The organism is Enorma shizhengliae, assembly GCF_009676995.1.
Taxonomy (GTDB): Bacteria; Actinomycetota; Coriobacteriia; order Coriobacteriales; family Coriobacteriaceae; genus Enorma; species Enorma massiliensis.
In genome coordinates this window covers 230686-288356 of sequence record NZ_VTFZ01000002.1, presented here as the reverse complement: position 1 = coordinate 288356, position 57671 = coordinate 230686, and the positions used below count along the sequence as shown (strand labels likewise).

Sequence of the window (57671 nt, the reverse complement as noted above, 5' to 3'; positions counted from 1 at the left end):
ATCGCACAGACACCCTCGCTCCGCGAACACCTTCAGAAATACGCTCTAGCGTGTCGTCCTGGAGGAGATCAATCCGAGAAATTAACTTGATAACCTCGCTATTAACTGAGCCTACTTCAAGAGCCTGAAAACCAAATGTTCCTTTGTTCAGAACCGTGGCAACCGCATATTTTATGGAAAACTTTGCTTCAGAGGACGAGCGCGGCATATCAATTTGCCCGGCCAGCTCGATTGCATGCCCATATGTCCAGATCGATACGCCCGTAATTTCTTTACTTGGAGCCTTTTTCCTAATCTGCTCGGCAGCCTCTATTGCACAATGCGTGTGCCGACAGGATGGATATTTTTTTAGATAGCATTCATTGATACTAAATCGCTTCCCAAGACCATCTAGAATTGCATGTTCATCCACCAAATCAGTCACTTCATGACACCAGCCCTTATTGCTCTCAAGGGGACAAGCGGGGCCAACGACCCCATTTGCCGCAAGCTTGGCAGAAAAGACACCGATCTGCGCTGCACGCGCGGCGTTAAGTGGCTTAGTCTCCTGACCAGTCTCTCCAACTAACAGCAAGCCAGACGCTTGAGAAGCCGCAATAGCGATAGAGTGGTAAATCCCGTCCGAGCGAAGACCGAGAAGCTTCGCGGATGCGGCAGCGCAAGCAATCGCCCCAACCATTCCAGTTGAATGGTATCCCCTGTTGACTAACCCAGGCTGCACAGCAGAACCAAGCCTGCAGAAAATGTCATAGCCGACAACCACTGATTCAACAAATGTTTTAAACGAACAACAAGATTCCTCTGCCAGAGACCCCAATGCAGAAATCAGATGCGCGCCGATATGGCCCATAGCACCTTTGTTGCCATCATCTATATCGGCACCATGGGCGTATGCTGCATTAAGAAATGCAGCACTTGCACTCGGAGCTTTAACGTCACAAAAATAAATTGTAGACTTGCCAGACGATGTTATCTCGCCCTGTAAGACCAGGTTAAGTGCACTATTGAACTGACTATTAACCCTATACCCCGCATAAACCGAAGCAACATAGTCAATAAGAAATAGTCCTACTGCGTGCAGAGTACTAGAGTCCAACTCATTGAAGCGCAAGCTACTCGCATAATTAGAAACAATTTGAGTTATTTCAATCGAAAGGGGGTATTGCCGAAGCATCTCATTTAACCAATCTGTCAGCGCAGTCTTTCGCGATAGTCATTAATTTCTTCCGAAAAGGGGGAAATCACCATGCTGCCTCCGCTACCGTCTATTACAGAAATCCGCTCCCTAATTAATCGGGAAATAGCAGCGGCCTCATCCAAAGTGGAAGACGTGTAATTAATCTCAGCAAATCTTCGGCAGACATCGCAATCATCTGCAACGATATCTCCCGACTTATATCTCAGATTAATCGAATCGACATTTGAAAGATTTCGTATTGATTCGATTCCATTAACCGCATGAATCGTTCCAGGTGCGAGGGTGACGTCATAAATGATTTGCATATTGGATTTCAACTTAAATGCATCGTTTGGAACAGTCGATAACGTTCCCTCCGACGAACCAGTCAGTGCATATTTGACCATTTCTTCAGCGAGATCTATACCCCAGATGGAATAAAAGGACCTCTCGTAATCTCCACCAGGAAACCGCCTGCCTGGATCATAGAAAAGAATATCGTCGTCAACCTTGAACCCTTGAAAAAAGACAGGGCCCTCTGTTACACCGATTGCCTCAAGCATCTTGAGAACTCTAGGATGAACTGAGTTCACATAGAAATCGGCGCATTGGGCGGGGCTGATGGAGCCTACTGCAAGACCGTCCAATCCATCTTCCTCGTTACCAAGAATTCTGCTGGACAATCTTTCAATGATAGGACGTCCATCTTGGAAATAATAAGTAACAGAAATATCCTCAAAGCCAATTATTCTCTTTTCGGCGATGATCATTTTGGACCTTGAATTGTCCATAGCCCAATCAATCGCTGCTACTAGCTCAGACGCTTGATTGCAAATGGACTGGCCTCGCGAACCCCTACTATCAACTGGTTTAATCTGCAGCGGATATCCAACACGCGATGCAAACTCCAAAATATCTTCCGTCGTGCCAGATGCAAACGGAATAGTTCCGACTCCATAATCCAGGCATAGGTTCTTGAACTTCAACTTATCCGTAAGGATATCGAACTGCTCGCGCGTTCCATAACAAGGCAGTCCAGCAGCCTCGCATAGCCGCTGATACGGTACTTGGCAGAAATCTAGCCATCCGCTTATGACACCATCGATGCGCTCAGCCCGACAAAGCTCCGCCAGTCGCTCCGTCTCGGTAACATTAATTTGATAGGAGTGGTCCGCCATGTCCTTTGCCGGAGCAGAAGGTAAATAATCAGCCACATATGTCTCGACACCAAGCCTTTTAGCAGCTTCTACAACCTTGCAATGCTGAGAAGCGCCTCCAAGAATAAGGAGCTTTTTCCCCTTTACGGAACTCATCGTGCGGCTCCCCTCACGATATCGCAGATACGACCAACGTCCTCCAGCGCAAGATCCGCGTACATGGGCAGTGTAAGCACGCGTTCTGACACCCACTTCGCTACAGGGGTAGCCGTACTTGAATAGACGCTGCAGTAGCAGGCGTAGTCGCTCGCCAACGGGTAGAAGTACTTCCTTGCGCCAACCCCCTCTTTCTCAAGGGCTTCGAATACGTCGTCGCGCGTCGCCCCAAAGAGCTGTTCGTCGAAAACCGCGGGCATGTAGGCGTGGTTTGGCGAAACGCCGGGCTGAGGGTCAATCAACTTGACGCCAGATACTCCTCCAAGACGCTCACGATAGCGCTCGTCGACCTTCGCCCTCTTCGCAATCTCGTCATCAAGATGGCGCAGGTTGCATATACCCATGGCAGCGCAGAATTCGTTCATTTTGGCGTTCCCGCCAACGTACTCGACGTCTTCGGGCCCGGTGATTCCGAAGTTCTTCCACTGGTTCAGGAGCGGGTAGAGCGCCGAATCCTTGAAGCAGACGGCGCCGCCCTCGATGGTGTTAAACACTTTCGTGGCGTGGAAGGAGAACATGCTGGCATCTCCAAAAACAGCCGCTGATACACCGTCGCGCTTCACTCCAAACGCATGTGCGGCGTCGTAGATAACCTTTAGCCCATGCCTATCGGCGATATCTTGAATAGCATCGACGTCGCAGAGATTACCGTACACGTGAACGGGCACAATCGCACTTGTGCGAGGTGTAATCAGCCGCTCGATTGACGCGGGATCAATGGTGTAGTCATCAGGCTGAACATCAGCGAAAACTGGAGTAAGTCCCTTTCGAGATATCGCGTTCACCGTTGATGCAAACGTAAAGGGCGTGGTGATAACCTCTCCTCGCAGATCGAAGGCCTCTAAGACGCATTCCAACGCGGAATGACCGTTCGTGAAAAGGACCACATTTTGAACACCCAGACGCTCTTTAAGGGCCTTTTCGAGCTTTTGATGCTCTGCCCCCATGTTAGTAAGCCAATGGCTCTCCCATAAAGGACGTATCTCCTCTACATATTCTTCGAGTGAAGGCATCGATGACCTGGTCACCAAGATCCGCTTATTCATTTTTCAAGGTTCCCTTCCGTGTTATGACGGCAAAGATAGACTTGGGTTGAAGGATGACTCAAAGATGCGGAAACTTATGTCTCCTTAGGATGGGCAAAAGTAGAAACTATCTTCCTGGCAACCGAGCGAACCCCCCTCTTACGCATGATCTTCCATGCTCGCGCCATCTTTCGATAGAGGCGAACCAAAGGATGCCCCACAGCCATTATCCGATAGACAGCTTTTTCATATCGCTCATCAGGTATCACAAATATGGGGTGTACGAGAGGCTGCTCCAAGTCGTAAGCTTTCGCGTTAAACAGCCTCTGCATGCCTCTAGGCAACATCGATAGTTCGTCACTATGGGCAGAATCAGCCCCGCATCCCTTATTAATAATCATGTTGCGCGTCGGCACAATGTATAGCTGGTTATTTGCAAATGCATAAAGAGCGCGCCAGAACTCAGTGCCGGGTACATGACCTTCATATTCAGGATTTGCGCAGTACCCTTTAAATCTACGGCGGAAATCAGGGTTGAGCCTTGCGTTTTCCATTACACGAGCATGTTCATATGAGAAGCAATCATTAAAGAAGTCCAAAACTTGTCTATTAACGCGCCTCCACGTCGCGGTGCCCCATATACTCGCTTCGCGGGAGAAAAAATAATCCGCGTTGGGTCCGTCAGAAACGCCCTCATGATTCATTCCGCATACTGCCATAATGCGTTCGTCATTCTTATATCGTTCGAGCATGTCAGCGCAGAATCGAAGAAAGCCGTTTGAAAACATGATGTCGTCTTCAAGAAATACGCATCTGTCATATTTCGACCAAATGTATTCGCTTGATATAGATCCGCTTGTATACAGGCCCGCGTTGTTCTCCCAATACAGCCTATGAACCTCACACTGCCAGTCGATGTCATCAAATAAAGCTCTGCTTTCAGCAATGAGTCTTTTTTCCGCTTCGGTACGACCTCCATCAGAAACCAATATGAGGCAGTTCGGCCTCTCTCGCCGAATGCATTCTAATTGCTCACGCTGCAGCTCGGGCCGTATCCAAATCCTGACGCGGACGGGCACTTGCACCAAGGCCTCCAATGGAGAATCTACTATCTCGATAACTGGATTCATTTCGCTCTCTCAAGTTTCCCTATTTGTTTTTTCCGAAAAAAGAAAAGGCGAGGTTACGTTCATATTCATTTGAGACGAACACCCACCAAAACACAGCATAGAAAAAGACCGTAATTATGCCGCAAGCGATAAGTCCCAACCATCCGGACGCACTAATTACATGAGGGAGAATCGAACCGAGGATAACGGTAGGGACCGATGCGGCAAACCAAGGCAAAAATGTATCTCGATAATATTTACTCACATTAACATCCAACTTGCGTACAAAGAGAACATTAGTGGCTAGGGCATTGAAAGCAAAGGCCGCTCCAACTGACACGCAAGCACCAAGTGCACCGAAAGGCCGACATAGAAAAACGCACAATATCAATGATAGAACTGCTTCTATGAGAACAATAGACGCCTTGCTCTTTACGTGATTACCAGCTGTCAGAGCAACAGATCCTGCCGTTTGGGGAAGCAAAATGATATGCGGTGCGATTACAAGCAGGGTACAAAGCCAAAGATCGTCATATCCATCACCAAGCCAGAGATGAATAAACTCCGAGCCGAAACAGAAGAAGCATACTTCTATTATTCCAATTACAAACAACTGAATACGACCAACCTTGATCATAAGAGCGGATAGCTTCTCACCGCTTCGCTCTGAATGCAGGGCTCGCGTAACTGAGGGCATGAGAAGACCACTGATCGCATCCGCAACTGTATAGACGTAACCTTCAAGCTGAGAAGCAAGGCCGAACAAAGCAATAGCAAAACTATTTGAAAAAATCCCAAGTATTGTGGGGGTAACTGCCCACAGAGAACGAGCACCCATATCGGAAATAGCCACCCAACCGGAAAAACCTAGAAGCTCACGGATCATGACGAAGTTAGCTTTTCTAAGCTTAACGTTCACCTGAGCGCTCTTACGAATAATAATAGAGCGGATGAGGATAAATACCAGGTTACCAACGGCCGTCGCCGCAACGATAGAAAAGACTCCTTGCCCCATCAGAAGACAGACGATCGTCAGCGCAGTTACAAAAAACTTCTGTAATAAAGCACATAACTTAAAAGCAACAAACTGCTCATTTGCCACGAGGATGCTCGTCTGAGACATGAACGGGAGAGAAATGACGCTATACATAGCAACTACGACGTAAAGGGGCTTGAAAGTATTGAGCTGCTCTGCCGTCAAACCTGTATAGATTTCATCTATGAAAACAAATACAACAATCAAAGCAATGGAAACAGCGGCAGCCAGAAGCGAAAACATCACATACGCAGAACTAAGATATGCGTTAGCTTTATCTATATCTCCCTCTGCATAGCACTTGGAAAGAAAACGAGAAATCGCTGTATTCAGCCCAAGGTCAATCAAAAACATATTGATGACAGAGACCGCTAGAGTATAGAGTCCGTAATCATCGGCCCCAATGACATCTATCATCCAAGGAGTATAGAACAGGCCAAGGAGAAGGGAAACAATTGAAGTCGCGTATGATAAAACGGCTCCTAAGCCTAGCTGACTATTGCTCAAGATAAGCACAACCAATCAATCCAATAGGCATTCCCTGTCGTATCAATTAGAGAACAGGGGCCTATTAATTCAATTTAAATGAATAGCCTGTATCGGAACGAGCCTGCAGATATCAAATGAGGGCTACAAATAAGGTAGGTAACGATTCCTGCTATACAGATAAATATCTTGTTTGTTGAATATGTTGATATATGGATAGTTTATCACATCAACGGTCTGAACGTACGGAGCCTGGTCAATACTTCCCTTTAATAGTTGGCAAAATATCTTCATAAAAGAAGCTTCTATGCTTTGAATACTGATTCTCCGATTCGATAACTGGATGTATTTGCGGATAACGAGATGCGTAATCCTGAATTATTTCCGAAGTGCCATCTGTTGAGGCGTCATCGTGCACTATTACTTCAAACGGAAAACTCGTTTTTTGCGCAACGAAGCTCTCGAGAGCATCTTGGATATACTGCACATGATTATATGTTGCACAGTAGACACTTACCATCGGACGAGTCACTGCTGCACCTTTCGTTTCAGAATCCTATTCGCACCGACAACGGTCACATCTTGAGGTATGCTTTTCGTTACAACGGAATTTGCACCAACTATCACGTTATTACCTATAGTTATCGGTCCAATTATCTTTGATCCAGCACCTATGGTCACGTTATTTAAAACGACTGGGGCGCTGTCCCCATCCTCTTCCGATGCTATGCCAAGAGTCACTTGATGAAACAGGGTGCGTCCAGATCCGATTCGCGCTTTATCGCTAACAACAATCCCATTTAGATGAGGAAATCTTATACCCTCCCCTTGGAATGCAGCTGACGGAAGTTCGCATCCGGTTCCAAATAGAAGCACCTTCTTGACTTATGCAAAAAAGCGTTTCAGGCCCATGTTTCTCGCATGCTGTTCATGCCGAATACACCAAAGCGCCCAATACCTTTTCCTTAGCGGTGTCAAACCATTTGCCGGTATGTCAGTCTCATATTCTTTGATCATCCCCCGCTCCTACAGTATTCATATTGATTTCTGAACGCGAAGATCAGGTGAACCACGATCGACTACACTTCGTGGCTTAAAGAAGTTGTTTACAAAGAATGACAGGAACACGCATATAACTATTGAGAAGGACATGCTTGAAGTGAATGCGGCCGGAGAATAGAGATACCATCTGCACACCGTCACGGCAATCCCAACACTTAAGAAAGCCATAGCCGGAGAAACAGCCTCCCCCAAGCACGCAATCTTTTTGAACCAGAAGCCAACCATCGCTCCAGATAAAATAACGCCAGGGACGCCAAAGTAGAAATAGAAATAAACTGGAAGAAAGCCTCCCCCCAGTCCACCAATTCGTTCTTGGACATACACGGGAAGGGCAGAGTCCGGAACCACAGAGCTGCCCAAGAACCACGATTGCACCCATTGGCCCAATAGATACAACGACGTTCCTATGTTGATATCATCCTTTAAATCCAAAAAAGCAACTGACTGTTGAAATGCATATGAGGCCGTGTCCCAAATAAACGAATTTTGCACCGTTGTTATCAGCGCGTTTCTCATCTGTGAAACGATGTAGAGGAACCCGAAATGATCTGAAGATCGATAGTAGCCGAAAGTCACCAGAAAAAGTGTTCCAACCAACAGAAGAGGCAGTACACTTTTCCAAGTAAACCGATTCGAGGCGAACAAGACAAAAAAGAGCAGAGCGACGTTCAGCATGTTGGCTCGATTCCCACCTAGAAGCGGCTGCACAATATATAGAATCGCAAGTATCAGAAAAATGGACCTGCATACCTTGCTATCCCCCGAAAGAAGAAAGCCTACCAAGAGGAGCAGGTATGCGTATTCAAAAATCGAAGAGACAGATGCTCTTCCTTCGGCAAAAAGCCCGGATAGGCCACTAGCAAAAATGACAAGTAAAGCAATCGACAACACAAGTGTAGAGACAATTCGGTACTTAAAAGAGGGAATGCAAGAAAACAAGCTGAAAAAAGGAGTTTCTGGAATATAAGCCGGGATGAACATCAGGAGTGTCGACATGAAGATCATACACGCAAGCAGCGTTTCCGCAGAATACGGAGAGTTTGAGTACATAGTGTCATAGCCCGAGTAGGGGGGGAAGACGTTTGCAACCACGGCAGAGTAGTTTGAGTACATTATCACAAAGCAAATCACGAACAAAATAACGTTTCGTCGAACATGCACAATTAGGCATAGGGAACATGATACGAGCAACAGCCCGATAATAAGCCGCGCATCATCCCAAATCCCAAGCATAGCAATACACAATGAAAGGACCAAGCAAAACAGGCCAAGTATGTTTTTAACTGTAACCACATTGGCATTCGATGCGCTTTCCACCGTTGAATCCATTCCAAAAGAAAACCAACAACTATTACCAGTGAATTTGTATCTGAATAAAACCGAGTTTCCAGCACTTAGCTGTTCAACTTCCTCAAATGCATCACGGCGTCAATGAAGTCGACAACCACTTTCGAATCCCTGAGCTGGATAGTTTCCCCACACCCTCCAGTGTTATACGTAACAACAGGCGTCCCGCATGCCTCAGCCTCTAGATTGACCGTAGGATAGTTATCCTCCCGAGTCGGATTGAAAAACACATCGGCAGCGGTGTAAATCTCGGCGAGCTCACGCTTCGACTCGGTCTTTTTAATTCCAATGATGCTATCGGGAAGCTTCTTAATCTGTTTTTCATTAAGCCCAACAAGGACGATGGCGTACTTCTTTATATCAAGCTCCGCCGACAATCGAACGAAATCCGAAAGTCCTTTTCGCTCCGTCCAAGGGCTCGCTACCCCTAAAATCATGGTGCGGCCCCCTATCCCGCACCGCGCCCGAAAGTCGCTCGCGGTCGGTTTGAACTGGGATCGGTCAATCTCATTGTGTCGAACAACAATCGGATAGCCTTTTAGAAAACTCTGTTCAACAAGCCCTTTCAACCACTGGGACGGGGTGACAAGCTCCATGCGCTCAGGAGATATGCTCGTAAACAAGCGACACTTTAAGCAATAATTCCCAGCACTCCCATCCATGAAAAAGGAGGCAGGATAGGATCGCTTCTGCGGGCAGTTCTCGCAACCCGTCTTCCACCGGTCGCATCTCACATAAGTAAAGTAAGCACAGTGCCCAGTAAAAGCCCAACAATCGTGGAGGGTCCATTCAATCGAGCAATCGCGCCTTGCCAACCACTCGAACAGCATCTCAACATTCACATAGTAGCCATGCAAGTTATGCAAATGCACAACATCAGGATCAATATCATCTAGCATGCGTAGCAAACGACGTGTCGCGGTCTTCGAGTGAAATCCTGCTCGTCCGTCAACTCGAGTTAATAAGGCGTCTAAATACACCTCCGACGCTTTACAGAACTGATTCTCCGTATCTGCCTCTGGAGCTCTCCCTCTCCCCCAAAATGCAAAGGAGTTTTCGCCTGCAGCGAGCAGAGCACGATGCTGTGCCAACATGATTCTGCCAGTTGATCCGTTAGGAACCGTATTAATGTGCACGTGCTTCACGCTATGCACCGACCAATCTTCTAACGGCGTTCTCGATATTCGAAATGTGCGACATGGCCTCGGCAAATGATGAGCCTCGAGCAGAAAGATAGAGCTTTAACTTGGGCTCGGTACCGCTTGGCCGGATCACGACCCTCGACCCATCCGAGAGGCTAAATTGAAGAACATCTGATGGAGGGAGTATCTGATGTGTTGTATCCTGCTTGCCGTTCACAATCAGCATAGGCGAACCACCAACGTAGTCAACGCTCGACTCAACCTCAATTCCCGCAATAAACACGGGGGGCTTAAGCCGTAAGGCACGCATAGCCGAACGCATCTCCTCTGCGCCGCCCGGGCCGCTGAACGGCACAGAGATTTGCCTGTCACTGTAGAAACCAACTTCATTCTGAAGCTTTTTAAGCGCATCGATAAGGTCCATGCCCCTTGAAGCAAGGTCTGCGGTTGCCTCGCAGGCAAGCAAAGCGGCAACAAGGCCATCTTTGTCGCGCGCATAAGAACCGGCAAGAAGTCCATAACTCTCTTCGATTCCCATAAGGAAATCGTACTCGCGGCCCTCTGATTCAAGAAGACCTATCTGCTCGCCGCAGTACTTGAAACCCGTGAGTGTAAGTCGAAGCTCCAGACCCCATTTAGCAGCAACGGCCGCAACAAGAGGACTTGTCACCACAGTTGCAACAACCACACGTCCGGCTGGATTGTGACCAGAGGATGCTTCGCGAGCGCAGACCCAGTCAAGCAGAACCGCACCGAGTTCGTTGCCGGTCAAAGCACACAGTTCGCTCTCGTGTCTAACAACGACACCCAAACGGTCGGCGTCTGGATCCGTCGCGATACCGAGTTCGCATCCAGAAGCAGCCATCTCTATCTTAAGCTCACTAAGAGCTTCTTGAATTTCAGGATTGGGTATCGGGCAGGTCGGAAATCTGCCATCGGGCTCTCTCTGCGAAGAAACAACACAGAGACTGCGATTGGATTGCGACAGCCCAGCACGAGACAAAATATGATCCAATAGCCGAAGTCCGGTGCCGCAGAGGGGCGTGTAGGCAACCTTAAGTCCGCTGCAATCAATGCCACGCGATTGCGCCAGAACGGCATTGGCGTAGCGCTCCAGGACGCCATCATCCACCGTATCTATTAAGCCGTTCCTTATTGCAAACTCAAAGTCGATAAGCTTAACATCCCCGAATGGATCGATCTGATCTGCTCTACGTTGAATCTCGCCAGCAAGCGTATCCGTCGCCTGACAACCATCTGGTCCATATACTTTAAAACCGTTGTACTCTGCTGGATTATGTGATGCGGTAATAACAACACCGGCAGACGCAGAGAGATCTCGGACTGCAAAAGAAAGAGTAGGCGTAGGAGTCGGAGTAGAAAAACGTAAGACTCGAACCCCGTTTGCAGCCAACACTGCAGCAACACGGCCCTCGAACGCTTCACCACTAAGCCGTGAATCACGTGCAAGAACGACTATCGGTGCAACCTCCTGCTCGCACAGATAGTTAGCCAGCGCTTGAGCCAACCTTCCAACTGTCGTTTTATTCAGGCGATTCGGGCCAGGCCCTACAAGACCACGCGCGCCCCCTGTGCCAAACGAAAGGTCACGATAAAAGCAATCGCGCAACTTTGCCTGATCGCCAGCCAGGCATTCAAGCTCGTGGCGGTCTGCATCCGTCGAGCTATCGAACCAGCGCTGAAACTCGTCCGATACCTCACCGTCTGTACGGAATGATGGAGACCCTTTTACGGTTATTCGAACCATAGAAATGTCGGTCGATGCTTCTATGCGATATTCCCCGCCCTCCGGAACTGCAATGGCAAAACCCGCATGCAGGGAATGTGAAGTGCCGTTGATTACAACGTCACCTGTTCCTGTAGAAATCGCAATAGAAACTGTCGCTCTAGCAACCGCTCCAGACAGAGAGCATCCCGAGCGTACAAAAACTCGCTCCACGGAGACGCCATCAGCCATCTCCCCAACGGGCTCTTCATCGAGCACCTCTATACGGCCCCATTTGTATTCCTGATGCATGGGGTGATCAGCCTGAGCGCGCTCAACGTAAGGCTTGTTATGGGAAGAGGCATCCTTATCGGAGACAAGGATGCCGTCCCGTGTCGCAGCGATAACAACGTTCTTGAGCCCAAGCGCTACGACAGGCATGTCAAGCTCATTCACTACATGAACGCCCTCACAGCCTTCGCCAAGCACAGCGTGCCCAGAAACAGGATCCGACATCTCCTCGCAGAGGGTATTCCATGTTCCGATGTCTTTCCATGAACCGCTATAGCCTACAACACTTACGTGTTTTGCTTTCTCTGTGACACCGTAGTCGAAAGAGATTTTCTCGAGCTCGCTGTACCGAGAGCGAACTTCATCGAATGACGCAGCGCCCAATATCCGCTCAAGAATGCTGAGAACATACCCCAACTTGAACCCGAAGATACCGCAGTTCCATAGTGCACCCCGCTCTATAAGTGTCGCAGCATCTTCCTCGCTCGGCTTTTCGATAAATCGCTCCACGGGAATTGAGCGTCCAATCCCCTCTTGCTTGGGGATAATGTATCCATATTTTGCAGAGGGGTACGTAGGCTCTACGCCCATGAGCACAACGTCGCTCAGCCCTTCCGACGCGGCCTCTCCTACAAGCTTAGCTCTCTCAAAGTACGAATCAGAAACGTATGGATCAATTGGCATGACCAAAACCGGCTCATTCGGTTCACAGCCAAACCTACTCGCAAGATATGCGCAGGAAAGAAGTATGGCGGGCATTGTGTCACGGCGCTCTGGCTCGGCAACAACCTCAACGGTTTCTCCTAGCTGAGCGCGAATCTGCCCCGCCTGCTCACCGCTCGTAGCGACAAGAAGATGCCCTCCTTGCGCCAGACGCGTGCGTTCAATTTGACGAAACACGCGCTGAACCATTGAGCAGGGTGACCCATTTTCATCTTTCAAAACCTTGAGAAACTGCTTGGACCTAACGCTGTTCGAAAGAGGCCAAAGGCGTGTACCCGACCCTCCCGAGAGAAGAATAACATTCATCTAGCGCTCCGCCCTAGTCGGATTGCACAGAAAGTCCTCGTAGGCAAGACGGACACCGTCTTCAAGTTCCGTGCGGTAGCGCCAACCAAGCGCCTCTGCCTTACTGACGTCGAGAAGTTTACGAGGAGTCCCGTTGGGCCGCGAGGCGTCCCAGAGGATCTCCCCTTCATACCCAACTACCCTAGCCACCAGTTCAGCGAGCTTCTTAATGGTCACCTCCTGGCCCGTACCTGCATTCACCGTTTCATTCCCGGAATAGGAATTCATCAAGAAAACGCACAGGTTGGCCAGGTCATCAACGTAGAGAAACTCGCGAAGCGGACTCCCGTCGCCCCAGCAGGTAACAGACGAAGCACCAGCCTCCTTAGCCTCATGGAAGCGCCGAATCATAGCCGGAAGCACATGGCTATGCTCAGGGTGGTAATTGTCGTTGGGACCGTACAGGTTCGTCGGCATCACCGAGATGTAGTCGGTCCCATACTGGCGATTCAGGTACTCGCAATACTTAAGCCCTGAGATTTTGGCGAGCGCGTATGCCTCGTTGGTCCCTTCAAGCTCGCCGGTAAGGAGATACTCCTCCTTAATGGGCTGCGGGGCCATGCGCGGATATATACAACTAGAACCGAGGAATTCGAGCTTCCTGCACCCATTCCGCCATGCTGAGTTGATGACATTCATCTCGAGGACCATATTCTCGTACATGAAGTCCGCCAACGCACCAGCATTAGCGGCAATACCACCCACCTTAGCCGCCGCGAGGAACACGTAATCAGGACGTTCCTTAGCAAAGAACGTCTCTACTGCGTCCTGACGCATAAGATCAAGCTCCGAATGAGCTTTTGTTAGGATATTAAAATAGCCCTGACGCTTAAGTTCACGAACAATTGCTGAGCCTACCATACCTCGATGGCCTGCAACGTAGATTTTCGCCTCTTTATCCATCGGCATGTTACTCGACCTCCTTAAGCGCCCGCTCACGTCGGGCAAGCCTAAGGTCATGTTCGACCATAATGCGGCAAAGCTCTTCGCAACTGGTCTTCTGCGGATTCCAGTCAAGCACCGTACGTGCCTTCGTTGGATCGCCCCACAAATCAACAACATCTGTAGGACGGTAAAACGTAGGATTCACACTGACGAGCATCTTGCCCGTCTCAATATCGAAGCCCTTTTCGTTGATTCCTTCGCCTTCCCAACGCAAAATGATGCCAACGTGCTTAAATGACCATTCAACAAACTCGCGAACAGAGTGCTGCACTCCCGTGGCGATAACGAAATCATCAGGCATGTCCTGTTGCAGAATTAACCACATACATTCGACGTAATCTCGCGCGTATCCCCAATCCCTTAAGCTATCAAGATTGCCCAGCTCTAAATGATCCTGAAGACCTTCAGCAATGCGAGCAGCCGCAAGGGTGATCTTTCGCGTAACAAAATTCTCACCACGCCTCGGAGACTCATGGTTGAAAAGAATGCCATTACAGGCAAACATCCCATAAGCCTCTCGATACTCCTTGGTAATCCAAAAGCCGTATTGCTTAGCTACGGCATAAGGACTATACGGATGGAATGGAGTTTTCTCATTTTGAGGAACCTCCTCCACTTTACCATAGAGCTCGGAAGTCGATGCCTGATACACTTTCGTCGACTTCTGCAACCCAAGGATTCGAACAGCCTCAAGCACCCGAAGTGTTCCGAGTGCATCAACGTCACCCGAATACTCGGGAACATCAAACGAGGTGCCCACGTGCGACTGAGCAGCCAGGTTGTAGACCTCGTCGGGTCGCACCTCGGCCATCACCCGGATGATTGAGGATGAGTCTGAGAGATCACCCTCATGAATGGAGAGGCGGTCGATAATGTGGTCAATACGGTCTGTCGTATGACTCGAGGAGCGCCGAACTATACCGTGAACCTTGTAGCCTTTTTCAAGTAGAAACTCAGCAAGATAGCTGCCATCTTGTCCAGTAATGCCAGTAATCAACGCCTTTTTCATGTATTCCCCTATGAAATCAAGTATTTTGCAATATCAATAGCCATACCCTCTGCTTTTGCCAGCAAAGAACAGTGGTTATCCTTTAAAACTTGGTTTCTATATCGAATTCGCTTCTTAACTTGCTCCCAAGATTTCTCTGTGCTCATACCACCAAACGTGAAATCAGCAAGAAGCTCGTTTAATACGACGACTTTTCCTCCGTCTTTCCGAATGCGAATTACAAGATCAAAATCTGCATACAGATTGTCAAGACGATATCTATAACTAGCGCCCTTATCAGCTAAAAAAGTTGTTGGGTGATTCCAGTGGCGCGACGTCTCGTACAATCCCATAGGCTTTGCTTTTTTGACAAACGATCTGCTCGGAGCATGAATCATTAGGTCCCCGTACAGTAAGTCAAAGCCGCCATATTCGTTGTATGCGTTGACCACTTTTGATATAGCCGACGACTCATACCAATCATCGCTATTGATATTTCCGATGATCAAGCCGCTGGAAGCATTCATAGCCTTATTAATCGCGTCATACATTCCCTTATCAGGTTCAGAGATAACGCGATAGATAAAGCCCCGATCTTGAAAACGCTTTTCAAATGAACGGGCAAGCTCTACAGTTCCGTCAGATGAACCACCATCCATAACGGTGTACTCGATATTGTCATAATCCTGATCAAGAACTGATTGAAGCGTTCTGCCAAGCGTTTTGGCTGAATTGAATGTCGCCGTAGTAATACTAACTAGTTTCCCAGATTTCATGAGCTTACTTTCTTGTCAGAAAACCTTTTGCTGAAAGCAGAACTCTTCTATCGACTTGTCAAAACTGGCAACTCTATAGTCAAAGCCGTAGTCGCTCATCGCCATGTCGTAATACAGGCTGCCAAACGCCTTGCGGCCGGCTTCGGTAAAACGCAAAGCGAGTGAAGCGAATGGCGAGAGCACGCGGGTTACATGAACAGAACTGCCCTGCGCTTCTCCAAGTAGGCGCACTGCCTCAGAGGTGGACATGTAGTCAGCGTTTTGAGGCCAGAACATGCCAGAGAGCCCTCGGTCTACAACCTGGGCAACAAACTCAGCTAGATTCTCGACGTAAAGGACGGACCTCTTGTTACGCACTTCAGGAAAAATCGGAAGCTTGCGAGCAATTTTCGCGAGCGTTGGGAAATTGCCCTTACATCCCGGACCGTAAATCATGGGGCATCGCAGGATAGCCACGTTAAACTGTTCATCGGCGAGCCGCTGAAGTCCTTCCTCAGCCTCAAGTTTGCTCCGCCCATAGAAGTTGGCCGGGGTCGCAGGCGTTTCACGAGTGATAGGGCCCTCATCACGGCTCGAGCTATCTCCATACACGATGCTTGAGCTCATGAATACGAGCTGACGGACTCCCGCAGCTTTGGCGCGCTCCCCCACCTCAACAGCCAGGTCACGGTTTACCTGAAAGTAGAGCGCTTCCATCGACGGAACCGTAGACACGTGCGCGATACCCGCGACATGGAAGACGGAGTCGAAGCCGGAGAAATCGAACGACTTCCACGCATCGTCCTGGACATCGAGCTCTTCTACATAGAATCTCTCAGGCTCCTGCTCCAGGCGCTTGCGCACCCAGCCGCCAACATAGCTGCCGGCGCCGGTAATCAAAACGCGCTTCACTCGGCAGCCACCTCCCGAGCTTCATCACCATGGTCTTCCGGCACCTCGGCCTCTACGACCTCGCTACCAGAAAGCTTGGAGAACGTACCGAAGAAGCATTTGATGTCGAACATCACGCCGCGGCGGCGCACATACTCGCCGTCAAGTGCGACCTTCTCCTGGATTGAAATCTCGTCCCGGCCATTGATCTGCGCCCATCCCGTAAGGCCGGGGCGCACATCATTGGCACCAACTGCATCGCGTGCTGCGACCAAATTGAACTGACTCCACAGGGCAGGACGCGGGCCCACTACGCTCATATTCCCGCAAAAGATATTCCACAGCTGGGGCAACTCGTCCAAGCTGAACTTGCGCAGCGTGGAGCCAATCGGGGTAAACCAATCATTGGCGTTGATCATATGACTGGGTAGATTTGGCGTATCCGTCCTCATGGTACGGAACTTATAGATGCTGAAGAGCTTCTTGCCGCGCCCCACGCGCTGCTGCTTGAACAGCACCGGGCCAGGGCTCGTTACCTTCACCGCAATTGCCGTACCCAGAATTACCGGAGAAAGGACCAGCATGCCGCACGCACTTGCCGCGATATCAAAGGCGCGCTTCACAAAGCGATAGCCGTACCTGCCAGAGAGTGCAAGCTCACGGCGAAGCTCTTCAGGCACCCCCGTGAGCGCATACGCCTGCGGTGCTGCATCGATTGTCAAACCGACAGCGGAGGCATCCTCGATCTGCGTCAGATCGATATTCGCATTCACTACTTCCCCACCTCCGCAGCATACGTCGGCACCGCAGCAGCAAGTGCGCGCTTAATGTCATCGTTGCTGGAGCCAAGGCTATCTCGCAGCATATCCAGATTGCCGCGGACCTCGTCCACGCCGGGAGCACGGCCCACGGTCACGTTGATGCGACCGTCGGCGGTGGGCTCCACCCGTTCGCCGTCCATGCGCAGCTCTTCGTACATCTTTTCGCCTGGACGCAGACCCGTTTCCACGATCTCGATGTCGCGACCGGGCTCAAGGCCAGACAGGCGAATGAGGTTTATCGCAAGGTCGTAAATCTTTACCGGTTCGCCCATATCGAGCACGAAAATCTCGCCACCCTTGGCAAGGGCCCCCGCGGTAATCACCAAACGAGAGGCCTCGGGAATGGTCATGAAGTAGCGCGTAATATCGCGGTGCGTGAGCGTCACGGGGCCGCCTGCAGCGATCTGGCGTTTGAACAGCGGAATCACACTGCCATGGCTACCGAGCACGTTGCCAAAGCGCACCGCCGCATACACGCAGTTCGAGCGCTTGGCGTAGTTCTGCACGATCATCTCGCACATGCGCTTGGTGGCGCCCATCACGTTGGTGGGATTCACAGCCTTGTCCGTGCTAATGAGCACGAAGCGCTCGCAGTTGCGCTGGTCGGCCAGGCGTACCACGTTCAAGGTGCCGAAGACGTTGTTCTCCACTGCCTCACGCGGGTCGGCCTCCATGAGGGGCACGTGCTTGTGCGCCGCGGCATGGAACACCACCTGGGGCTGGTAAAGATCAAACACCCGCTCGAGCGCAGGCAGATGCGTGATTGAGCCGATCTCGCACAGCAGCTCCGTGCCCTGAGCCTTGGCCTTTGCAGCCAGCTCATGGTAAAGCTCGTACACCGTGTTCTCGTAGATATCAAAGAGCACCACGCGCGCCGGATGCGCCGGGAGGAGCTGCCTCACCAGCTCAGAGCCGATGGAGCCACCGCCGCCCGTCACCAAGACGGTCCGACCCTCCACATAGCCGGAAGCAAGCGACACATCAAGCTCGACCTCTTCGCGCGAGAGAAGATCAGCGATGTCTACATCATGCAGCGGCACGCGTCCGGTCTTGGAAATATCCTGCAAGGGCGGGAGCGTATAGACTTTCAGCCCCGTCTGGATGCATTGCTCGAAGATATGCTGACGCTGCTCGCGCGTGGCAGAGGGTATCGCCAGCACGATCTGCTGGGCAGCGCAAGCCTCCGCCACGTGGGGAATGTCCTCGCACGTTCCAGCGATCTTAACGCCATGCAGGCGCATGCCCTGCTTGGCACGGGCGTCATCCACCACGGCAACCGGGTAACCCGGCATATCCGGGTCCCCAGATTGCATGCGCTTCACCGCAAGGGATCCAGCCTCGCCAGCGCCGATTACCAGGGTTCGCGGCTGCAGGGCACCGCGCCCATTTGAAAAGCGCCAAGCCTGGGAACCCGAGAGCGCACGGATAGAAAGGCGCACGCCGGCAGAAAGAATCAATAGGATTGCCCACGCAAGAACATACGTCCTAAGCGAGAGCTGCGCCTGGAGCAGCACGGCGAACACAACGTCCGCAACCACCGCTGCCGCAATCGAAGCCAACGCGATGCGCAGGCATTCAAAAATGCTCGCATACCGCCAGAGGCATGAGTACATGCCGCACGCGGCATAGACGCAAACAGTAATGAGCGCGAGAACGCCAATAGCGGCAAAGGAACCGATATGGCTTACCGTCAGCGTCCATTCGGTCGTTCCCCATGCAGCAACCACGTAGGATACGAAGGTCGCAATAAAATCGAAGCTCGCGAGCCCAACTGCCTGGGCAAAAGAGACCTTGCTGCGAATCCCCTTTTGTCGCAGCTTCGACATCGTGCTATTACAGCTGTTTCCTAACAATCTCAGCCCCCACCTTGATGAGCTTGGTGCGCCCCATAAGGTGCACCTCTACGTAGGCAAGGCGTTTATGGCGGTCGAGCTTCTTGATCTGCGCCTCAAAGCCAACAAGCGGGCCCTCGGTGATCACCACCTGGTCGCCCTCGATGAAGCCGTACGAGGGCTCCACCACATGGCCCTCCCCTGCGCCCGTAAGCGCCTGGAGCCACCGTTCCTCGTCTGCACTCAAAGAGATGATCTTGCCGTCCTGCGCAAGCACCCGCGCGAATGCGGGCGCTCGCCTCACCTGCTGCGCCAACTCGTCGATATCGATCTTCGATGTCCTGAGATACACGTAACCCGGCGTAAGCAGCTCCTCGGTGAACTGCCACGCACCCTTGATCTTCTTGCGGTACCTATACCGCGGCACGAAAAGCTCTGACCGCGGCGCGTCGCCGAGCACGCGCTCGAGCAGCTGCACGGTCTGGCGCTCCCGTCCGGTGGCAACCTGCATGACATACGTTCGCATAGCGCCACCCCCTCCACACTTTTTGCGGGCAAGGCTTCGCCACACCAGGTTTACCTGGCTTCGAACAGCTATTCATCCCCTTGAGGGCACAACAAGGCGCACCGGGCGTCCATTGCCTGCCTACAAGATATGTCAACCAGATGGGGGCAAAGAACCGCCTCCCCCCTTGGCTGGAACGTACCGCGCGCTGCAGCACGTTCCCCACAGGTCTCTGTTCTACACAGTTCCCTGTTGCGGAAAGGTCGTCGCCCCAACAGTTTTTCTCGGCATAATGCCGCGCCGCTACCCGACCTGCCCGCAAGAGGAAACTCGCGTACGCTATAGCCTACACTTTAAAGTGTGCCCCCCTCACGGAATACTCGCGACGGGCGCGCTCAAGATATACATAATGCTCCTCCCGATGCGCGTCGCTTGCAATGAAACTGTAAAGGTTTTCCTCGAACAGGCGCTTCGCCGGCTTTTTCTCCTTGCCCAACCTTCCACCGGCGATGAAATCCGCCGAAGCCTGAAGCTTGCACCCCATCTTCACCAGACGGCGGGCAACATCAATATCCTGCTGCACCGCACGATAGCGCTCCGGGTGCGCGATGATCACAGTATAGCCACGACCCTGGAGCTCAAAGATCGTTCGCTCGTATTCATTGAACATGAGCTTGTCGGCACGGGTTGAAAGCTCGAGCAGGAACTCATGCCCGCCGTCGAAGGCAAGGTGATCAACCCATTCCATGCCAAGGTCCATGAGCTTCGCATGGTTAACCTCGAAGCCCATGGTGATTGGGAAGCCCCCTGCATGCCGCTTGAGCAGCTCGAAGGCATCCCACATGGCGTTATAGTCAAAGTACGGGTCGCGGCAGTGCGGGGTGCACACGATGCTCGTAACGCCTGCCGCCTTGGCAGCCTCGAGCATACGAAGGCTCTCGTTCAGGTCGCGAGCGCCATCGTCCACGCCCGGCAGAATATGGCAATGCATGTCGCGCATCTTGCGCACCTCCTAACATGAATCGTAGACACCCGGTGTCTGTGAACCAAATGCTTGCAAAAAGCTACTTACTTACGTGAGAAGCGACTGCTCGTAGCTTGCCCCGCGCGATGGACGTCCACGGGCTTCACCGCCTGCGCAGACGCTGCCGCAGCAGCGGTAAACGCCGCCGTCTCGGAAGGCGAGACCTTCTTCTGGGCGGGGCGCTGCTGGCGTGCGGGGGTGGCGGGAACGACCGGCTCGTCGCGCACCTCAACGACCGAACCGCGCTGCTGGGGCAGCTGGGGCCCGTCCGAGACATGCCCCTCGCTCTTGCGAACGCGCTTGCCCTCCTTGTTGTAGTACGCGTAGTAGTACTCGCTGCTCTCGGCCTCACACATGTTCATGATGACGCCGATCACATTCGCATCGGCCTTTTTAAGCTGGTCGTAGGCGTTTTGCAGCTCGGCGCGCTTCACGAAGCGCTCACGCACCACGAGCGCGGTAGCATCGGCGAGCGCTGCGATGATGGCCGCATCTACAAACGTGCCCACCGGCGGCGTATCGATCACCACGTAATCGAAGTCGGACTCCATCTGCGCAACGAGCTTGCGGAAACGCTGGGAAGAGAGAATGTCCGCCGGGTTGGGAATATGTGGCTCGCTATCGAGAAAGAACAGGTTGCGATGCGATGTGGCCACGAGGGCCTCATCGAGCTCCACCTGCCCCGAAAGCACGGCATAGATACCGTGGCGTGCACGCGCGCCAACCATATCGGCAAGCGAGCGGCGGCGCATGTCGCACTCAACGATGAGGGTACGCTTGCCACTCGAGGCGATAGCCTGGGCAAGGTTGTAGGCCACGGTCGTCTTCCCCTCGTTGGGCACGGACGACGTGAGCACGATGGACTTCACCGGGCGGTCGACGCTGGCGAAGCGAATGTTGGCAAGCAGCGTTTTCGCGGCGTTCTGAACCACGAGGGCATCGGAAGAGGACTTCTTCTTGCGCGGCATGGCTTATCGCCCTCCCTTCATCTCGGGGATGCGCCCGATCACGGGCAGCTCCAGGAGCTCCTCGACATCTTCGGCGCTGCGCACGCGCGTGTCGATGACATCCATGAGCACCACGATGGCCACCGCGGCGAAAAGCCCCGCCATGGCGGCAACGGCAACATAGAGCATGCGGTTAGGGCCACTCGGCGCCTCCGGCGTGGGAGCCTCGTCGATCACGTTAACGCTCTCGACGTTCATGACTTCCTGCGCCACGTTCGACACGCAGTCTGCGAGCGCGTTTGCGACGTTGGCAGAGCCCTGTGCGTCGGAGCTCGTCACCTGAAGGGTGATCACGCGCGTAGTGCTCTCGCTCGTTACCGTGATGTTGTATCCACGAAGGTTCGGGAGTCCCAGCTGGTCGGCCGCGTCCGACATCACGCGGTCGCTCTGCAGAAGCGTGGCGACGTCGTTCGTGAGCATCTGACTCGCCGAAAGGTCGCTGGAAAGCGCGGAGCTTGAGTTGCTCCCCTCGCTCGAGGCGAGCACGTACATGTCGGTTGTGGCGGTGTACGTGTCGCTCATCATAAGCACGCTGGCAAGGCCCATGGCCACCATGCAGACGATCGGAAGCATGATCACCAGCTTGAGGTGCTTCCGCAAGAGGGTTAAGAGTTCGAGGAGTGTCATCTGTGCCCTTCCGTGTCCTTCCTATACCTATTCGACGGCAGCAACGTCGTCGGTCGTCATCGCATTCGCGGCAAGATCCTCGTAGTCGCGCGGTGCGGGAGAATTGCTCGCGGCACCCAGATCGGCGTTATCCGCCTGCTCCGAGGGAATCTCGGCCGTTGCGTCGTTAGGATCGAGCCCGGCATCCACGAGCTGCATCATGCGCTTCCACTCGTTGAACATCGTGGCCACATAGCTCACACCGTCCTGGTTGAGCGTGTAGCTCGGGCAGATGGCGGAATACACCGTGAGCTCTTTGCCGAGGAACTCCTGGGCGTACCCCACGATATCGGTTACCGAGAGGTCGGTGGTAATGCAGTTGGCGAGCTGGCCGATGAGGCCGGGAAGCTCGACGGGCGAACTCGCGAGCACCTGGCGGATGACCGCCTCGACAATCTGGCGCTGGGCCTGGGCGCGGCCGAAATCGCCGCCGCTCACGTGATAGCGCTCGCGGGCGTAGGCAAGCGCCTGCTGGCCATTTAGAAGCTGGTTCCCCGCCTCGAAGCTCATGCCACCATTGCCCGCGGAGAAGCTTTCGGGAACATCCACCCACACGCCGCCGAGCATGTCGACGATCTCTTCGAGCTCCTCGAAGTGCACGCTCACGAAGTGCGAGATGGGCACGCCGGCGAACTCAGAGACGGCTCGCACCGCCATGGCCGACCCGCCATGCGCGTACGCGGCGTTGATCTTCTGGGTTCTCCCGTTGATGGTGACCATGGTATCGCGCGGAATGGAGACGAGGCTCACGCTGCCCACCGAGGGGTCCACGCGCGCAAGCATGATGACGTCGCTTCGGCTTCCCGAATCGCTTTCGCGGGCATCACTGCCCAAGATGAGGACATAGAAGGGGTCGGAAGCCGAATTCACCGGAGTGAGCTCCTCTTCAAGCTCCTGCCTTTCGGCATCGTCCTTGATGCTCATAGACGAGCCCAGCATGCCGAACCACACGGCGAAGATGGCCACGAAGACGACAACGAGCGCAAGCAGGCTCCCGCAGCCGATGCCGACGTACTTCAGCGTTTTGTGCTTCTTTTTCTTTACACGGCGAAGCTCCTCGCCGCCTGCCGGCTCACCATCCGCCGGCTTCACGGGCTCCACAGCAGAGCGCCCGGCGGCAGCGGGCTTTATGGGCTTGGCGGAGGGCGTCCCTGCAGCAGCGGGCTCAACGGGCTTGGTGGCACCGCGCGGCGAGTCTACCGGTCCGGCAGCCGCATTTCTGTTGGCAGACCGCGCCTGGCTTTCGCCCTGCTCGCCCGACGACGTCTTGAAATGCGCACCCCGGGTGGAAGCACCCTCGTTGCGGAACGTCGGTTTATCGGCACTTGGCCGCGTACCCTTGCCCTCGATATCCGCCACGATCAATCCGCCTTCCGAACATACCTTTCAATTTTGCGCGAGGTAAAATTTACGCCCCGGCACAATCAATTCGTAAGTGTAGCTTTTTTCAACAAGAAGTTGTGGGTCCCCCGGTTTTTCTTCCAACATTCTTTACATTCATCACGCCCCTACACCCGCCGCGCACCCAACCTTCATCACGCCTCACCTTCACCACACATGGTTTGCCTTCCCTCGTTATATGGTTAACAATGGGTCAGGACGAACAGCCCCCGGCCAGCTCAGCTGAACGGCAAAGGAGAGTCATGGTCACATCCGAGCGCTTCGATCGGCACGCCAAGTACCTGAGGCTTCTATCCGAGCACTTTCCCACGCAGCAAGCGGTCTTCACCGAGATCATCAATCTCCAGGCCATCCTTAACCTGCCCAAGGGCACCGAGCACTTCATGAGCGACCTCCATGGCGAATACGAGGCGTTCATGCACATCCTCAATAACTGCTCGGGCGTGGTGCGCGAGCACGTTGACGAGATTTTCGGCAACGACCTCTCCGACCAGGAAAAGGCCGACCTCTGCACGCTCATCTACTATCCTCACGAGAAAATCGCCCTGGCGCACGATGCCCACCGCGATTCGCCCACGTGGTACAAGACCATGCTCGACGAGCTCATCGCCGTGGCGCGCCGTCTTTCGAGCCGCTATACGCGCTCTAAGGTACGCAAGGCCATCCCGCATGATTACGCCTATATCATCGACGAGCTCCTGCACACGCATCCCGACGAGAACAACTACCGCGTGCGGTACCACGAGCGCATCATCGACTCGATTCTCGAGACCGGTTCTACGGAAGACTTCATCTCGTCGCTCGCAGAGCTCATCAAGCGCCTCGCAGTGGATCACATCCATCTGGTGGGCGATATCTTCGACCGCGGCGGAGGGGCAGCGAAGATCATGGACCGGCTGCTGCTCTGCACGCACCAGCGGCTGGACATCCAGTGGGGCAACCACGATATCCTCTGGATGGGAGCGGCCGCGGGCGAGGAGGCGTGCGTCATCTCGGTGCTGCGCAACAACCTGCGCTACGGCAACTACGAGATCCTCGAGAACGATTACGGCATCTCCCTGCGCGAGCTCGTCTCGTTCGCCGATCGAACCTATCGCACGGGCGAGCGCATCACGCCGCTCATGAAGGCGGTGAACGTGCTGCTCTTCAAGCTGGAGGGACAAATCATCCAGCGCCACCCGGAATTCGATATGGAGGGCCGCCTCCTTTTGGAGAACATCGACCTTGAGGCGGGTACCGTCCGCCTCGAGAATGGCACGTGGCCGCTTGTAACGCGCGACTTCCCCACCCTCGACCCTGATCACCCGTACGAACTCACCGCGTCTGAGCAGCGCATCGTCGATAAGCTTGTTTCGGAGTTCACCGGTTCCGATCACCTCCGCCGCCATGTTGAGCTCCTCTTCCGCCATGGGTCGATGTATCTCGTGCGGAACGGCAACCTGCTCTTCCACGGATGCGTTCCCATGAACGAAGACGGCACCTTCGCCAGCATGAATTGCGAAGGCACCTGGAGAAGCGGCCGCGATTACCTCGACTTCTGCGATCGCATCGCCCGCCGCGCCTGGCGCGACCACGACCGTGCCGCACTCGACTGGCTCTGGTACCTGTGGATCGGGTATCGCTCCCCCGCATCGGGCCGCTATGTAAAGACCTTCGAGCGCTCCTACCTTGAGGACCAGACGACGTGGGCGGAGCCCATGGACCCCTACTTCACCCTCACGCACGAGGCAACGGCGTGCGATGCCGTTCTGCGCGAATTTGGCGTGGAGCCCGAGCACGGGCACATCATCAACGGACACACGCCGGTGAAGACGAAAAGCGGCGAAAAGCCCATACGCGCCGGAGGCAAGCTGCTGGTGATCGACGGGGGCTTTTGCAGCGCCTATCATCCGCGCACGGGCATCGCCGGCTATACGCTCATATCGAGCTCGCGCGGCATGCGGCTCAAGGCGCACGAGGCCTTTACCACCGTTGCCGCGGCGATCGAGCGCAACGCTGACATCCAGAGCGAGACCGACCACTTCGCCCGCGCGGAGCGGCCCATCATGGTGAGCGACACGGATACCGGCGCAGAGATTCGCGATCAGATCCAAGATCTCCGCCTGCTCCTCGACGCCTATCGCACCGGCGCCCTCGAAGAGCGCTAGCGCGCGGGCACCCGCCGGCCAGACGTGCTAGAATCCAGCACGGCCGCTTCAAACGCACGCTTTACCTTGGAGAAGGGCGCCATGCGCAAGCTCATCGAACAGATTATGAAATTCGGCGTCGTGGGCGTCATCGCATTCGTCATCGATTTCGGCGTGATGGTGTTCCTCACCGAGGTGTTCGGCATCGGCCCCGTTATCTCGGCAACAGTATCGTTCATCATCTCCGTGATCTTCAACTACGCCGCGAGCATGCGCTACGTGTTCAGCCACCGCGAGGGCATGAGCCGCACCCGCGAGTTCGTGATCTTCGTTGTGCTCTCTGCCATTGGCCTGGGCATCAACGACCTGCTCATCTGGGCTGGAACCGACCTCGCCTCTTTCGATTACCGCCTCGTGAAGATCTTCGCAACCGCTGTGGTCATGGTTTGGAATTTCGTGACCCGCAAGATCTTTCTCGAGGGAGAAGAGTCATGATCGCATTGCACGCGGCAGGTCAATTGCGCAGATTTCGCGTCGCTTCCGTGCGTTCTTAATAAAATCGTTCGCCTGAGCTTACAAATTGTTGATAAATCACTATAGTATGCAGTCGGAAACGACGCGCCGTTCCATGCGGTGTGCCTCTGCGATTTGGAGTGATTACGTGCGCGACGCGCTCAACAAGACTTCGACACAGCAATTCATGAAGTTCGCTGCGGTGGGGATTTTCTCCTTCGTGGTCGACTGGCTGCTGCTCGTCATCTTGACCGAAGGCTTTGGTATCGACTACCTCGTCAGCACCACGGTTTCCTTCCTTGTATCCGTTTCGCTTAACTATGCCTTAAGCATGAAGTACGTCTTCGAGCATCGCGACGACATGAGCCGTAAACGCGAGTTCACGATCTTCGCCATCCTGTCTTGCATCGGGCTCGGCCTCACCGACGTGCTCATGTTCGCCGGCGTCACCATCTTGAACATCGCCTATCAGGCCATGAAGGTCATCGCCACCTTCTGCGTTACCTGGTACAACTTCTTCACGCGCAAGAAGTTCCTCTCTGCCACGAATTAAATAACGGCTTTTTGGTAGCTGTGGCTTTTGGTAGCTGCGCCTTTTGCTTAACCCACCTGTACGGTGTCGCTGGCGCTCCTTGGCTAGGGAGGCGCTGATTATTGGGCGTCGGGGCCATCCGATCAAGCGAGGTTTCAACTTTTGGGCACTTCCTGACGCGTCGGGCGGGTACAGGCGAGCGAGCGATAAGAAAAAGCGCAGCTCAGACGGCCGTTGCTCTCCCGGGCACGGCGTGGCTACTCGGGCACACCGCCTTAAAGTGCCCAAAAGTTGAAATCACGATCGCCCCGGTAATGCAGTCAACGTCTCCCTAAGACCAGACGCCCGCGCGTCACCGCCGCTCACTTCCATGGGAATGCCGGGTGCCTCCTACTAGGTGCTGTCGCCCCTTCTTGGGCACATGCACGACCGGCGGCTACGCGTCGCCACCCCCTATTTTGGACACGCCCGACGGCCAAGCGTCGCCGTTACCCCCTGGGCGAGCAAGGCATCTACTGTCGCTGTTTCGTTCCAAATCGTCTCGAACAACCTTCAAAACCTTAACCTTAAAGGTGAGGTTGAAACTCCATCGTTTCTTAACGAATCACCAAACGTGCAGGTGAAGGCTTATGTTAAACCTTCAACTTGAACCTTAAGGATTGAGAGAGGGGTTATTAATAAGAAATCGCATACTATAATCGGCTCTGCGTTTCAGGCAAGCAGAATGTCGAGGACATATATGCGTGATACACATCGTTCGATCGTCCGCGTGATCGCCAACCGGCCCGCCCGCGCTATCACCTGCGCTGTGCTCGCCGTCGCTCTCACTGCGGCGCCCGTGCTCTCCCCCACCATTGCTTTCGCGGTTTCCGAGGAGACGCAGGCGGAACTCGATTCGGCGAACCAGAAGGTCGACGACTCCATGTCGGCTTACAACGACGCGATTGCCAAGCTCGAGACCCTGCAGGCTCAGATTGACGAGAACACCGCCGCCATCGAGCAACTTGAGCAGGAGATTCCCGAGAAGCAGCAGGCAGCAAGCGACGCCATGCGCGAGATGTACAAGTACCAGCAGGGATCCAACCCGCTGGTGGGCGTCATGGTCGGCTCGAGCAGCCTGAGCGACTTCATCACCTCAAGCACCTACATGAGTCAGATCCAAGACTCCAATAGCCAGACGATCGAAGAGCTCAACGACGTGCAGGCCGAACTCGAGCAGAAGCGTACCGAGCTTGAAGAGCAGAAGAAGCAGCTCGAGGAAGAGAAGCAGAAGGCCGCCGACGCGCTTGCGGCCGCGCAGCAGGAGCGCCAGCAGGCGCAGGCGCAAGCTGAAGCCGAGACCGCAGCCGAGCTCGCGGCTGTCGCCGCGGACACGAATCCCGGCGAGGGAACCGGTGTGAGCGGAGAGAACCCGTATAGCAACGCCACCGAGAGCGGTCAGGAAGCCAACGTCGTGGTCACCCCCGGTGTTGACTGGACTATGTCGAGGGAAGAGTTCATCGCTGAGTGGACCGGGCGCATCGATGCCTATCTTGCCGGGTCACCGCTTGCCGGCTATGGCGCCACGTTTGCAGCCGCCGCTTGGGACTACGGCGTAGACCCGCGTTGGTCGCCCGCCATCTCCTGCATCGAGAGCAGCAAGGGCACCTACTGCGCCAACTCCCACAATGCGTGGGGCTGGACCGCTTCTGGCGGCGGTTTCCGCTCCTTCGGCAGCTGGGAAGAGGGCATCACCGCGCACGTGCGCTACCTTAAGAACATGTACGGCACGACCCTTACCGTTGCCGCAGCCAAGCGTTACTGCCCGCCTACCTGGCAGGATTGGTACAACAAGGTCGGTTCGGAGATGAACCGAATTTAATGTAGCCGCATAGCATAGCGTAACCGTATATCATAACGTGACCGCATAGCATAACGTGACCGCATATCGCAGCGATGATTGAGGGCGGGTGCTCCGGGCCGACGGCATTGCCGGGCGGCTTTCGGACACCCGCCTTGTTCTCGGGCGAGATTCGGACACCACAAGGGTTCTCGGGCGAGATCCGGACGCTCGGAGGCCCAAATCTGTCCAGATATTGCCCGACAACGTCCCGGACGTCCAAAAGTCGCCCGAGAACGTCCCCTTGTCCGAATGTCGCCCGAGAACCCCTGCGGTGTCCGAATGCTGCCCCGGAACGGACCCGGCGTACAGATCTCACCCGAGAACGTACCCAGCGTCCGAATATCGCCCGAAACCCCTGCGGTGCCCGAAAGCCGCCCGGCAGTGCACGCGCCTCTACGACACGTACTCCTCGATCACCGAGCCATCATCGGGGTCCACGACCCCCACGCGCACACCCATGCTCGAGATATCCTGACCGTTCTCGAGCAAGAGTAGATGACCGTTCATCGCCGCCATCCTGGGGTTGTAGTAATCGAGATTCGTACGCACCGTCTCGGTTTCGCCCGAAGCAAGCGAAACGCGCACGAGGTCCCATGTCGAGGCATCGTACGTCCCCCGCTCGTACCGCATGAGATACGCCGCGCCATCGTACAGCGTGAGCAAATCGGCGTTCTCATTCGAATCGGTGCGGTACAGCACCTCGCAATCGCCCGTCTCGATATCGATCGACAGCAGTCGACGCATTTCCCCGCCGTTCACATAATCCATGCAGTACAGCTTGTTGCCATTTATGGCGAGCGAAGAGATGGTCGCACCGTCCTCCTCATATAACTGCTTTGCGCTGCTCCCGTCGATGCTTCGCACGTAGACCGAAGAATGCGAATCGCTGGCAGATGAGCCATAGCTATACTCGGTGTAGAAGATATGATCCGGGGTGATGAGCGGCGTCCCGCCCGACCAGTCATCGAGGCTGCAGACGGTCTGCTCGTCTTCACCAGCAGCATCGGTCGACATGATGTTGATCGTCGATGCATCGTATTCGAAGCTGGTGGAAACGACACCGAAGTACGCGCGACCATCATAGGCGTAGAGCCCGTTGATCCAGCGGTTCGTCTCGCTATCGGGCTGCGCGCGATACACGCTATGGTCGTCCGAGCCGTCCGCTTTGACGCTCCTGACCTCGTAATACGAGCTCGAGGCCTGCATCTCGCTACGCATAATGCAGTAGAAGACATCATCTCCCGTGACCGCGATGTTCATCACATAGAACTCTGGCATCTCGTAGCCGTTCTCGTTCGTCGTGGGAACCAAGAGGACTTTCTCGACGTCCGAGCCACCGGGTTTGGCACGGCAGATCGCCATAAGGGTCGAACTGTAGAAATAATCGTAACCGTCCGCGCTCGCCGTCGCGCCGTACGTGAGCGACGTGTTGGTAGCGGTCTCCTGGTAGCTCGGCTCGCCACTGCCGAACAGGCGCGGGATGATGAGCGCCGCGGCCACGGCGATCACCACGATAGCGGCAACGCCCGCGACGATTAATGGGATGTTGCTCTTCCTACGCGCGCGGGCCGCAGTGCCTGGCACCACAGCGCGCGTTTGCGAAGCTGGCTGTGCATACGCAGGCGCAGGTGCCTGGTGAGGTTGGCCTGGATGCAAACGGTCGTCGGCCGACTGAGATTGATCTTGCTGCGGCCACTGCACCGGTTGGGGCTGGCCCACCTGTTGCGGCACCTGAGGGAGCGGCGCTCCACACGATACGCAGAAGCGCGCCTCGTTCATGTTCTCGGCTCCGCACTTCGGACAAAACATAGTTGCACCCCCGATGCATCCGCCCTGAGCCTTGCCAAGACCCGCACGGGTTGCTCGGCGTGGCCCCCGTCACCGGCCTTGCGCACATTGTACTCTGAGGCGCACTCCCGGTGACCATTGAGCAACCGCCAAGCTGTATGAGCGGTGCAAAATGAACGGCACGGAGCCTGCTTGCCGGGCGAGATTTGGACACGGCGGTGGTTCTCGAGCGACTTTTGGACACGGCGAGGGTTCACGGGCGAGATCCGGACGCTCAGAGACCCAAATCTGTCCAGATCCCGCCCGAGAACGCACCTGGCACTCGAATCTCGCCCGGCTACGCCACCGCGGACTTGGGCTTCGGGCGAATGGCACCGCGATCGCAGCGGTTGCCCCAGGAATCGATAAGATCCTGGTCGCGATACACGCACACAATCTCGCAATGGTTAGCGCAATGCCCGCACACGACCTCTCGCGTGCGGAACTCGAAATCGTCGATGTTGAACATGAAGGGCTCGCTCCGCAGCACCGGGGCATCACGTCGATCTCCGGGGAGCACCCCGCGCTCTTGAAAAGCGCGCGGGGTGCCGATGCGCCTGATATCGGCAAGGTCGGCGCGCTGGCCAAACTCCAGCCTCGCGGTTTCCTCCCAACGAAATTCGCAAAGTGCTATCGTGCGCACAACAAATTGCTTGGATTGACGTTTCGTCGGTAATGTCAATTAGGCAAATAGGCTCGCGATCACACCGACTGCAAAAGCAAAAACAAGGTAGATGCAAAAATTCCGAGCATCTCGCCGGCGCGGGCGGGCGGCAAGGCGCGGCGCCACGCAGGCAAGGCTCCTACGGTCGACCATGAGGTACAGAATGCCGAGCACGATCGGCAGGCAAAGACCATAGGTGATGTACGCTGCATACCAGAAGGGATACATCTGCCCGTTGATGGGTCCACCCACCTGCTGAGTAGCGATGGCGATGAAAAGCAGCGCGACGAGCGCGAGCAGGATATTCCACGCATGCCCCATCGCGACCGTATGCATGCGTCGCGCGAACGCTCGCATGCGTTTCGCAAGGTCCGCGGTCGCCCGAAGCCGTTGCCGTGGCGATGATGCTTGAGATGAAGCAAGCGAGCCCGTGTTCGGGGCTGTGTGGTTGCCGCCCGCGAAGCTGCTCGCTTCCGGGGCCGTGCGGTTGCCGCCCGCGAAGCTGCTCGCTGCTGGGGCCGTTCGGCTCTCGCCCGCAGCACCGCTCGCTGCCGGGTTGGCGCGGCTCTCCCCAACACCGCTCATCGCCGCGCCTGCCTCATCAAACGCGGCGAGATCGTTGTGTGCCGTGCGCTCGCTGAAAACTATGTGCTCACCAGAAACGGCCTGCCCTCCCCGCGCGCCGCACCGGGCGAACGCGGTGCAGAATGCCTCGGCGCTCGCAAAGCGACGTCCCGGATCGAACGACGTTGCCTGCAGAATCGCATCGGCATACGGCCCCGTCACGCCTGCATGCGCCAAAGACTCCGCACTCGGCTGCCCGTGGGCCTCTTCGCCCGTAATGCAGAAGAAGGCGATCATGCCGAGCGCATAGATGTCGCTCCGCACGCTCGTCTGCCCAAAGCCATACTGCTCAGGCGGAGCATACGATCGCGTGCCAAACCGAACGGTATCCGCAGCTGCCCCCTCGCGATACCGCCGTGCGATGCCGAAGTCGATGAGCGTCGCGGAAAGCCCTGAAGGACCCTCAGACACGATGATGTTCGCCGGCTTGAGGTCTCGATGGACGACAGGGGGATCAAAGGCCTTATGGAGCTCCGCCACAGCCGCACACACCGCAGGAACCACGCTCAGCGAAAGCTCGAGCGAGGGGCCCGCCTCGTTTACGAAGGCGTCGAGGGTCTCGCCCGGTATGAACTCGGACACCACGACGAGCTCTCTACCCGTTTTATAGCATTCAACGATTCTGGGCACGTGGGCAAACCGCGCACCGGAGCACTGGGCTTCGTAGAGCTCCTGATACGCCGTGCCCACACCGAGGGAAAGATCGATGCGCTTGCGCACGAAGGGGCCGAGCGTCGCCCCGTTCGCCCCTTCGAACTGCACGAGCTCCGTGATGGTTCCCGCCTGACCAGCGACGGAGGGATCTGCGCCCATTCGCGCTGCCGCGCCCAGCGGACGCACCACGCGATAGCAGTCTTCGCGCGCAACAGCGGCGAGGTAAGCGCCCAGTTCGTCGCGCTCAGCCGCGCGCCCCGATTCGGGCCGAGAGTCGCTGCCAGTTGGAATGTCGTGCGGTTTGTTCATGGGTCCATCGTACCAAAGGAAATGGCGCTCGAATATCTATGGAGGCGCTGATTCCATCGTCAAGAGCGATCGGAATTTCAGCTTTTGGGCACTCTGGAGCAAAGGGCCCGAGTAGCCATGCCGTATCCGGGAGAACGCCGGTCGCCTGAGCTGCGCCTTTTTCTCACCCTCTTTCGCCCGTACCCGCCCGCCGCGTCAGAAAGTGCCCAAAAGCTGAAATCGCAATCGGGCGGATGGCTTCGGCGTCAAAACGTACGTCAAACAGCCGGCATCTCCCTAGCTTACGAGCGTCTCCTCGCCGAAGCGGTAAAGCTCTTCATCGGTACGGGTAAGGCCCATACCACGGTCGATGCAAAAGAGGATGATGGCGTCACGCCGGTCCTTGCAGTAGAGCTCGTTTGCGCCGGCCGCCTTGAGCAGCCGGTTGGTCTCGACCAAATCGCACCCGAGCGCGAAGGCGAGCTGCAGCACCTTATCGCGCGTGGGGTTGCGCTGCCCCTTGAAGATCTGATAGCCGAAGGTCTCATTGATACCAGCCTCGCGCACCACATCCGCGCGGCGAAGGCCCTTCTCGGCAAGCAGCTGGTTCAGGTACTCGGAAAGCGTTCGATGGCCGATGTTATATGCCTCGGTAAACTCAACGGGGCTCGAAGCGTTAAGCAGCTCATGAAGCAGCTCGTCAGTGAGGGGCTCTTCCGCAGGCGTGACTGCGGAGCCGCTCGCATGCGTGCCCGCACCCTGATACGCGCTACCCTGCGAAGCGCCCGCCTCCGAAACTCCCGCATTCATCTTCCACGCCATCGACTTCGCCCCTCGCCGCGACCGCTCCATCTCTTCCTGCCCTACCATACCCCTTCTCGCCCGTTTCTGAGCGCGCGACCGGGCACGCGTCTCACGCACCCGGTCGCGCCCACGATCCTCCGTCCGCGGGTGTAGGGTAAGCGGGCGCTTACCGTGGTCCATATAGCCGTCTTTCACCACTCGATTAGAGATTCGCGATAGCGTAATCCGCTTCTTCTTGCGTAAACTTTTCACCATATTCGGAGGTAAGTTGGTCACGAATCGCCTCGGAGGACATGCTCATCGTCTCCTGATACTCCCGAGCCTTGGCCAACGCGTTCGCATTCCAGTCTGCCTGAATGTTGTCGACGGCGTATTGGGCCTCCTCGGAAGTGAATTGCTCTCCGTACTCAGACGTCAGTTGATCGTAAATACCCTGCTTCGACATGTGCATGGTTTCACTGTAGTCCTCAGCTTTAGCAAGGGCGTTCGCATTCCAGTCCGCCTCAACATTATCGACGGCGTATTGCGCTGCCTCAGGTTCAAACTGCCCACCGTATTCAGAAATGAGCTGGTCATAGATTCCCTGCTTTGACATGTGCATAGAATCGCTGTACGTCTGCGCCTGATTGAGCGCCGAAACGTAGTCGGCCGGCACATCGGGCTCCGGGGCCTGCTCTTCGGCCGAATTCTCTTGCGTAGTTTGCTGAGCCTCAGGCTGCGCTTCCCCATCCTTGGAGTTACCGTTTCCAGCAGACCCGAATGCCGCAATCGCGACCACCACCACGATGATGATTAGGATTATCTTTCCCTTGCCCTTTTTCATGCTTTCCTCCAAATCAATTACGCAGCTACAAAACGCTGCCAAACCGCATGGCATATTCTGAGGAATCGCAGAGGCGATTTCATTAGCTGCGAGCTAAGATGGGCACCGTTTCTGCTTTACAGCACCGCGCCCCTCCAATCTGAACCTGCGCTACACTCCGCAGAGGAGAAGTCGGGAAAACCGATGCAGGGGCCGCGCCGCCAAAATCCCCTCGAATCGAGGCCGCACCGCCGCCATAGGACAAGGTTTCAACTTTTGGGCACTTTAGATGGCCCGGGCAAAGTATGGGCACTCAGAGCAAGCCTCCTACCTGGGCTTTTCGCGAGAGCTAACCCCTTGATACTTTGAGATACGTCCTGCAAGTGCCCAAAAGTTGAAAGTCGATGTATCAAGCCCCGGCACGTCGATCAAACGAGCCCCAGATACAAAACGCTGCCTTGCAAACTCGATCCACGTCGGCGGTTAAGGGGGAATGTGCATGAAACAAGCAACGCGCTGAATTCAATTGAAGCGCTTTAATTTGCCGAAGACAAGAATTCTGCCGTTTACCGAGCTATATCTTGCTAGAATTGCGGATGTAGGGTAAGTCACCAGTCACAAGGAGAGACACATGGTGAAAAAGCCAACGGTTACGGCAGCCCCTGAGGTCGTCGACTCGGTCGAGGCTTTCGAGGCCAAGCTCGCGCAGGTGCGCGAGGCCCAGAAGGTCTTTGCAACCTACACGCAAGAGCAGGTTGACGAGATCTTCTACCAGGCGGCCATGGCCGCCAACAAGGCGCGCATCCCGCTCGCCAAGCTCGCGGTCGAGGAGACCGGCCGCGGTGTGCTCGAGGACAAGGTCATCAAGAACCACTATGCCGCCGAGTACATCTACAACGCCTACAAGAACACCAAGACCTGCGGCGTCATCGAGCACGACGAAGCCTACGGCATCACCAAGGTGGCCGAGCCCATCGGCATCGTCGGCGCGGTAATCCCCACCACCAACCCCACCTCCACCGCGATCTTCAAGTGCCTCATCTGCCTGAAGACCCGCAACGCCATTATCATCTCCCCGCACCCGGCGGCTGCCCAGTGCACCATCGCCGCCGCCAAACTTGTGCTTGAGGCCGCTGTCAAGGCCGGTGCCCCCGAGGGCATCATCGGCTGGATCGACAAGCCGACGCTCGAGCTCACCAACAAGCTCATGAGCGAGGTCGACATCATCCTCGCCACCGGTGGCCCCGGCATGGTCAAGTCCGCCTACTCCTCGGGCAAGCCCGCCCTGGGCGTGGGCGCCGGCAACACCCCCGTCGTGATCGACGAGACCGCCGACATCCTGAACGCCGTGAACTCCATCATTCACTCCAAGACCTTCGACAACGGCATGATCTGCGCGTCCGAGCAGTCCGTGACCGCACTCGACTCTGTCTACGACCAGGTGAAGGCCGAGTTCCAGCGTCGTGGCTGCTACTTCGTGAAGAAGGGCAAGGAGCTCGAGGCCCTGCGCGAGGCCATGTTCAAGAACGGCGCCCTCGATCACCGCATCCCGGGCATGCCTGCCGCCAAGATCGCCGAGCTCGCCGGCATCGAGGTTCCCGCCAAGACCAAGATCCTCATCGCCGAGGTCACCTCTACCGACCCGGCCAAGGAGGAGTTCAGCCACGAGAAGCTCTCCCCCGTTCTCGCCATGTACCACGCGAAGAACTTCCAGGAGGCCGTGGACAAGGCCGAGCACCTCGTGCTCGCCGGTGGCCCGGGCCACACCGCCTCGCTCTACGTGCACCCCGCCGAGAAGGAGAAGATCGCGCTCTTCCAGGAGACCATGAAGGCCTGCCGTATCGTGATCAACACGCCTTCCAGCCAGGGCGGCATCGGTGACCTGTACAACTTCGCCATGGCGCCGTCGCTCACGCTGGGCTGCGGCTCCTGGGGTGGCAACTCCGTGTCCGAGAACGTAGGGGTGAAGCACTTGCTGAACATCAAGTCCGTGGCGGAGCGCCGCGAGAACATGCTGTGGTTCCGCGCTCCCGAGAAGGTCTACTTCAAGAAGGGCTGCACGCCCGTCGCGCTCGACGAGCTCGGCCGCGTCATGGGCAAGAAGCGCGCCTTCATCGTCACCGACCAGTTCCTGTACAAGAACGGCAACTGCAAGGCCATCGAGGCCAAGCTCGACGAGATGGGTGTCGCGCACGACGCGTTCTACGACATCCAGCCCGACCCGCGTCTGCAGGATGCCGAGCGCGGCGTTGAGCGCATGCGCCTGTTCGAGCCCGACCTGATCATCGCCGTGGGCGGCGGCTCCGCGATGGACGCCGGCAAGATCATGTGGCTCATGTACGAGCACCCCGAGGCGAACTTCGAGGATATGGCCATGGACTTCATGGACATCCGCAAGCGCGTCTACACCTTCCCCGAGATGGGCAAGAAGGCCTACTTCGTGGCCGTGCCGACCTCCTCTGGTACCGGCTCCGAGGTGACCCCGTTCGCCATCATCACCGACGCCGAGACCGGCATCAAGTGGCCGATCGCCGACTACGCGCTGCTGCCGAACATGGCCATCGTTGACGTTGACAACGCCATGACCGCGCCCAAGGGCCTCACCTGCGCTTCGGGCATCGACGTCATGACCCACGCCATCGAGTCCTTCGTCTCCATCATGTCCTCCGACTACACCAAGGGCCTCTCCATGCGCGCTGCCAAGCTCGTGTTCGAGAACCTGCCCGCGGCCTACGAGAAGGGTGCTGCCGACCCGCACGCTCGCGAGGAGATGCACAATGCCTCCTGCCTCGCCGGCATGGCCTTCGCGAACGCCTTCCTTGGCGTGAACCACTCCATGGCCCACAAGCTCGGTGCCTTCCATCACCTGCCCCACGGCCTGGCCAACGCCGTCATCCTCACTCGCGTGATGCGCTACAACGCCGCCGAGAAGCCGGTCAAGATGGGCACCTTCTCGCAGTATCAGTATCCGCACGCGCTCGCCGACTACGCCGACCTCGGCCGTTACTGCGGCTGCACCGGCAAGGACGACCGCGAGGTGTTCGAGAACTTCATCCAGAAGCTTGAGGACCTCATGGATACCATCGGCATCAAGAAGACCATTGCCGAGTACGGCGTGGACGAGAAGTACTTCCTCGAGACCCTCGACGAGATGAGCGAGCAGGCCTTCAACGACCAGTGCACCGGCGCCAACCCGCGCTACCCGCTCATCAGCGAGATCAAGGAGCTCTACCTCGACGCTTACTACGGCCGTGAGCCGCAGTCCTACGAGGCGTAAGCACTGATCGCTTCCTGAACGCATCTTCGTTCACCTAACGTTACGCGCCGTTCGCCGTCAAAGCGAGCGGCGCGTTTCGTATCTGGGTACCATTAAGTCAGGTTCACCCTAGTGAAAGGACGGTTGCGTAATGATTCTCCCTGAGACCAAGACTGAGCTTGTCCGTCGCGGCAACAAGGTCGTTTACGACCTGGGCGATAAGATCGCCAAGGTGTTCAACGAGACCAAGCCCGTCTCCGACGTGTTCAACGAGGCGCTGAACCTCGCCCGCATTAACGAATGCGGAATCCGCTCGCCGAAGGCACTCGAGGTCACCAAGCTCGAAGGCGATGAAGCCGGCTGGGCGCTCATCACCACCAAGGTTCCCGGCGTCACCCTCGCCGAGAAGATCGAGGCCGAGCCCCAGCGTTTTGGCGAGTACCTTGAGCAGTTCGTCGATCTGCAGATCGAGATTCACGGGTACACGTCTCCCCTCCTCAACCGCCAGGGTGACAAGTACGCCCGCATGATTAACTCGCTCGAGGCGATCAATGCGACCACGCGCTACAACCTTCTCGAGCGCCTCGATGGCCTCAAGAAGGGCACCGCGGTGTGCCACGGCGATTTCAACCCCTCGAATGTGATCGTGAGCGAAGACGGCACGCTCTCGGTGTGCGACTGGGCGCATGCTACCCAGGGCGCTCCCGCGGCAGACGTCGCCATGACCTATCTGCTCTTCTCGCTGACGAGCAAGGAGCAGGCGGAGGCTTACCTCGATACGTACTGCGAGCGCGCCGACATGGCCAAGCAGATCGTGCGTCAGTGGCTGCCCGTCATCGCCGCCTCCGAGCTCGCGCGCAAGCGCAAGGTTAACGAGGAGTTCCTGATGAGCTGGGTTGATGTGTTCGATTACCAGTAAGGCGTAAGCTCCCAACGGAAGCCCCGCTTCCCTCTTCGCTGGTCCTCGGAACACGGCTTTGCCGTGTTCCTGCGGAATCGCTCAGAGGGAAGCGGGGCTTCCTGCGTTTACGGCTGGAATCTCAGCGGATGGGGCCGCGGCGTTATTGGGCGGCATCGCTGCGCTCGCCGCGTGCAGGGGCGGGGGGCATCGCTGCGCTTGCCCCCCCAAGAACGATTTCTGTTGGGTAAGGATTGCATAATTCGTGCGTTAAGCGATTGTTATTTGCGTTGTTTTGAATAAGCATTCAGATGGACGGAAACGGCGCTGGTTTCATATCCAAATTTGCGCTAAATCGGTCCTTCTTCCTTGCATTTAGGGGTGTCTATTCTCAACCGTGCTGGCAGAGCGGGTTACGGCAAGCCTTATACCAGGCGTGCTAGAGAAACGCACCGACAAAATCCATGATGAATAACCGGTTTAGCGCAAATTTGGTTAGCGGGGCTGGCGAGAGGGGGTCACTAAACCGGAAAGCCGGCTGATCAAGCACCAGCGAAGTAGCCTTTGAAGGCCCAGGCGGCAATGACGCCCTCGTGGCACTTAATGGCAGCGTCGTCTGAGTCGATCACGTTGGAAACTCCAAGATCAGAAAGGAGCGCGACGCGCTTGTGATCGAGGTTCCAGCGCATACCCCGCTCGGAGACGACCGCCTCCACTGAAAGGGGGATGAACGTGAATCGCTCATCGAGATGGCCGGCAAGTTCCCAGCAATCCCCCGCCTTGAGGATATGCTGCACAAACGAATCTTCCCAGACTTCAACGTACCCACTATATGCAGCGAGGCGGCCGAGCACTGCGAGGGCATGATCGGGCGCGCCACCCGACATGCATGTACACCGCAGGTTGGCATCGGGCCAGCGGCGGGCAACCTCGGCGAGGGCCAACCCCAGATCGGTATCGTCTTTATGGGGGTCGTAGCGCACCACATCGAAGCTGTGGGCAAGGTGCTCCCCCGCTACATCAACGGGAGCTTGGGAGGCATCCGACTCAACGGCGCCCTCGGCAGCTCGAACGAGCTCGGCGCCGGCAGGGCTCACCGAATCAGCGTCTCCGCAGAAAAGATCGCACCTTATACCCGCTGCAAGCAGGGCATCAAGCCCGCGGTCGATTGCAATGACGGCAGAGCAATCTTTCGCCGCACACCGCAGAGTATCGCCAGAAGAGGGTTCGGGAGATCCTCCCACGAGCAGGACACGGTGCGTCATGAGCGCCCTTCCGCATCAAGGGAGAGGCTGCCACCCACATGAGAGGAAACCGGGTATTCCGCAATGCGTTTCAGCGAAAGCTCCTTGAATGAATCAATTGCGATATCCGCAAGGGAGAACACCTCTTCACGCGTGCCGCGCCCAGCGGGGTCAAAGATGCCTACCGTGTTGTAGCCCGCACGGCCCGCGCTGCGCAAACCGAAGGGCGCATCCTCGAACACCCAGACATCGGAGCGGCTCACGTCGGCAAGGTTGCAGCGCTCGCAGGCGCGACGCAGGGCAAGATCGTACACATCGGGGTGCTCCTTCGAGCGACCCGCCTCACCGGTGGTTGTTACCTCGGGGAAAAACCGATCAAGCCCGTTGGCAGAAAGCCCCAGACGAACCAGATGAGCCGGCGTCGAAGTGGCAATGGCAAGAGCGATGCCCGCCTCCGATGCCGATTCGAGAAAGTCCACCACGCCGGGAAGAACCACGATGTTCTGAGAATACTCCTGCTCAAGCATGTCGTTAAAACGGTCGAGCACCTCTTTGCCGGAATTCCCAACGCCCCAGGTCTCGTGATATGCCGCGCACTCATCCTCGAATGACAGATGCTCAAACCGGGCAAAATCATCGGGCGTGGTTTCGACGCCGTACGATGCAAGCAGCTTGGGCTGGCAGCTTAGCCACATGCCCATAGAGTCGAGCAGGGTGCCGTCGCAGTCGAACACGAACACCGGGGGATACACCATAGCTCGGGCCTTCCAATCTTCGCACGGGCGCGCGGCGCCCCAGCAGGTCACAAACGCCGCCATGGTACCACACCGAGCCCGTGGCAAGGTTAGGAGACCGCAAGCATCGAGGCATATTTCAGCCAACCGCACGCCTACGAAACAATAGCTACCGCCCCTCGGCTTACCGGGTAGACAGTGCTCCTCCGGTGGTATCCTAGACACGTCCAGGTTCCACTTGCCTCTGCTCGTGGAACAGAACCAATCGTTATGCTGAGGCACTCCGGAACCCGCGACAACTCTATCGATGGCGGTACGCCGCCCTGACGATTGGAAGTGCGCGTGAAGAAGAGCGAAGCGACCCCGAAGACGTCTGCCTCCGGCACTGCAACTTCGGCTGGTCAGGAACCGTGCCTCATCATCACCGAAAACGATAGGTATATGTTTGCCGCCGGCACCTGGCAGCGCAGCTGGGAGAAGCTCGGCGCCCACCCCGATGTCCAAGAGGGTGTGAACGGCTGGCATTTCGCCGTCTGGGCGCCCGACGTGAAATCCGTCCATGTAGTGGGCGACTTCAACGATTGGAACCCCACGGCGAACCCGCTCTCCCCGCTTGAATCGAGCGGCATCTGGCAGGGCTTCGTGAGCGGGCTCGTGGAAGGCGACCTCTACAAGTTCGAGATCGAGACGAACGACGGGCGCATGCTCTACAAGGCCGATCCGTATGGCTTCTACGCCGAAGATGTTCCGGGCACCGCATCGCGCCTCATGGACCTCAAAGGGTACCAGTGGGGCGACGACGCCTGGCTCGAAGAGCGCCGCGCGCACAACCACATGGAGCGCCCGCTCAACATTTACGAGGTTCATCTGGGCAGCTGGAAACGCCATGGCAACGAGCCGCAGGGCGACCCCGATGAGAACGGCAACTACCCCGGCCCCGGGGACCCCTTCCCCGCTCAGCGCGGCACCTACTACTCTTATGACGACCTCTCGGTCGAGCTCGTCGACTACGTGCGCGACATGGGCTACACCCATATCGAGGTCATGCCCGTCATGGAGCACCCCTTCGATGGCTCCTGGGGCTACCAGCCCACGGGCTACTACGCGGCGACCGCGCGCTACGGCACGCCCAAGCAGTTCATGCATTTCGTCGATGCCTGCCATGAAGCCGGCATCGGGGTGATCCTCGACTGGGTGCCCGGCGGCTTCTGTGCTAACGACGAGGGCCTCGCCACCTTCAACGGCAAGATGCTCTTCGAGCGCGAGATTCACCCGAACTGGGGAACGCATAAGTTCGATTTTGGACGCGGCGAGGTGCGCAGCTTCCTGGTCTCCAACGCCCTGTTCTGGCTCGAGAACTTCCATGCCGACGGCATCCGCATGGACGGCGTCTCGAGCATGCTTTACCTCAACTTTGGCGTGGATGATCCCGGCCAAAAGAAGTTCAACAAGTACGGCACCGAGGAAGACCTTGATGCATCGGCATTCATTCGCCAGGTCAACGCCGCCGTGGGCCGCGAATTCCCCGATGTCATGATGATTGCCGAGGAGTCGACCGCCTGGCCGCTCGTGACCTACCCGCCCGAAGAGGGCGGCCTGGGCTTCCACTACAAGTGGGACATGGGCTGGATGAACGACACCCTGCACTATATGCAGACCGATTTTCCCTGGCGCCCGGGCAACCATCGCATGCTCACCTTCTCGATGATGTACGCGTTCAACGAGAACTTCATCTTGCCGCTCTCGCACGACGAGGTTGTCAATGGCAAGTGCTCGCTCATCGGACGCATGCCGGGCGACTGGTGGCGCCAGTTCGCAGGACTCCGCACCCTCGCGTTCTACCAGGCCACGCACCCCGGCGCGCAGCTCTCGTTCATGGGCGACGAGATTGCCGAGTTCATCGAATGGCGCTACTACGAGTCCATCGAATGGTTCCTCACGGAACAGTTCGCCACGCACGCGCGGCACCAGCAGTTCATCAAGGCGCTCAACCACCTCTATAAGAACGAGCCCGCGTTCTGGGAGCGCTCCTACACCGACGACGGCTTCTCGTGGATCGACGCCGATAACTCCCAGCAATCCATCATCACCTTCGTGCGCCGCGGCGAAGATCCGGCGAACGACCTCGTCGTGGTGATCAACTTCGATCCGGCCTCCTACGAGCAGTTCCACCTTGGCGTGCCGAGCGAGGGCGAGTGGGAGGTCATCTTCAACTCCGACGACCCCGAGTACGGCGGAAGCGGCTACACCGATAACGAGTCCTATATGAGCGTCCCGTACCCGTGGAACGGCCGCGAAAACTCGCTCACCATCGCGCTTCCCGGGCTTTCCGGCCTCGTGCTCAAGCGCGTGGGGCCGAGCACCTTCGTGCCACCCGCGCCGAAGCGCCGCTTGACCGCCTACACCGAGGCGCCGATCACCGACCCGAGCGCCGCGCCCACCAAGAAGCCGGCACCCAAGCGCTCGGCAGCAGCCGCGAAGACCACTGCCACGAAGGCCTCTACGGCCAAGAAGACCACGGCGAAATCGGCTACCAAGACTTCTGCTGCCAAGGCTTCGGCCGCGAAATCTTCGGCGGCGAAGACCACGGCCACGAAGACCGCTACGAAGACGACTAAATCGGCTTCCACCAAGAAGACGACCGCGGCGAAGACTACGGCCTCGTCTGCCAAGAAGAAGACGGCTACCGCCGCTTCGACGAGCAAGGCGGGATCAAAGTCCGCCGCTAAGAAGACCTCTACCCCAGACTCCGCGAAGTAGGAGGCAGGGGATCCCAAAGGGGACATATCTGACCGCGTACCGCACGGTACAGCATTGGAAAGGAACGTATGAATACCGTTTTCGAAAGCAAAGAGGAGTTCATCAAGCTCTACGAGTCGTCGGTGATGTCGCTCTCGGGCAAACCGTTCGAGGATACGAGCGACATCGATCGCTTCGACGCGCTCGTAAAGCTCATCGCCTCCAAATCGCGCGCCATCCAGACCGAGACCGAGGAGCGCGTGAAGGAAACCGGCCAAAAGCGCGTCTACTATTTCTCAATCGAGTTCCTGATTGGTCGCCTGCTCGATAACTACCTGCTGAACCTTGGCATCCGTGACCTTGTGAAGGACGGCCTGGCCGAGCTTGGGTGCGACCTCGACGCGCTCGAGGAGTACGAGCCCGATCCGGCGCTCGGCAATGGCGGCTTGGGCCGCCTCGCCGCCTGCTTCCTCGACTCCATGGCGCACGAGGGCATCGCGGGCTACGGCAACGGCATGCGCTATCGCTACGGCCTCTTCAAGCAGGAGATCGTGAACGGTGCCCAGCACGAGACTACCGACGAATGGCTCTCCCACGGCTACCCCTGGGAGGTTCGCCGCCCGGACAAGGCCGTCCGCATCGGCTTCGGCGGCCATGTCGAGCAGTATGAGCGCGACGGACGCATGTGCTTCCGCACCGTGGATACCGAGGACGTGCTCGCTGTGCCGTACGACATTCCCGTGGTCGGTTACGGCGGAAAGACGGTGAACAAGCTTCGCGTCTGGAGCGCCGAGCCCGTTGAGGAGGTCTTCGACCTGGAGGCCTTCAACCGCGGCGACTATGCCGACGCCGACCGTCACCGCGCCGAAGCTGAGGCCATCAGCGCCATCCTCTACCCCAACGACGCGGGCGAGCACGGACGGCTCCTCCGTCTTAAGCAGGAGTACCTCTTCGTTTCTGCCGGCATCTCCAGCGTGCTCGACACCTTCCGCAGCGAGCACGGCAGCAATTGGCAGCTGCTCCCCGAGTATGTAGCCATCCACACCAACGACACCCACCCGGCCATGTGCGGCCCCGAGCTCATGCGCGTCCTCATCGACGAGGAGGGCCTTGAGTGGGACGAGGCATGGGACATCACCACGAGGACCATCTCCTACACCAACCACACGATTCTGCCCGAGGCGCTCGAGAAGTGGCCCATCAGCACCTTCTCCAAGCTGCTTCCGCGCCTCTACCAGGTGATCGACGAGATCAGCCGCCGCTATCGCGACAGCTTCGACCGTTCAGCGAGCGACTGGCAGGACCGCCTGCGCGCCACCGCCATCCTCTGGGACGGCGAGGTCCGCATGGCCAACCTTTCCGTGATCTGCAGCCACTCCGTGAACGGCGTGGCCAAGCTCCACACCGATATCTTGGAGCGCGAGACCCTGAAGGACTTCTACGCGCTCACGCCGCAGAAGTTCAACAACAAGACGAACGGCATCTCGCACCGCCGCTTCCTCGCAGAGGCGAACCCTGCCTATGCCAAGCTCATCAGCGATGCCATCGGCACGGGATGGCTCGACAACGCCGACGAGCTCGCCAAGCTCGCCGAGTTTGAAAACGATCCCGCGTTCTTGGAGCAGGTTGGTGCCGCCAAGCACGCCAACAAGGTGCGCCTGGCCAACTACGTCAAGCGCGAGTGCGGCCTCGACATCGACCCCAACTCCATCTTCGACGTCCAGGTAAAGCGCTTCCACGCCTACAAGCGCCAGCTCCTGAACATCTTCAAGGTGATGGACATCTACAACCGCCGCCTCACGGACCCCAACTTCCGCGTGGCGCCCACAACGTTCATCTTCTCGGGCAAGGCAGCTTCGAGCTATGCCTTCGCCAAGGAGACGATCCGTCTCATCAACTCCGTTGCCGACGTCATCAACAACGACAGCCGCGTGAACAATGTCATGAAGGTTTGCTTCATCCCCAACTTCCGCGTGTCGAACGCCCAGCTCATCTACCCTGCCGCCGAGATTTCTGAGCAGATTTCGACCGCTGGTATGGAGGCCTCGGGCACCTCGAACATGAAGCTCATGATGAACGGCGCCATCACCCTCGGCACGATGGACGGCGCGAACATCGAGATCGTGAACCTCGCCGGCCGCGAGAACGAGAAGATCTTCGGCCTCACCGCTCCCGAGGTTGACGAGCTCCGCGCGAGCGGCATGCATTTCGCTTGGGACATGTACAACGCCGACCCCGAGCGGCTGGGCCGCGTGATCGACGAGCTCACCGACAACACCTTCGCCGCGCTCTCCGGCGACTTCGGCAGCATCCACAACGAGCTCATGAGCGGCAACGACCACGACTTCGTGATGAAGGACTTCAACTCCTACGTGCAGGCATGGGAAGAGCTCACGGCGAGCTACAGCGACCATGCAGCATGGAACAAGATGGCGCTGCACAACACCGCGTCCTCGGGCTGGTTCTCAAGCGACCGCACGATCCGCGAGTACCGCGACGAGATCTGGGGAGCGTGATGCCCGCGAACGTATAGGAGCCGACCGTGCCCTCCTCGCGGGCCTAAACGCGGGGCTGGAAAGGATTAGGACCATTTAGAAGGAGAACAGATGAGCAAAAAAGAATGCATCGCCATGCTCCTCGCTGGAGGACAGGGATCGAGGCTCGGGGCGCTCACATCGAAGATCGCGAAACCCGCGGTCTCATTCGGGGGGAAGTATCGCATCATCGACTTCACGCTGTCCAACTGCGCGAACTCCGGCATCGACACCGTCGGCGTGCTCACCCAGTATCGTCCCTATCAGCTTCATGCCTACCTCGGTTCCGGTGCTGCCTGGGACCTCGACGAGCTGGGCGCCGGCGTATCCATCCTGCCCCCGTACGCCACGCAGGAAGGTGGCGCGTGGTACGCGGGCACTGCCGATGCCGTGACGCAGAACCTCGACTACATCAAGTCTCACGACCCTGAGTACGTGATGATCCTTTCCGGCGACGCGCTCTATCGCATGGACTATCGCGCCATGCTCGATGCGCACATCGCCAACCAGGCCGACCTCACGATCGCGGTCATGCCCGTGCCCTGGGAGGAGGCCAGCCGCTTCGGCATCCTGACCGCCGACGAGGACGGCCGCATCACCAAGTTCACCGAGAAGCCCGAGAAGCCCGATTCGAACCTCGCGTCCATGGGCATCTACATCTTCACGGCGGACTACCTCATCAAGACCCTTGAGGACGATGCCACCGACCCGCGCTCGAGCCACGACTTCGGCGGCGACATCATCCCCGGCGCGCTGGCCGCGGGCAAGCGCCTGTTCGTCCACGAGTTCCACGGCTTCTGGCGCGACGTCGGCACCATCGCAAGCTACCACGAGACCTCGATGGACCTTCTCGGCCAGAACCCCGCATTCGACCTCTTCGACAACACGACGCCGGTCATGTCGAATGACACGACGCGCCCGCCGCACTACATCGGGCCCGACGGCCGCGTTGACGACTGCCTCATCTCTAACGGCTGCAAGATCCTGGGCACCGCCCGCCATTCCATCATCTCCACCGACGCGGTCATCGAGGAGCGCGCCGTGGTCGAGGACTCCGTGCTTCTGCCCGGTGCCGTCGTGAAGTGCGGCGCCCATGTGAGCCGCGCCATCCTGGGCGAGAACGCCGTGGTCGAAGAGGGCGTGAAGCTCGGATCCGTCGATACAACGAAGGACACCGCCGTCGTTGGAAACGACGTGGTGATCGGGAAGGGGGAATGATCCGATGATCAACCATAAGGCCATCGGCTACATCACTGCCAACTACGCGAGCGAGGCCACGAGCGTGCTGCTCGACTCGCGCCCCATCGCGTCCATCCCGTTCATCGGGCGTTACCGCTTGATCGACTTCCCGCTCTCCAACATGGCGAACGCCGGCATCAAGACCGTCGGCCTCGTGATGCCCGGTAACTACCGCTCCATCATCGACCATGTGGGCCACGGCAAGGAGTGGATGCTCGACCGCAAGAAGGGCGGCCTCTTCCCTGTCCCCGGCTCCCCCTTCGGTGGAACCAAGCGCGGCCGTCGCTTCCTGCTGCGCGACATCATCGCCAACAAGGAGCTCTTCACCCGCGCCCAGGAGCCCTATGTGGTCATGATGGGCTCGAACATCATCTTCAACCTCGAGCTCGACGAGATCATCGCCGCCCACGAGCGCTCCGGCGCGGGCATCACCATGGTCTACGTCAAGGCTGAGCGCAGCCAGACCGACTGCACTTCGCTCATCATCGGCGACGCGGGCCGCGTGAGCCACGTGAAGCTCGGCTGCGAATACGGTGACAACAAGTTCCTCGACTGCTTCGTCATCAACCGCGACCTCCTGCTGCAGATCATCGACCGCTATGCCACGTCGGACTACCTCGATGTCTTCGAGGCGACCGAGCCCGACTTCTCGCTCATCGATATGTGCAGCTACGAGTTCAAGGGCCTCGCGATGGGTATCTTCGACGAGAAGACCTATTACGAGCGCAGCATGGAGCTGCTGAACCCCGTCGCGTCCGACCAGCTCTTCCGTCGCGACCGCCCGATTCTTACCAAGGCCCACGACGCGCCCCCGGCGAAGTACTCGACCGGCAGCAATGCCACGAACTCCCTCATCTCCGCCGGCTGCAAGATCATGGGCACCGTGCGCAACTCCATCTTGGCGCGCGGCGTCGTGGTCGAGAGCGGTGCCAGCGTCCAGGACAGCATCATCATGCAGTCCTGCGTCATCAAGAGCGGCGCACGCATTGAGCGCGCCATCATCGATAAAGACAACACCGTGCCTTCGAACACGGTGGTGTGCGGCACGCCCGATGATATCCTCGTCGTTGGTAAAGGGCAGATGAACTAACCGACGACCCCCGTGCATACGAGGTATCATTAGAACCGCCGCTCGGGCATCCCGGGCGGCGGTTTGCGAAACCCGGCACCGTGCCGGAACGCAGCAGCCCTTTTGGGCGAGAGTTGGGAGAATAGCATGTCAGATAAAAAGATGCAGGTGGTGTTCGCCTCTGCGGAGGCGGCCCCGTTCGTCAAGACCGGTGGCCTGGGCGATGTCGCGGGATCGCTGCCCCGCGCGCTCGTAGCCGCCGGCGCCGACGTGATCGTCATGGTGCCCAAATACGGCACCATCGCCTCTGAGTACACCGACCGCATGGAGCACGTCGCCGATTTCTACGTGAGCCTTGGTTGGCGGAACGAGTACTGCGGCCTGGAGCGCCTGGTCATTGACGGCGTTACCTACCTCTTCATCGATAACGAGCGCTACTTCAAGCGCGACTACCCCTATGGCTTCTTCGATGACGGCGAGCGTTTCGCCTTCTTCTCGAAGGCCGTTACCGAGAGCCTGCAGCACCTGCCCGAGGGCTTCCAGTGCGATGTGCTCCATTGCAACGACTGGCACACCGCCCTCGCACCGGTGTTCCTCCGCGAGTTCTACCAGGGGCTCCCGCTGTACGAGCGCGTGAAGACCGTGTTCTCGATCCATAACATCGCATTCCAGGGACAGTATGCCGACACCATCTTGAACGACATCCTCGGCATGGCGCACATCCCCAACGCCGCGCGCCAGCTTCGCTGCGACGAGCGCTCGATCAACTACATGCAGGGCGCGCTCGATTACTCCGATGCCATCACCACGGTAAGCCCGAGCTATGCATGGGAGATCCAGACGCCTGAATACGGCGAGGGACTCGATGGGATCCTGCGCCGTCGCTCGAACGTGCTCTCCGGCATTCTGAACGGTATCGACACCGATGCCTGGAACCCGGCGACCGACCCGATGATCCACGTCAACTACTCCGCGGCCGATATGTCGGGCAAGAAGGCCTGCAAGGCCGCTCTCCAGGAAGAGCTCGGCCTCGAGGTGCGCGACGACCGCCCGCTCATGGTCATGGTCACGCGCCTCACCCGCCAGAAGGGCATGGACCTCGTCACGTACGCGCTCGACCGCATCCTTTCCGGTGGCGTGCAGGTGGCCGTGCTCGGCACCGGCGATTATGAGGAGCCGATGCGCTACTTCGCCAATAAGTATCCGGGCACCTGCGCTGCGCGCATTACGTTCGACAACGCCCTCTCGCATCGCATGTATGCTGGCGCCGACATGTTCCTCATGCCGTCGCTCTTCGAGCCGTGCGGCCTCTCGCAGATGATCGCCATGCGCTACGGCACCCTGCCCGTGGTGCGTGAGACAGGCGGTCTCCGCGACACCGTGGCCCCCTACAACCAGTTCACCGGCGAAGGCACGGGCTTCACGTTCGCGAACTTCAACGGCGACGAGATGGGCGACGCGGTGTTCCGCGGGGCACGCCTGTACTGGGACGACCACGCAGCATGGGATCACCTGGTGCAAAACGCCATGGCAGCCGATTTTAGCTGGGTCCGCTCTGCCGATGAGTACATGAACCTCTACCATAATCTGCACCCCGAAATCGACATCACGAAGCCTGAGCCCGTGGTTGCAAAGCCCGAGCCCGCCGAGCCCACGGCTGCTGAGGCAGAGCCCGCCGCGGCACCGGCACCGGAGGCAGTGGTAACGAAGGCTGAACCCGCGCCGAAGGCCGAGCAAGCTGCCGAGCCCGTTGATGACGCCAAGGCAGAGGCTCCGGCAAAGGCCGAGGAGCCGGCATCGAAGGCCGAGCCTGTCGCTGAGCCAGCCAAGAAGACTGCCGCGAAGAAGACCACCGCATCCAAGACCGCCGCGAAGAAACCGGCGGCGCGCAAGACGGCAGCAACGAAGTCGACCGCTACGAAGGCTGCCGAAAAGCCTGCCGCGAAGGCAACGGCCACCAAGCCCGCAGCATCCAAGGCTGCCGCCACCAAGCCCGCGGCATCCAAGGCTGCCGCCACCAAGGCCGCAGCATCCAAGGCTGCCGCCACCAAGGCCGCGGCATCTATGACCACGGAGGCCAAGGCCACGGCAACTAAGGCAACAGCCGCAAAGACCACAGCCAAGAAGCCGTCCACCGCATCGGCGACCAAGACTGCCGCCAAGTCGACCGCCACGAAGGCCGCTCCCGCCAAGGCCGCCGCTTCGAAGACGGCAGCGGATAAGCCCGCTACCGCAGCCGCAACCGCCCCGAAGGCCACTTCGACCAAGACGGCCCCGAAGGCCGCCGCAGCGAAGACGGCACCAGCCAAGGCAAGCACCTCGAAGGCAACCACCTCATCGGCAGCAAAGGCGACCGCAAAGTCCGCGGCCCCCAAGGCGACGGCAGCAAAAGCAGCGGCACCGAAGGCCGCCGCGCAGGATTCCTCCGCCGCGACGCCAGCTGATAAGCCGGCCCCTAAGGCAAAGAGCGTTTCCGCAGCTAAGCGCACGACGCGCAAACGCTAGCGCGCTTCCACAGCCTCTACAGGGAAGGCGGGCAGGCACCAGGGTGCTTGCCCGCCTTTTACTTGCATAGAAAACCTGATTACCCGGCGGATGCAGCGAATGTACTACCAAATGGCATGATAGCGCCTATAATTAAGAAGTTTGTCTGCTACTTGGACCGCCATCTCCTCCCCAAAAGGACGGTGGTACAAGAGCTCGTCATGATCGGACTTCTATGAGACTCATTCACAACAGCCGCCTCCCGCAGTTCCGCTCCCCCTTCGGCGCCGTCGAGAAGGGAACGAATGTCACCCTCTCGGTGCTCGTCGAGGATGCCGAACCGCGCACCATCTTCATCGATCTGCGCGTCTGGATCGATGGGAAGGGCGAGACGATCATCCCCCTGAGCCATGAGGCCGACGGCATCTTCACCGTCACCCTACCCTGCCCCGAGCCCGCGCTCATGTGGTACCGCTTCAATGTGACGGCGACGTTCGAGGACTCAACCCGTACCCTCTACCTCGGCGCACCCGAGGGCCGCACGGGGGGCGAGGGCGCCACGTACACCTACCCTGAGTGCCCGTCATTCCAGCTTACCGTCTATAAGCACCGCGCCATCCGCCCCAGCTGGTACGAACGCGGCATGGTCTACCAGATCTTCCCCGACCGCTATCGCCGAGACGCTGCGTGGCGGGAACGCTGCGAGCGCGTGCTTGAACAACCCAAAGCGGGCATTCCGCGCCGTATCGTCGAAGACTGGGACGAGCCTCCCTGCTATGAGCGCGCAGAAGACGGCTCCATCGCAAGCTGGGATTTCTATGGCGGCTCCCTAAAGGGCATCACCGCGGACCTTGACCGGCTCGCCGAGATGGGCATCACCGCCATCTACCTCAATCCCATCTTCGAGGCGGCAAGCAACCATCGCTACGACACCGCCGACTACCTCAAGATCGACCCGATGCTCGGCACTGAGGATGATTTCCGCGAACTCTGCGAAGAAGCCGGTACGCGCGGCATCTCAATCATCCTCGACGGCGTATTCAACCACACGGGCGATGATTCCGTCTATTTCAACCGCTATGGCAACTATCCTGAGCCGGGTGCCTGGCAGGGCGAGGGCTCGCGCTGGAAAGACGCATACCATCTCAACGAGGACGGAACCTATGCGAGCTGGTGGGGCATCGGCAACATGCCGGCGCTGAACCAAGATTCGCTCGCCGTTCGCAACCTCCTCCTTGGTGAAAACGGGGTCATCCGCCGCTGGACGCGCGCCGGCGCACGCGGCTGGCGCCTCGATGTGGCCGACGAGCTGCAAGAGTCGCTCATCTCGGATATCCGCCGCGTGCTCCTTGAGGAAAAGCCCGATGGAGTGCTTATCGGCGAGGTCTGGGAGGATGCCTCCAACAAGATCAGCTACGGCTATCCGCGCCACTACCTGCTTGGCAACGAGCTCGATTCGGCGATGAACTACCCGTTCCGAGACATGGTGCTCAACTTCCTGCTGGGCCATGCCGGCGTCGCAGACGCCGTCGAGGCCATCGAGAGCCTGCGCGAGAACTACCCCCGCGAGGCGCTCGCGTGCTGCCTCAACCTCTTGGGCAGCCACGACCGCCCGCGCATTGCCTCGCTGCTCGGCGGCGGCCCCGACGAGAGCAAGCTCCCTGAGGAAGAGCGCGGCCGGTGGAGGCTCTCGCCCGAGTCCATGGGGCTCGCCAAGAGCCGCTTCTGGCTGGCAACGCTCATGCAGATGACCTTTCCCGGCGTTCCATCCATCTATTATGGCGATGAGTTCTGCCTCGAGGGGCTATCAGACCCCGGCAACCGCCGCACGATGCCGCTCGAGAAGGACATCCACGACCGCGACATGTTCGACATCATCCGCAACGCGTCTGCCGTGCGGCGCGCCCTTCCGTTCATGGTCGACGGGAGCATCGAGTCGTTCGTGCCCGAGGGCGCTGACGACGACGTGCTCGCCTACACGCGCCGGGGAGCTCAGGGCGAGGCCGCGACGGTGCTTATCAACCGGAGCTCGTGCGAGAGCCACACGGTGCGCGTTTCCTCCCTGGGTCCGTGCGCGACCGATATCATCTCGGGCGGCGAGCTTGCGCCTGCCGAGGATGGCATGGTTGAGTTTACGCTTTGGCCCTTCGGCTCGGCGGTAATATATTTCCACGAAGAGGAGCGCCTGCAGCTTCCCATGGAGCCCGGAGCGGGCGTGCTCTGCCACGTGACCTCCCTACCCGATAAATCGGGCAAAAAGGGCTCTCTCGGCGACGTTGCTAAGCGCTTCATCGACCATCTGAAGGCCATGGGCATGCGCTACTGGCAGCTCTTGCCGGTCAACCCCACCGACTCCTTCGGGTCGCCGTATTCCGGCCCGTCGGCCTTCGCGGGCAACATCGCGCTGCTCCCCGAAACCGAAGACGAGCTACGGCGCGATTATCGCCGCTGGCGCATGACGGGCGGATCAAAGCTCGATATGGATTTCCGCGCGTTCAAGAAGCGCCATGCGAGCTGGCTCAAACCCTATTGCGCCTTTATGGCGGTGAAAGCGCATTTCGACGACGCCCCGCGAAGCGAATGGCCGACCGAGTTCGCACGCTACGACGAAGCCTTCCTAAAGGACGATCGCTTTGCCGCAGAGGCGGAGGCGCAGGCATACCTCCAATATCGCTTCGATACCGCATGGCGCGAGATCCTTTCCTACGCCCATCAACACGGCATCGGGGTGATCGGTGATATCCCCATGTACGTCTCGGATGATTCCGCCGACGTCTGGCGCGCGCCCGAGCTCTTCAACCTCGATCGCGATGGCCGCCCGACCGAGATCGCCGGCGCGCCGCCCGATGGCCTCGCTCCCGAGGGGCAGGTCTGGGGCAATCCAACGTACCGTTGGGACCGCATGCGCGAGACCGGGTACCGTTGGTGGCTCGACCGTCTCGCCCGCGCGTGCGACCTGTACGACTATGTGCGCCTCGACCATTTCCTGGGGTTCCATAACTACTACAGCATCCCCGCCGGCATGCCGGGTAGCGCCGGGAGGTGGCTGGCAGGCCCTGGGATCGACCTCTTCCGAGCCGCGCGCGACGAGCTGGGAGCGCTTCCCTTCATTGCGGAGGACCTCGGCATCCTCACGCCGGGCGTTCGCTCGCTCATGAGCACCTGCGGTTTCCCCGGCATGGACGTGCTCGAGTTCGCCGACTACGATGTGCGAAACGGGCTGCATCCGCACCCCGGCAAGGTGTTCTACACCTCCACGCATGACACGACGACGCTCGTGGGCCATTGCGCGAGCTCGCTCGTTGCACCGGATGACGATAATGCCGCGCGCGAACTCGGGACACGGCTGGTCAAAGAGGCACTCGAGAGCGATGCGCGCGTGATCATGATGCCGCTGCAAGATGTTCTCGGCCTCGGTGACGAAGCGCGCATGAACGTACCCGGCGTCGCGAGCGGCAACTGGAGCTGGCAGGCGTGCGAGGAGGACGTTGCTCGGGCGATTGAGCCTACCGCCGCCCTCATGCGCGAGACGGGCCGCTTCGCATCGTGAGCCGAGCAGCCGTCGCCCCATCTGTTGCTAGATGAGCGATTAGGGTACAGTACCGTTGTTTGTTTGAATGCAATCCTTTCGTTGGGAGAACTATGGCACGCTATGATTACCGTTGCACCGCATGCGGTGAAGTCTTTGAAGTTGAGCACGCGATGACCGAGCGCCCCGAGGTGAGCTGCCCGAAGTGCGGTGCGAAGGCCGAGAAGGTCTTCACCGCGAGCGGCATCAAGTTCGCAGGAAGCGGCTTCTACAACACCGATCAGCGCGGAGGGAGCTCCTCGACGGAAGCGACCTCTGGATCGAGCGACAGCAGCGCATCTACAGATTCCGGCGCTTCTGCCGGCTCGTCGCATTCCTGCGAGAACTGCCCGCACAAAGACGCGTAGGCGCACCAACCCAATACGACCTGCTACCTGCGCTGGCTCACTCGTTTGTGGGCCAGCGCTTTCTTTTGCAAATCCAAACGGGTCCAACGAGCCCGTGAGCGCGCCAGATGCCCCCTGCATGCGAAAATCGCTCACGTGCATCCGGCGTGGCCAGCATGCATGGCAACGCCGGGTCGTCCGCACGGCCCCGCCAAGGCGATTTCAACTTTTGGGCACTTCAGCGGCATACGAGAAAGTATCACTCAGAAGACCGAAAGAAAACAGCAGGTAGATGGCTTGCCTTTTCGCACTTTCACGCTCGATACTCAGCAACCCCGCAATCAAGTGCCCAAAAGTTGAAAACTCGCTCCGCATGCTTCTCGCAAGAGGCATTCAGAGCGCTGAGTAGAACAATATGAAGCCCGCACAATCGCTAAACGGTTTTGCGACGGACAAACCGGGCGCAGAAATGGCCATCGAAGCTGTCGAGCGCGGGAACGGTTTGGAAGAGGCCGCGATTAGTCTCCTGGGAGCGCACGTATGCGGCCGCGTCAGCGAACTCAGGGCGCTCGAATATCGGAGCCTGCGAGACGGGCGCAAGCGCGAAGCCACGGCAAGCCTCGCTATTGAGAAAAGCATCAACCACCGCCGCGTTTTCCTGCTGGAGCACCGAGCAGGTCGCGTAGATAAGCTGCCCGCCAGGACGCACGCGCCGCGCCGCCTCGGTAAGCAGGGCAAGCTGCAAGCCGGGCATGTCGCGATCGATATCTTCAGGCAGAAGGCGCCAGGGAATCTCGGGATGGCGACGCATGGTACCCGTCCCGGTGCAGGGCGCGTCTACAAGCACGCTATCGAAGAGGTGCCGCTCCCCTGCCCGACGATCAGTTTCGGAAAGGGCGCGATCAAGGTCGCAACCGTCACCGGTGACGAAGCAGACGCCCTCGATGAGCCCTGCGCGCTCGAGGCGTCGGCGATTCAGGCGATTCTTCTTCTTTGAAAGCTCAATCGCAACAGCCGAGCGCCTCATATCGCAGCGAGTCGCTTGCGCCGCCATGACGAAGCTCTTGGTACCGCGACCCGCGCCAACCTCGAGGCAGTCGCCCGGCATCGTGGCAGCCGTCGCCACCACCTGGGCATTCAGATCGCAGACCGCAACGGCAGAACGCTTGAGCAGATCGGTATGCATAAGCTCTGAGCTGGCGACCGGCGCGATGCAGCCGGGCAGTTCGGCAACATCGGAAGCACCGACGCGCAGGCCCGCAAGGACGTCTTCTGCCGTAGCATCATGAGGGTTGAGGTGCACCGCTACGGGAGCCGGCTCAAGCTCGCAGCCAAAGAGCAGGCGAGATCGCTCGAAACCAAGCGAGGAAATGACCTCCCCCGCAAGCCATGCCGGCAGGCCCGCCGAGCGTGCAGCCGAGACCGTATCGCGCTCGGATCCCGCCGGAACATCCTCGGCGGCCAGATACACCCCGCGGTCGGCAACGATGCGACGGAGCACGGCGTTCGCGAAGCCCGCAGCGCTCTTAGCGCGGGTGCGCACGAGCTCCACACCCTGACTCACCGCCGCCCGGGGCTCAGTACCCAGATAGACGATCTCGAACGCCGCGATGCGAAGCGCCTCGCGAATGCGGGCGTTCATACGGCCGGGCTTCTCACAGTAGGTATCGATAAGCTCGTCGAGGCAGCCATAGGTTGCCACCACACCGAGCACAAGGCGGGTCGCAAGGCCGGCGTCTCGGCGGCTCAGCTCACGCAACTCCGGCGAGGCGTCGAGGCCGTCGCGGGCATAGGCTCCGCTTTCCTCAAGATCGAGCAGGATATCAAGGGCAACCCGGCGCGCGGGTGAAAGTTCCGTCACGAGAGCGTCTCCCAACTGCCCTCGCGCTCGCGCTGCCCCGCAGCCCATGAAGCAGCGTCCATCGCACGCTTTCCGTCGGGCTTGAGCTCAAGGACCTCGATGATTCCATCCGAACAGCCCATGTACAGCCGCTTATCGTGGATTGCGAATGCTCCGGCATCAAGGTTCGAGATGGCAGAGGGTGCGGGCGCTTCTTGCGCCGAGACGATTCGAGCTGCTTTGCCTGCAACGACGCAGCGAGCAGGCGCCGCATCCGAGGATGCGAGCACACGGCGCACGTTATCGCACGCGCTCGCCGCGGGGTCAAGGCGCATCTCTGCCTTGGAAATCTTTGCCGCATGGGTGACGAGCGACTCATCCTGCGCGGTCCAGGACGCGGCGCCGTCAACGATCGTGGGAAGCATCTTAGCAAGCAGGTCGCCGCCGAGCTGGCCGAGCTCCGCGGTAAGCTCGTCCGCGGTCTTACCCGGAACGCTGCACGAAGCCTGTGCGCAGTAGTCGCCCGTATCGACCCCCTGGCCGATGCGCATGATGGATACGCCCGTTTCGGCATCGCCGGCAAGAATGCAGCGCTGGATGGGAGCCGCGCCGCGCCAACGGGGCAGAAGCGACGCGTGCACGTTCACGCACCCGGCAGGAGCCATGGTGAGGACCTCGTTGGGCAGGATGCACCCGTAAGCCGCCACGCAGAACACATCGGCTTGAGCGGCACGCAGCGCCTCGAGCACCTCAGGGGTCATGCGCGCGGTCTCGAGCACGGGAAGACCGAGTTCGAGCGCCGCCTCCTTAACGGGAGAGGGTTCAAGTTTCTTGCCACGCGAGCGAACCGCATCGGGCCGCGTGACCACGAGGGCAACATCGAAGGCGGCATCGAGCGCCCTAAGCGAGGGCACAGCGAAAGCCGGCGTTCCCATGAATACGACACGCATGAGGGCTCCTTTCTCGGCAACCTCCGATTCCGTTTGCCCGGCGTTCGGGCAGTCCTCGCCGCCTCAGCATAGCTGAACCTGCTGTGGAACTCGCGGCGAGCGCACGGCTCAGGCGGCCATACGAAACTCGCACAGGAAAAAGAGAGTTACTTACTCAGTTTCGCCGGGCTTGGCTCCGCGGCGCAGTGCCTCCTGGTACTCGCGCATGGCATGCATGCGCTGGGCAGGCTCGAGTCGCTCGAACATGGTGATGCCGTGCAGGTGGTCGATTTCGTGCTGCAGGCACACGCAGAACACGCCGCCCTCGGCCTCGTAGCGCATAAGGTTCGCATCAAGGTCGTACGCCTCCACCACCACGCGGTCGGGGCGCTTGATC

The 57671-nt window shown here is 58.0% G+C and carries 44 protein-coding genes and 1 pseudogene (2 of these 45 only partly in view); 13 read left to right on the top strand and 32 right to left on the bottom strand.

Annotation, left to right across the window (positions count from 1 at the left end):
• The 21 genes from GJE22_RS03590 to GJE22_RS03490 form a co-directional block, all read right to left on the bottom strand.
• Positions 1-1174, bottom strand: the 5' portion of a protein-coding gene (locus GJE22_RS03590) for an MmgE/PrpD family protein (RefSeq protein WP_144687843.1). The gene continues 215 nt to the left of window position 1, outside the view; only the first 1174 of its 1389 coding nucleotides appear in the window; it begins with the start codon at positions 1172-1174; the stop codon falls past the left edge of the window.
• A 17-nt stretch (positions 1175-1191) separates the two neighbouring features.
• A complete protein-coding gene (locus GJE22_RS03585) occupies positions 1192-2490 on the bottom strand; it encodes an ATP-grasp domain-containing protein (protein ID WP_144687842.1) in 1299 nt (432 codons plus the stop codon).
• Positions 2487-3596: a DegT/DnrJ/EryC1/StrS family aminotransferase gene (locus GJE22_RS03580; protein ID WP_144687841.1), complete on the bottom strand. Its 1110-nt coding sequence runs from the start codon at positions 3594-3596 to the stop codon at positions 2487-2489. Before GJE22_RS03580 ends, GJE22_RS03585 begins: the two co-directional genes overlap by 4 nt.
• A 74-nt stretch (positions 3597-3670) precedes the next feature.
• Positions 3671-4705 carry a hypothetical protein gene (locus GJE22_RS03575; protein WP_144687840.1) on the bottom strand — a complete coding sequence of 345 codons (1035 nt, stop codon included), beginning with the start codon at positions 4703-4705 and terminating at the stop codon, positions 3671-3673.
• Between the two features lie 19 nt (positions 4706-4724).
• On the bottom strand, positions 4725-6236 hold the full coding sequence (locus GJE22_RS03570) for an oligosaccharide flippase family protein (RefSeq protein WP_144687839.1): 1512 nt from the start codon (positions 6234-6236) through the stop codon (positions 4725-4727).
• A gap of 226 nt (positions 6237-6462) precedes the next feature.
• The gene (locus GJE22_RS10285) at positions 6463-6726 is read right to left on the bottom strand and encodes a glycosyltransferase family 2 protein (protein WP_144687872.1); all 264 of its coding nucleotides are present in this window, start codon (positions 6724-6726) and stop codon (positions 6463-6465) included.
• 8 nt (positions 6727-6734) lie between these two features.
• Positions 6735-6947, bottom strand: coding sequence for a DapH/DapD/GlmU-related protein (locus GJE22_RS10280; RefSeq protein WP_407923526.1), 213 nt, complete (start codon positions 6945-6947; stop codon positions 6735-6737).
• A 294-nt stretch (positions 6948-7241) separates the two neighbouring features.
• Positions 7242-8585, bottom strand: coding sequence for a hypothetical protein (locus GJE22_RS03555; protein WP_144687837.1), 1344 nt, complete (start codon positions 8583-8585; stop codon positions 7242-7244).
• A 77-nt stretch (positions 8586-8662) separates the two neighbouring features.
• Positions 8663-9238, bottom strand: coding sequence for a glycosyltransferase (locus GJE22_RS09910; RefSeq protein WP_195760771.1), 576 nt, complete (start codon positions 9236-9238; stop codon positions 8663-8665).
• A gap of 523 nt (positions 9239-9761) precedes the next feature.
• Positions 9762-12803, bottom strand: coding sequence for a sugar phosphate nucleotidyltransferase (locus GJE22_RS03545; protein ID WP_144687835.1), 3042 nt, complete (start codon positions 12801-12803; stop codon positions 9762-9764).
• Positions 12804-13751, bottom strand: coding sequence for a GDP-L-fucose synthase family protein (locus GJE22_RS03540; protein ID WP_268878511.1), 948 nt, complete (start codon positions 13749-13751; stop codon positions 12804-12806).
• 1 nt (position 13752) lies between these two features.
• Positions 13753-14796 carry a GDP-mannose 4,6-dehydratase gene (gene gmd, locus GJE22_RS03535; RefSeq protein WP_144687834.1) on the bottom strand — a complete coding sequence of 348 codons (1044 nt, stop codon included), beginning with the start codon at positions 14794-14796 and terminating at the stop codon, positions 13753-13755.
• An 8-nt stretch (positions 14797-14804) separates the two neighbouring features.
• Entirely contained in the window at positions 14805-15551 is a 747-nt protein-coding gene (locus tag GJE22_RS03530; protein WP_144687833.1) for a glycosyltransferase family 2 protein, read from the bottom strand.
• Positions 15552-15566: 15 nt separating this feature from the next.
• The gene (locus GJE22_RS03525; protein ID WP_144687832.1) at positions 15567-16442 is read right to left on the bottom strand and encodes an NAD-dependent epimerase/dehydratase family protein; all 876 of its coding nucleotides are present in this window, start codon (positions 16440-16442) and stop codon (positions 15567-15569) included.
• A complete protein-coding gene (locus GJE22_RS03520) occupies positions 16439-17194 on the bottom strand; it encodes a sugar transferase (protein WP_235895772.1) in 756 nt (251 codons plus the stop codon). Before GJE22_RS03520 ends, GJE22_RS03525 begins: the two co-directional genes overlap by 4 nt.
• A complete protein-coding gene (locus GJE22_RS03515; protein WP_144687831.1) occupies positions 17194-19068 on the bottom strand; it encodes a polysaccharide biosynthesis protein in 1875 nt (624 codons plus the stop codon). Before GJE22_RS03515 ends, GJE22_RS03520 begins: the two co-directional genes overlap by 1 nt.
• 7 nt (positions 19069-19075) lie before the next feature.
• Positions 19076-19600 (bottom strand): antiterminator LoaP, encoded by a 525-nt coding sequence (gene loaP, locus GJE22_RS03510; protein WP_235895771.1) that lies wholly within the window; start codon positions 19598-19600, stop codon positions 19076-19078.
• A gap of 325 nt (positions 19601-19925) precedes the next feature.
• Positions 19926-20579 (bottom strand): tyrosine-protein phosphatase, encoded by a 654-nt coding sequence (locus tag GJE22_RS03505; RefSeq protein ID WP_144687830.1) that lies wholly within the window; start codon positions 20577-20579, stop codon positions 19926-19928.
• A 68-nt stretch (positions 20580-20647) separates the two neighbouring features.
• Positions 20648-21571, bottom strand: coding sequence for a CpsD/CapB family tyrosine-protein kinase (locus GJE22_RS03500; protein ID WP_144687829.1), 924 nt, complete (start codon positions 21569-21571; stop codon positions 20648-20650).
• A 3-nt stretch (positions 21572-21574) separates the two neighbouring features.
• The gene (locus tag GJE22_RS03495) at positions 21575-22237 is read right to left on the bottom strand and encodes a YveK family protein (protein WP_144687828.1); all 663 of its coding nucleotides are present in this window, start codon (positions 22235-22237) and stop codon (positions 21575-21577) included.
• A 27-nt stretch (positions 22238-22264) separates the two neighbouring features.
• Entirely contained in the window at positions 22265-23635 is a 1371-nt protein-coding gene (locus GJE22_RS03490) for an LCP family protein (protein WP_235895770.1), read from the bottom strand.
• A gap of 284 nt (positions 23636-23919) precedes the next feature.
• On the opposite strand from GJE22_RS03490, the gene GJE22_RS03485 reads away from it, so the two are divergent.
• From GJE22_RS03485 to GJE22_RS03470, 4 genes are all read left to right on the top strand, one after another.
• Positions 23920-25824, top strand: coding sequence for a fructose-1,6-bisphosphatase (locus GJE22_RS03485; protein WP_144687827.1), 1905 nt, complete (start codon positions 23920-23922; stop codon positions 25822-25824).
• 81 nt (positions 25825-25905) lie between these two features.
• On the top strand, positions 25906-26298 hold the full coding sequence (locus GJE22_RS03480; RefSeq protein ID WP_144687826.1) for a GtrA family protein: 393 nt from the start codon (positions 25906-25908) through the stop codon (positions 26296-26298).
• 166 nt (positions 26299-26464) lie between these two features.
• Positions 26465-26869 carry a GtrA family protein gene (locus tag GJE22_RS03475; protein WP_019128479.1) on the top strand — a complete coding sequence of 135 codons (405 nt, stop codon included), beginning with the start codon at positions 26465-26467 and terminating at the stop codon, positions 26867-26869.
• A 718-nt stretch (positions 26870-27587) separates the two neighbouring features.
• A complete protein-coding gene (locus GJE22_RS03470) occupies positions 27588-28709 on the top strand; it encodes a coiled-coil domain-containing protein (protein WP_154324079.1) in 1122 nt (373 codons plus the stop codon).
• Between the two features lie 414 nt (positions 28710-29123).
• Here the strand turns inward: GJE22_RS03470 and GJE22_RS03465 are convergent, their stop codons facing one another.
• The 6 genes and pseudogenes from GJE22_RS03465 to GJE22_RS03445 all read right to left on the bottom strand — a co-directional run bounded on the left by GJE22_RS03465 (position 29124) and on the right by GJE22_RS03445 (position 34414).
• A complete protein-coding gene (locus GJE22_RS03465) occupies positions 29124-30314 on the bottom strand; it encodes a hypothetical protein (protein ID WP_235896408.1) in 1191 nt (396 codons plus the stop codon).
• Between the two features lie 159 nt (positions 30315-30473).
• Positions 30474-30539, bottom strand: a pseudogene (locus tag GJE22_RS10275) (zinc-ribbon domain-containing protein); the annotation flags it as partial.
• Positions 30540-30855: 316 nt separating this feature from the next.
• A complete protein-coding gene (locus tag GJE22_RS10035; RefSeq protein ID WP_235895768.1) occupies positions 30856-31200 on the bottom strand; it encodes a hypothetical protein in 345 nt (114 codons plus the stop codon).
• Positions 31201-31239: 39 nt separating this feature from the next.
• Positions 31240-32808, bottom strand: a complete 1569-nt coding sequence (locus GJE22_RS03455) for a serine/threonine protein kinase (RefSeq protein ID WP_144687824.1) — start codon at positions 32806-32808, stop codon at positions 31240-31242.
• 276 nt (positions 32809-33084) lie between these two features.
• Positions 33085-33657 (bottom strand): helix-turn-helix domain-containing protein, encoded by a 573-nt coding sequence (locus tag GJE22_RS03450; RefSeq protein ID WP_235895767.1) that lies wholly within the window; start codon positions 33655-33657, stop codon positions 33085-33087.
• 136 nt (positions 33658-33793) lie between these two features.
• Positions 33794-34414, bottom strand: coding sequence for an Ltp family lipoprotein (locus GJE22_RS03445; RefSeq protein ID WP_144687823.1), 621 nt, complete (start codon positions 34412-34414; stop codon positions 33794-33796).
• A gap of 610 nt (positions 34415-35024) precedes the next feature.
• Between GJE22_RS03445 and adhE the strand changes: the two genes are divergently transcribed.
• Both adhE and GJE22_RS03435 read left to right on the top strand, forming a co-directional pair.
• Entirely contained in the window at positions 35025-37670 is a 2646-nt protein-coding gene (gene adhE, locus GJE22_RS03440; protein WP_144687822.1) for a bifunctional acetaldehyde-CoA/alcohol dehydrogenase, read from the top strand.
• A 130-nt stretch (positions 37671-37800) separates the two neighbouring features.
• Entirely contained in the window at positions 37801-38568 is a 768-nt protein-coding gene (locus GJE22_RS03435; RefSeq protein ID WP_022348742.1) for a phosphotransferase family protein, read from the top strand.
• Positions 38569-39089: 521 nt separating this feature from the next.
• Here the strand turns inward: GJE22_RS03435 and GJE22_RS03430 are convergent.
• Together GJE22_RS03430 and GJE22_RS03425 are read right to left on the bottom strand one after the other, a co-directional pair.
• Complete coding sequence (locus GJE22_RS03430; protein WP_144687821.1) at positions 39090-39812, bottom strand: thiamine pyrophosphokinase; 723 nt, start codon at positions 39810-39812, stop codon at positions 39090-39092.
• On the bottom strand, positions 39809-40546 hold the full coding sequence (locus GJE22_RS03425; RefSeq protein ID WP_144687865.1) for an HAD family hydrolase: 738 nt from the start codon (positions 40544-40546) through the stop codon (positions 39809-39811). Before GJE22_RS03425 ends, GJE22_RS03430 begins: the two co-directional genes overlap by 4 nt.
• A 420-nt stretch (positions 40547-40966) precedes the next feature.
• On the opposite strand from GJE22_RS03425, the gene glgB reads away from it, so the two are divergent.
• From glgB to GJE22_RS03390, 7 genes are all read left to right on the top strand, one after another.
• Complete coding sequence (gene glgB, locus GJE22_RS03420) at positions 40967-43285, top strand: 1,4-alpha-glucan branching protein GlgB (RefSeq protein ID WP_144687864.1); 2319 nt, start codon at positions 40967-40969, stop codon at positions 43283-43285.
• 68 nt (positions 43286-43353) lie between these two features.
• Entirely contained in the window at positions 43354-45780 is a 2427-nt protein-coding gene (locus tag GJE22_RS03415; protein WP_144687820.1) for a glycogen/starch/alpha-glucan phosphorylase, read from the top strand.
• Positions 45781-45870: 90 nt separating this feature from the next.
• On the top strand, positions 45871-47016 hold the full coding sequence (locus GJE22_RS03410) for a glucose-1-phosphate adenylyltransferase (protein WP_144687819.1): 1146 nt from the start codon (positions 45871-45873) through the stop codon (positions 47014-47016).
• Positions 47017-47020: 4 nt separating this feature from the next.
• On the top strand, positions 47021-48127 hold the full coding sequence (gene glgD / locus GJE22_RS03405) for a glucose-1-phosphate adenylyltransferase subunit GlgD (protein ID WP_144687818.1): 1107 nt from the start codon (positions 47021-47023) through the stop codon (positions 48125-48127).
• Between the two features lie 126 nt (positions 48128-48253).
• Positions 48254-50611, top strand: coding sequence for a glycogen synthase GlgA (gene glgA / locus GJE22_RS03400; protein ID WP_186297385.1), 2358 nt, complete (start codon positions 48254-48256; stop codon positions 50609-50611).
• 214 nt (positions 50612-50825) lie between these two features.
• The gene (locus tag GJE22_RS03395; RefSeq protein ID WP_144687817.1) at positions 50826-54140 is read left to right on the top strand and encodes a 4-alpha-glucanotransferase; all 3315 of its coding nucleotides are present in this window, start codon (positions 50826-50828) and stop codon (positions 54138-54140) included.
• A 92-nt stretch (positions 54141-54232) separates the two neighbouring features.
• Positions 54233-54526 carry an FmdB family zinc ribbon protein gene (locus GJE22_RS03390; protein WP_019128496.1) on the top strand — a complete coding sequence of 98 codons (294 nt, stop codon included), beginning with the start codon at positions 54233-54235 and terminating at the stop codon, positions 54524-54526.
• 412 nt (positions 54527-54938) lie between these two features.
• Here the strand turns inward: GJE22_RS03390 and GJE22_RS03385 are convergent, their stop codons facing one another.
• From GJE22_RS03385 to def, 3 genes are all read right to left on the bottom strand, one after another.
• Positions 54939-56366, bottom strand: a complete 1428-nt coding sequence (locus GJE22_RS03385; protein WP_235895766.1) for an RsmB/NOP family class I SAM-dependent RNA methyltransferase — start codon at positions 56364-56366, stop codon at positions 54939-54941.
• Complete coding sequence (fmt, locus tag GJE22_RS03380) at positions 56363-57295, bottom strand: methionyl-tRNA formyltransferase (protein WP_144687815.1); 933 nt, start codon at positions 57293-57295, stop codon at positions 56363-56365. The genes GJE22_RS03385 and fmt overlap by 4 nt, the downstream gene beginning before the upstream one ends.
• Before the next feature lie 150 nt (positions 57296-57445).
• Positions 57446-57671 carry the 3' end of a peptide deformylase gene (gene def / locus GJE22_RS03375; protein WP_019128499.1) on the bottom strand. The gene runs 311 nt beyond the window's last position, so only the last 226 of its 537 coding nucleotides appear in the window; the start codon falls outside the window, past its right edge; its stop codon occupies positions 57446-57448.

What these genes read in the sequence shown, in the direction of transcription:
- GJE22_RS03585 (WP_144687842.1), bottom strand. Translation starts at nt 2,490, where the DNA reads ATGAGTTCCGTAAAGGGGAAAAAGCTCCTTATTCTTGGAGGCGCTTCT.
- GJE22_RS03580 (WP_144687841.1), bottom strand. Translation starts at nt 3,596, where the DNA reads ATGAATAAGCGGATCTTGGTGACCAGGTCATCGATGCCTTCACTCGAA.
- GJE22_RS03575 (WP_144687840.1), bottom strand. Translation starts at nt 4,705, where the DNA reads ATGAATCCAGTTATCGAGATAGTAGATTCTCCATTGGAGGCCTTGGTG.
- GJE22_RS10285 (WP_144687872.1), bottom strand. Translation starts at nt 6,726, where the DNA reads ATGGTAAGTGTCTACTGTGCAACATATAATCATGTGCAGTATATCCAA.
- GJE22_RS03545 (WP_144687835.1), bottom strand. Translation starts at nt 12,803, where the DNA reads ATGAATGTTATTCTTCTCTCGGGAGGGTCGGGTACACGCCTTTGGCCT.
- GJE22_RS03540 (WP_268878511.1), bottom strand. Translation starts at nt 13,751, where the DNA reads ATGCCGATGGATAAAGAGGCGAAAATCTACGTTGCAGGCCATCGAGGT.
- gmd (WP_144687834.1), bottom strand. Translation starts at nt 14,796, where the DNA reads ATGAAAAAGGCGTTGATTACTGGCATTACTGGACAAGATGGCAGCTAT.
- GJE22_RS03530 (WP_144687833.1), bottom strand. Translation starts at nt 15,551, where the DNA reads ATGAAATCTGGGAAACTAGTTAGTATTACTACGGCGACATTCAATTCA.
- GJE22_RS03515 (WP_144687831.1), bottom strand. Translation starts at nt 19,068, where the DNA reads ATGTCGAAGCTGCGACAAAAGGGGATTCGCAGCAAGGTCTCTTTTGCC.
- loaP (WP_235895771.1), bottom strand. Translation starts at nt 19,600, where the DNA reads ATGCGAACGTATGTCATGCAGGTTGCCACCGGACGGGAGCGCCAGACC.
- GJE22_RS03505 (WP_144687830.1), bottom strand. Translation starts at nt 20,579, where the DNA reads ATGCGCGACATGCATTGCCATATTCTGCCGGGCGTGGACGATGGCGCT.
- GJE22_RS03500 (WP_144687829.1), bottom strand. Translation starts at nt 21,571, where the DNA reads ATGCCGCGCAAGAAGAAGTCCTCTTCCGATGCCCTCGTGGTTCAGAAC.
- GJE22_RS03495 (WP_144687828.1), bottom strand. Translation starts at nt 22,237, where the DNA reads ATGACACTCCTCGAACTCTTAACCCTCTTGCGGAAGCACCTCAAGCTG.
- GJE22_RS03485 (WP_144687827.1), top strand. Translation starts at nt 23,920, where the DNA reads ATGGTCACATCCGAGCGCTTCGATCGGCACGCCAAGTACCTGAGGCTT.
- GJE22_RS03480 (WP_144687826.1), top strand. Translation starts at nt 25,906, where the DNA reads ATGCGCAAGCTCATCGAACAGATTATGAAATTCGGCGTCGTGGGCGTC.
- GJE22_RS03470 (WP_154324079.1), top strand. Translation starts at nt 27,588, where the DNA reads ATGCGTGATACACATCGTTCGATCGTCCGCGTGATCGCCAACCGGCCC.
- GJE22_RS03455 (WP_144687824.1), bottom strand. Translation starts at nt 32,808, where the DNA reads ATGAACAAACCGCACGACATTCCAACTGGCAGCGACTCTCGGCCCGAA.
- GJE22_RS03450 (WP_235895767.1), bottom strand. Translation starts at nt 33,657, where the DNA reads ATGGTAGGGCAGGAAGAGATGGAGCGGTCGCGGCGAGGGGCGAAGTCG.
- GJE22_RS03445 (WP_144687823.1), bottom strand. Translation starts at nt 34,414, where the DNA reads ATGAAAAAGGGCAAGGGAAAGATAATCCTAATCATCATCGTGGTGGTG.
- adhE (WP_144687822.1), top strand. Translation starts at nt 35,025, where the DNA reads ATGGTGAAAAAGCCAACGGTTACGGCAGCCCCTGAGGTCGTCGACTCG.
- GJE22_RS03435 (WP_022348742.1), top strand. Translation starts at nt 37,801, where the DNA reads ATGATTCTCCCTGAGACCAAGACTGAGCTTGTCCGTCGCGGCAACAAG.
- GJE22_RS03430 (WP_144687821.1), bottom strand. Translation starts at nt 39,812, where the DNA reads ATGACGCACCGTGTCCTGCTCGTGGGAGGATCTCCCGAACCCTCTTCT.
- GJE22_RS03425 (WP_144687865.1), bottom strand. Translation starts at nt 40,546, where the DNA reads ATGGTGTATCCCCCGGTGTTCGTGTTCGACTGCGACGGCACCCTGCTC.
- glgB (WP_144687864.1), top strand. Translation starts at nt 40,967, where the DNA reads ATGTTTGCCGCCGGCACCTGGCAGCGCAGCTGGGAGAAGCTCGGCGCC.
- GJE22_RS03415 (WP_144687820.1), top strand. Translation starts at nt 43,354, where the DNA reads ATGAATACCGTTTTCGAAAGCAAAGAGGAGTTCATCAAGCTCTACGAG.
- GJE22_RS03410 (WP_144687819.1), top strand. Translation starts at nt 45,871, where the DNA reads ATGAGCAAAAAAGAATGCATCGCCATGCTCCTCGCTGGAGGACAGGGA.
- glgD (WP_144687818.1), top strand. Translation starts at nt 47,021, where the DNA reads ATGATCAACCATAAGGCCATCGGCTACATCACTGCCAACTACGCGAGC.
- glgA (WP_186297385.1), top strand. Translation starts at nt 48,254, where the DNA reads ATGTCAGATAAAAAGATGCAGGTGGTGTTCGCCTCTGCGGAGGCGGCC.
- GJE22_RS03395 (WP_144687817.1), top strand. Translation starts at nt 50,826, where the DNA reads ATGAGACTCATTCACAACAGCCGCCTCCCGCAGTTCCGCTCCCCCTTC.
- GJE22_RS03390 (WP_019128496.1), top strand. Translation starts at nt 54,233, where the DNA reads ATGGCACGCTATGATTACCGTTGCACCGCATGCGGTGAAGTCTTTGAA.
- fmt (WP_144687815.1), bottom strand. Translation starts at nt 57,295, where the DNA reads ATGCGTGTCGTATTCATGGGAACGCCGGCTTTCGCTGTGCCCTCGCTT.